The following is a 50,444-nucleotide window of genomic DNA, read 5'->3' as shown; positions in this document are numbered from 1 at the left end:
CTCCCCCACCCTCTCGCGTCCGCACACCCTCCGCCCGTCTGCCTCCCGTCTCCCCCGGACCGAACGTGGCGTTCGGTCACTCCAAGTGACCGAACGTGACATTCGGTCACCTCGGAACCCCACCTGCAGGACCGAATGTGCCGTCCAGTCACTCTGAGTGACCGAACGCGACGTTCGGTGCGACTGCGAGCGCCGCTCGCCAGCGAGGCGGAGGTCCCGGTAGTGTCGGCCGGTATTACTATTGGTCCCATGGTTCGCATCCCGTTGTCCCCTGAGGAGCTGTCGAGAGGTCTTCGCTTGGGTGAGTTGCTTCGCGCCACCCGCGGGTCGAGGACGATGACGGATGTTGCGGCGCATGCAGGAATTTCGGTGGAGACGCTACGCAAGATCGAGACGGGCCGGATTCCGACGCCTGCGTTCTTCACTGTTGCGGCGCTGTGCCGGACGCTGGGCTTGTCGCTCGACCAGGTAGCGGCCACCCTTGCCGACGCCGACCGTCAGGCCGACGCGTCCTGAGGGGCTCTCTCACGCCCGTCCGAGCATGTGGGTCACGCCTGAACCCACTGTGCGGAGTCATCGGGCAAATCACCCTTTCGTCGCCGCTGCACGACACACAGAAACGACTGACGCCGACCCCCAATCGGGAGTCGGCGTCAGTCGTTGTGTGAGCTGTGTGGAACTAGTGCTTCTCTGGTCCGAGGTGGTACTCGAACACCAGGCCTGCGGCCGCTGCCAGGATGAGCACGACACCGAATGCGATGAGCCACCAGAGGAAGAACGCGAATCCGATGGCGGTGACCGATGCGGCGCCGGCGAGCAGGATCGGCCAGAAACTACCGGGGCTGAAGAAGCCCAGATCGCCTGCACCGTCACTGATCTCTGCGTCGTCGAAGTCCTCGGGACGGGTGTCGAGACGACGGGCAACGAACCGGAAGTACGTTCCGATGATGAGTGTCAGACCGACCGACAGCGCGATGGCCGTGACACCGGCCCATTCGACGCCGGTCCGCGAGAATCCGGTGAAGAGGGCGTACACGATCCCGACGAGAAGAAAGAAGACAGTCAGGATCTCGAAGATCTTGGCTTCGATTTTCATTTCAGCATTCTTCCTGGGTCAGTTGCCTTCGGCGACGGATTCGGACTTCTGCGAGCGGTCCGTAGTGAACGGGATGGTGCTGGTGGCGATCGGAGACTGTCCGATTGCTTCCAGTGCCTGAGCGTTGGTGAGGCCTTCTCCGCCGTCGGACTCGGGCTTGCGAAGCTCGATGTATTCCTGGAAGTCGTCCGGGGATACTGCGCGCACCTCGAAGTTCATCATGGCGTGGAACGTGCCGCACATTTCGGTGCAGCGGCCGACGAAGGCGCCTTCGCGTTCGATCTCGGAGATCTGGAAGACGTTGTCCGAGTGATTTTCCTTCGGGTTCGGGAGGACGTCTCGCTTGAAGAGGAACTCGGGAACCCAGAAGCCGTGGATGACGTCGGAGGAGGCGAGAACGAACTCGATGCGCTTACCCGTCGGGAGGACCAGAACCGGAATCTCGTTGCTGGTGCCGACGGTCTCGATCTTGTTGTAGTGCAGGTAGGAGAGATCCTGCGGGCTTGCACCGTGGATCGCGCCGGGCACGAATTCGCCGTCCTCGCTACCTTCGGCGCCTTCACCCGGATCGGCGGCGGCCTCGGCAGCGGCCTGCGCTTCGAGGTCGGTGCCGTCGTACTTCACGACGCCGTCCTTCAAGTCGACCGTCTGGTAGCCGAACTTCCAGTTCCACTGGTACGCCGTTACGTCGACCGTCACATCGGGATTCGGCTCCTTCTCGTCGACGTAGTTCTGCACGACGACGGTGAAGTAGAACAGCACCGCGATGATCACGAAGGGAACTGCGGTGTAGAACAGCTCCAGGGGCACGTTGTATGCCGTCTGACGCGGGAACTCGGGCGAGTCCTTCTTCTTGCGGTGGAAGATGACCACCCAGAAGATCAGGGCCCACACGATGATGCCCATGATCAGGGCTGCCACCACGGACCATGTCCACAATTCTCGAATCGACTTGCCCTGGGGAGTAATGCCCGACGGAAAGCCGAAGCGCAGAACATCGTTGTCGATGGAACAACCCGACAACAGCAACGCGGCCAAGCCGAGAAATACTGTTAGCCCAGCTCGCCGAAGGATCCGACTCTGCGCCACGTTCACGCCTTCCTGATCGCTCACCACTGAAGAATGAGGGCTTCCACATGCGGATGCCCTAGTACTACGCAGCGTAGACCAAAGCCGTCGCATCACCACTCTTGGGTCGCCCGCGTTGCGCGTACCGTGTCTGCGGCATACTCGAGGTTTCCGTGCCGCCTGGGGCGTCAGGATGCTGACGCCGTGGCAGCGGACCAATCCCCAACTGCGAAACGAGGTAGCAGACGCTGTGTGTGGACTACTCGGTGTACTGACGTCGACCGGCACCGATGCTGCGGGAGTCGACCTCGTGTCCTCCGCCATGCACTGCATGCGCCACCGCGGACCGGACGAACCGGGCACGTGGCACGACGACGACATCATCTACGGATTCAATCGTCTGTCGATCATCGACATCGCTCATTCACATCAGCCGCTTCGGTGGGGGCCGCCCGAGAACCCGACGCGTTACGCACTGACGTTCAACGGCGAAATCTACAACTACCTCGAACTGAGGGAGGAACTCTCTCGCGATCACGGCGCCGAGTTCTTCACCGAGGGCGACGGCGAGTCCATCGTGGCGGCTTTCCACTACTGGGGCCCGACGGCTGTGCGGCGATTGCGTGGCATGTTCGGGTTCGCCATCTGGGATACCGAGACGCGCGAACTGTTTCTGGCTCGTGATCCGTTCGGCATCAAGCCGCTGTTCATGGCGACCGGCCCGGGCGGTACCGCGTTCGGTAGCGAGAAGAAGAGCCTGCTGGAGCTGACGGACCTGGTGGGTATCGGCACAGACCTCGACCCGAGAGCAACCGAGCACTACACCGTGTTGCAGTACGTACCCGAGCCGGAGACGCTGCACCGCAAGATCCGACGCCTCGAGTCCGGTTGCTACGCGACCCTCTCCCCCGGTGGGACTCCAGTGGTCACTCGGTACTTCACGCCGAAGTTCCCGGTGAAGCCGTTCGCGGCAGGTTCCGAGGCGGCTCGCTACCAGGAGATCGCGGAGGCGCTGGAGGATTCGGTCGCCAAGCACATGCGAGCCGATGTCACCGTCGGATCGTTCCTGTCGGGCGGCATCGACTCGACGGCAATCGCGGCTCTGGCGATGCGCCACAATCCGAACCTGATCACGTTCACCACTGGCTTCGAGCGTGAGGGCTACTCGGAGGTCGATGTGGCCGCGGAGTCGGCCGCCGCCATCGGGGCTCGCCATGTCGTCAAGGTCGTCGGGCCCGAGGAGTTCGCAGCGTCGATTCCGGAGATCGTCTGGTATCTCGACGATCCGGTCGCGGATCCGGCGCTGGTGCCGCTCTACTTCGTGGCGAAGGAAGCACGCAAGCACGTCAAGGTCGTGTTGTCGGGTGAAGGCGCCGACGAGCTCTTCGGTGGGTACACCATCTATCGAGAGCCACTGTCGCTCAAACCGTTCGAATATTTACCGAAGGGTCTGCGTCGCGCGGCGGGCGCTCTGAGCGAGAGGATTCCCGACGGTACGCGGGGCAAGAGTCTGCTGCACCGCGGATCCATGTCGCTCGAGGAGCGCTACTACGGCAATGCACGCAGTTTCGGTGACGCTCAGCTGAGGGCGGTGCTGCGCGATTTCCGTCCGGAGTGGACGCACACGGACGTCACTGCGCCGATCTATGCGCAGTCGCAGGGCTGGGATCCCGTGGCGAGAATGCAGCACCTCGATCTGTTCACGTGGTTGCGCGGCGACATTCTGGTCAAGGCGGACAAGATAACCATGGCGAATTCCCTCGAACTACGTGTCCCGTTCCTCGACAACGAGGTGTTCGCGGTAGCCGAGAAGCTGCCGTTGGAGCAGAAGATCACGAAGGACACCACCAAGTACGCGCTGCGGCAGGCGCTCGAAGGAATCGTGCCCGGCCACGTTCTGCATCGCGCGAAGCTCGGTTTCCCGGTTCCTCTTCGGCACTGGCTGCGCGGAACCGAATTGTTCGATTGGGCGCACGAGCAGATCGCTGCGTCGGAGACCGATCACATCCTGAACAAGGCAGCCATCACCGCGATGCTGAACGAGCACCGCGACGGCAAGTCCGATCACAGCCGACGGCTGTGGACTGTCCTGATCTTCATGGTGTGGCACGGCATCTTCGTGGAGAAGCGGATCGTCCCGGAGATCGCGGAGCCGACGTACCCGGTGGACCTCTGACGGGACACAGGCTCGTCTGAATCTCCACCTGAACTCAGATGGCCCGCACGCAACGATCTCGACTGTTGCGTGCGGGCCATCGACGTGAGGACTGCGATACCGAGCGACCTATGACGGCAGGAGTGCGCCGATCTCCTCGGCCGCGACGGACCCGTAGGCCGCGCCGAGACGCTTCAGTGCATCGTCGCGCACGAAGGTCCATTCCTGAGTACCGGTGGTCTCGAGCACGAGAACCGCGACGAGCGAGCCGAGTTGTGCGGCGCGTTCGACCGTCGCACCGGCGCGGTGTGCCAGGAGGAATCCCGCGCGGAATCCGTCGCCGACGCCGGTCGGGTCGACCTTGCTTGTTTCCGGTACGACCTCGACATGCGTCCTCGTACCGTCGGCTGCGACGATTTCCACACCGGATTTGCCGAGCGTGGTGACTCGCAGTCCGACCTTCGCGGCGATCTCCGTTTCGGACAGTCCGGTTTTCTGACGCAGCAGTCCCCACTCGTATTCGTTCGTGAACAAGTAGGTCGCGCCATCGACGAGGGCGATTGCCTGCTCGCCGGTCAGTCGCGCCAGCTGCTGCGACGGATCGGCTGCGAACGGAATTCCGCTCGCACGGCACTGGTCGGTGTGCGCGATCATCGCGTCGGGATCGTTGGCGCCGATGAGAACGAGTTCGATGGGACTCGAGGACACCAATCCGTCGATCGTGATGTCACGAGCTTCGCTCATCGCACCGGGGTAGAACGAGGCAATCTGAGCCATGTCCTCGTCGGTCGTGCACACGAATCGAGCGGTGTGTGCGGACTCCGAGACTCGCACGCCCCCGCAGTCGACGCCGTTGGCTTCCAACCACGCGCGGTACTCGCCGAAGTCCGGTCCGACGGCTCCCACGAGTAGCGGTGATCCGCCGAGGACACCGAGTGCGTATGCGATGTTCCCGCCGACTCCGCCTTTGCGGATCACCAGATCGTCGACGAGGAAGCTGAGCGAGATGTTCGACAGCTGATCGGTAACGATCTGCTCGGCGAACTTGCCCGGAAATCGCATGAGGTGATCGGTGGCTATCGATCCCGATACCGCGAGTGTCACGTGGATGGGCCTTTCGGTTGGCGAGACGGGCTAGGTGAGTGGAAATGTGCCCCCTGGGCTACATTCCCACTCATCCAGCGGTTGGGTGTGAACAGACCTCTGACCGGTACCCGCGAGCGAGTACCGGTCAGAGGTTGTGCTGAAAACTCAGTTGAACGAATCACCGCAGGCGCACGAGCCTGTGGCATTCGGGTTGTCGATCGTGAAGCCCTGCTTCTCGATGGTGTCCACGAAATCGATGGACGCACCTTCGACGTACGGAGCACTCATCCGGTCCACGGCGAGCGTGACGCCGTTGAAGTCGACCGCGAGGTCGCCGTCGAGGCTTCGATCGTCGAAGAAGAGCTGATAGCGCAGACCTGCGCAACCACCGGGCTGCACAGCAATGCGCAGTGCGAGGTCGTCGCGGCCTTCTTGATCCAGCAACGCCTTGGCCTTCGACGACGCGGCTTCTGTCATCGTGACCTTGTGCGTGATGGTCTCGTTCGAGACGGTCATGGGCTCTCCCTGTCAGTCGTACCAAACCCGTGAACGCCTCAACCGTACTCTGCTCCCGCTTATTCCTCACGAGCCACGGGCGTCGAAGACCGATTCGAGCGTGGAACCCCGGACTTCGGACGTGTGCGACGCGGCCGGTGTTCAGGACTTCGTCGTCATCCCATAACCTGGGAGGGTGAAGTTGCTACGCCGCGGAAACTCTGACAATTCGGACGGGGACGATTCGAAGTCCGTCGAGTCCCCCGCCACGGACCAGACGGCTCCTGCCGTCGGCAAGGGTCGGCCGACGCCGAAGCGTCGGGAAGCCGAGGCGCGGCGCCGCGGTCCGGTCGCCCCACCGCCGATGACGAGCAAGGAAGCCCGCGAGCGCAGGAAGGCGAACCGGGGCTCCAAGGACGACCGGAAGAAAGCCGCGGCCGAGCGGCGCGCTGCCTCTGCTGAGCGTCGTGAACGGATGCTGGCCGGTGAGGACAAGTACCTGCTCCCCCGCGACAAGGGTCCGGTTCGGGCCTTTGCGCGCGATCTGGTGGATGCACGACGCAACCTCGTCGGCTTGTTCATGCCGTTGGCGTTGCTCCTGATCTTCGCGTTGTTCCTCAGTCCGGCCGTTCAGGCGTTCGTGACTCTCGCGATGTTCGTGATGATGCTGTTCATGGTGATCGAGGGCATCTTCATCGGCCGTCAGATCAACAATCGGGTGCGTGAGCGTTTCCCGGACACCACCGACGGTGGCTTCCGCCTCGGCTGGTACGCATTCGTCCGCGCGTCGCAGTTGCGCAAGATGCGCGCGCCGAAGCCACGCGTCGAGCGCGGCGCAGCAGTCTGACCGCTGCGGCCCACGTGAGTATCGTGCGGCGCACGCTTGTCCTTGGGGGTACGCGGTCGGGTAAGTCTGCGTACGCGGAAGCTCTTGCCGCCGAGGCGCCTGTTGTTCGATATGTCGCGACGGGACGCCGCATCGTCGGCGACGCCGATTGGAATGCTCGTCTGGACGCGCACCGCGCGCGTCGTCCGTCGGAGTGGTCCACCGTGGAATCGTCGGACGGGCTTGCGGTGACTCTGCACGAAGCACATCCGGGTACGACGATCGTCGACGATCTCGGCACCTGGTTGACCAGCGCCCTCGACGACGCCGATGCCTGGGATCTGCCGCGAGGAACCGTCGCCCCAGCCACCGACGCACTGTGTGCGGCCGTGCAGCAGTACCGGGGCGATCTGGTTCTCGTCAGTCCCGAGGTGGGGTGGGGCGTGGTTCCCGCGACTCGCTCGGGCAGGCTGTTCCAGGACGAGATGGGTACCCTCAATTCCCGACTGGCCGCCACGTGCGAGACGGTCGTTCTCGTCGTCGCCGGCCTCCCGCTGCCACTGAAGTCCGACAACCCGAAGACCGACGATGACAGCGGTTCCGATTTTCGATGAAAGGTCGCCTGTGACAGCCCCTTCGGAGTCCGAGGACTTCTCGACGCCCCTGCGTCCCGTGGCACCTCCGTCGGCGGAGTCGCGAGTGCAGGCTTCGGAGCTGCAGCGATCGCTGACCAAGCCCGTGGGCAGCCTCGGGCGGCTCGAGGAGCTCGGCGAGTGGGTGTCCGCCTGCCAGGACCGATGCCCTCCGTCGCCGATCGTCAGGCCACGAGTGGTGGTGTTCGCGGGTGATCACGGCGTGGCTACTCACGGGGTGTCGGCGTACCCGACAGAGGTCACCGCGCAGATGGTCGCCAACTTCACTGCCGGCGGCGCCGCGGTGAATGCGCTCGCGGGGGTCGCCGGGGCGTCGGTGCGGGTCGTCGACATCTCGGTCGCCACCGATACGGATCCTGCGGTGAGCACGTACAAGGTTCGTCGTTCCAGCGGATCCATCGATCGAGAAGACGCCCTGACCTCGGACGAGGTTCTCGCCGCGATCGATGCGGGCCGCGCCCTCGCGGACGAGGAGGTCGACGGCGGTGCCGATCTACTGATCGCGGGCGACATGGGAATCGGAAACACCACTCCCGCAACAACGTTGATCGCTGCACTCACCGACACCGAACCCGTCGCCGCAGTCGGACGAGGTACCGGGATCGACGACGCGGGCTGGATCAGGAAGACCGGAGCGATCCGTGACGCGATGCGTCGAGCACGGCCGGTCGTGAAGGATCCGGTGGCATTGCTTCGAGTCGCCGGCGGCGCCGACATCGCGGCCATGGCGGGCTTTCTCGCGCAGGCAGCGCACCGTCGTACCCCGGTGATCCTCGACGGTCTCGTCGTGACCGCGGCAGCATTGGTGGCGGAGGAGTCGGCTCGCGGCGGGCGTGAATGGTGGATCGCCGGCCATCGCTCGACCGAACCTGCTCACTCGATTGCGCTGCGTCACTTGCGGATCGAGCCTGTTCTGGAGCTCGACATGCGTCTCGGCGAAGGCTCGGGTGCACTCGTTGCACTCAATGTGGTGCACGCGGCGGTGGCCACTCTCGGTGAGATGTCGACGTTCGCTGCAGCGGGGGTCAGCACCGAGACCACCACGTAATGCTCGTCGGACCGCGTTTGGCACTGTCGTGGTTGACGGTTGTGCCGGTGCGCGGCCCGGAGACGGTCGGTCGCGACGAAGCCCGTGCGGCGATCGGGTGGACGCCACTGGTGGGGGTCGGGCTCGGCGTATCGGCGGCGGCCGTTCTGTGGATCGGCGTGGTTGCCGCGTCTCTGCCTGCCGTCCTGGCCGGGGCGTTGAGCGTCGCTGCGCTCGCGTTGCTGACCCGAGGTATGCACATCGACGGGCTGGCGGACACGGCTGACGGATTGGGGTGCTACGGGCCACCCGAGCGCGCCCGTGAAGTGATGCGGTCCGGAAGCGCAGGTCCGTTCGGCGTCGCGGCCGTCGGGTTGGTGATGCTCGTTCAGGCCGCCGGGTTCGGCGCTCTCGCCTCGGCCGATCAGTGGTGGTCTGCCGTCGTCGCTGTCGCTACCGGGCGCGTCGCCGTCGTTCTCGCGTGCCGACGCGGCGTCCGGCCCGCGTCGGACACCGGTTTCGGTGCATTGGTTGCGGATTCGCAGTCTCGCGTCGTGGTGTCCACGTGGGCGGTACTGTCTGTTGCAGCATCGGCTCTCGCCGTCGACGGTCGGTGGTGGCAGGGCCCGGTGGTACTCGTTGCCGCGTTGGGCGCGGCCGCACTGGGCGTTCGACACTGTGTCCGACGGTTCGGCGGTGTCAGCGGAGACGTTCTGGGCGCAGCTGTGGAGATGACGACGACGATCGTCGTGGTGGGGTTGCTGGCGGGTCTGCCTTCCGCCTGATCGGACGATCCGCGGAAGGCAGATCTGGTCAGCCGAGCTTGGTCATCCAACCGTGCGTGTCCGCGAATGTGCCACGCTGAATGCCGGTCAGGGTGTCTCGCAGCGCGAGGGTCACTTCACCTGGCTCGCCGTCGGCGATGACGAATTCGCCCTCGGCGGACTTCACGGTTCCGACCGGGGTGATGACGGCGGCGGTTCCGCATGCGAAGACCTCGGTGATCTCGCCCGATTCGGCACCCTTGCGCCATTCCTCGGTGGAGATCCGACGTTCCTCGACGGGGATGCCGGAGTCTGTTGCGAGCGTCAGCAGAGAGTCGCGCGTGATGCCCGGCAGAAGCGAGCCCGAGAGGGACGGGGTGACGAGCCGGGCGTCGGAACCGGAGCCGAAGACGAAGAACAGGTTCATTCCGCCCATTTCTTCGACGTAGCGTCGCTCGATGGCGTCGAGCCAGACCACCTGATCGCAGCCTTCGTCGCTGGCCTGGGCCTGCGCGAGGAGCGACGCGGCGTAGTTGCCCGCGAACTTGGCCGCGCCGGTGCCTCCGGGGGCGGCACGGACGTACTCGGTCGAGAGCCACACCTTGACGGGCTTGACACCGCGTGGGAAGTACGCGCCTGCGGGTGATGCGATGAGCATGTAGCGGTAGTCGTCCGCCGGCCGGACTCCGAGGCCTGCCTCGGTGGAGAACATGTACGGACGCAGGTACAGAGCGTCTTCGCCGCCGGCCTCGGGAACCCACTCGTGGTCCACGGCGAGCAGTTGCTCGATCGATCCGAGGAACAGTTCGTCGGGCAGTTCCGGCATCGCGAGCCGCTTCGCCGACGTACGGAAACGCTCCGCGTTGGACAGCACGCGGAACGACGCGAACTCACCACTCGGCTGGCGGTACACTTTCAGGCCTTCGAAGATGGCCTGGCCGTAATGGAGAACCATCGCGGCCGGGTCGAGCTCGATGGGACCGTACGGCGCGATCGTCGGCTCGTACCAGCCCTTCTCGGCGGTGTAGTCGATGATCGCCATGTGGTCTGTGAAGAACTTCCCGAACCCGGGCGCGGCCAGTACTGCTTCTCTGGCTTCCGACGGAGCCGGAGAGGGATGCTGCACGCGGGTGAATTCGGGAGTGCCTGTCATGTGAGGAATCTTAATCCTCCGCGCAGCCAGGTATTCACTTGGTGTTGACGGAGACGAACGGCGGAGCGACTATCTCGCACGCCAAGGCGCGGCCACGGACGTCGACCTCGACGGTGTCCCCTGGCGTCACCTCGGCGCTCGAATCCAGCAATGCTAGTGCGATTCCGACTCCGAGCGAGGGTGAGAACGTGCCGGACGTGGTGGTTCCGATCGACTTGCCGTCGTGCGTGACGGTGAGTCCAGGACGAAGGACACCGCGATCGAGTGCTTTGACCCCGCGCAGCACACGCGCGGGACCGGCAGTCTTTTCCGCGACGAGGGCGTCCTTGCCCCAGAACTGTTCCTTCTTCCATCCGACTGCCCACCCGCATCGGGCCTGCAGCGGCGATATGTCCAGTGACAGTTCGTGGCCGTGCAGCGGGTAACCCATTTCGGTGCGCAAGGTGTCTCGGGCACCGAGCCCGGCGACCTGCCCGCCGACGCCTCGGACCTGGTCGACCAGCGCCCGTAGGAGGGCTTCTGTGTCGGACCACGCCGGGATGAGTTCGTACCCGTGTTCTCCGGTGTAACCGGTGCGGCACACTCGCACCGGTGCTCCTCGCCACGTCGCGTCCGCGAACGCCATGTACTCCATGTCCGCCGGAAGGCCCAGGCTCTCCACGACCGCACGCGATTCCGGTCCCTGCACGGCGAGCACTCCGAAGTCTCGATGCCGATCGGCGACGGTGACACCGGCGGGCGCCTGTGTCGCCAGTGCCGCGACGACCGCTGCGGTGTTGGCCGCGTTAGGGACGAGGAACACCTCCTCGTCGCTCACGTGGTAGGCGATGAGGTCGTCGACGACGCCGCCGGACTCGGTGCAGCACAACGTGTACTGGGCTTTGCCTGGCCGGATGCGGCCGAGATCGTTGGTCAACGTCGCGTCGACGAATTGCGCTGCACCCGGTCCGCTGACGACAGCCTTACCGAGGTGACTGACGTCGAAGACGCCGACGGATTCTCGAACTGCTTTGTGCTCGGCGACGACACCGGAGTAGGACACCGGCATCTCCCATCCGCCGAACGGCGCGAACGTGGCACCGAGTTCTACGTGAACGGTGTGCGCGGGACCTCTGACGAGCTCGGCTTCACTCATGGTCGCCAACGCTAGCGGACAACAGCCCTCGCGGCGGTGATCGTCACCGCGGCGATCACTACGATCGAAGCCGACCGACACAATCGATCCCTTTGTAGGAGCTGCCACGTGCCCTCGACTTCATCCCGCACCCTCGGACCCGAGCTGGCGCTGGCCGGCCGAATCGGCAAGAACGTCGACGTACTGGTCGTCGCCCTGAGTACGAGTGACGAAGGGCTGGAACTGCACACCGACGAGGACGTCTTCGACGACGCCGTGGCGACGACGTTGTTCGACTCGTTCGACAGCGTCGGCGCAACCGGCAAGGCGGACGAACTCACGCGCATTCCCGCGCCCTCCGCACTGGGCGTGTCCAGTGTGCTCGGTGTGGGCCTCGGCGCGTCGGCGGACATCGACGACGAGCGCATCCGGCGATCGGCCGGCACCGCGGCTCGCGCACTGAGCGGCACGGGAACCGTTGCCACCACTCTGTCCTCGCTCGATCTCGGTGCGACCGCCGAGGGTTTCTTCCTCGGCGCGTACACGTTCACCGAGTTCAAGTCCGCACTCTCCGCGCCGGGTCCGGACGCCGGCCCGGTCGCTCGGGTCGAACTCCTCGTAGCGAATCCTCGTGCGCGTGAGCCGAAGTCGGAGCTGGCGCGGTCACTGGCCATCGCCGAGTCCGTCGCGCTCGCGCGTGACTTCGTCAACACTCCCCCGAGCCACCTCTATCCCGAGGAGTTCGCGGCGCGCGCCAAGGAACTGGGCACCGCAGCGGGTCTGAGTGTCCAGATTCTCGACGACAAAGCGCTGGAAAAGGGTGGGTACGGCGGCATCCACGGCGTCGGCAAAGGCTCGTCGAGGCTGCCACGGCTTGTCCGGCTGAGCCATTCGGGAGGCAAGCGGAAGTCGAAGAAGGTCGCGCTCGTCGGCAAGGGCATCACGTTCGACACCGGCGGCATCTCCATCAAGCCTGCCGCGGGCATGGAGAACATGACGTCCGACATGGCCGGCGCCGCCGCCGTCATCGCGACGGTCATCCTCGCCGCCAAAGTCGGTCTCGCGCTCGACGTCGTCGCTACCGTTCCGATGGCGGAGAACATGCCGTCCGGGACCGCGCAGCGTCCCGGTGACGTGTTGACCCAGTACGGCGGAATCACCGTCGAGGTCATCAACACCGATGCCGAAGGCCGCCTCGTTCTGGCCGACGCCATCGTGCGTGCCTGCGAGGACGACCCGGACTACCTGATCGACACGGCGACGCTGACCGGCGCGCAGGTCGTCGCGCTCGGCAACCGCACGCCTGGCGTCATGGGTACCGACGCGTTCCGCGATCGCGTAGCAGCGCTGTCGCAGGCTGTCGGCGAGGACGGTTGGGCTATGCCGCTGCCGAAGGAGATTCGACGCGAACTGGATTCCAAGGTCGCGGATCTGGCGAACGTGACCAACGGTCGCGCGGGCGGCATGTTGGCGGCAGCACTGTTCTTGAAGGAGTTCGTCGCCGAGGGTGTCGAGTGGGCGCACATCGACGTCGCCGGTCCTGCCTACAACACGGGTGGGCCGTTCGGTTACATCGGCAAGGGCGGCACGGGCGTGCCGGTGCGGACGATGTTCGCAGTACTCGAGGACATCGTCGAGAACGGCTAGCTCCTATGTGACTGGAAATGTAGGCCAGGCCTACATTTCCACTCACATACCTTCGGCTCGCTTGCGCAGGATCTTCTGCCGCGCGTCGTAGTCACGCATGCGCTGGGGGTAGCGGGTCTTGCGGACGTCGTAGACGGGAATCTTCAGGTCCGGGCCGATCTTTCGGATATCGCGCTCGTCGACGGCGCGGCGTGTCCACTCGCCGTCGTTCGCTACCAGAACCACAGTGACAGGAGTCACTGTCGTTTTCGGTTCCACGTACGCCTCGACGCCGATCCTGGCCGCGGTCCAGTCCGCGAGGTACTGCGCGGTCGAGCCCTCCTTGGCTCGTCTACCTCCAGTGCCGCGTCGAGAGAAACGATCGAACAAGCCCACTGCTTGACTCCTGTCATCGGTGCGTCAATCTGTCGTCGCGGATCACGCACTTCGTGTTACTCACCAGTTTGCCAGTCCGAGATCAGCCCTCGGGGAACATGCGACGCCGAGGGATGGAAGGATGAAGGTAGAGGGTTCAACTCTCTCGTTGTCGAGAAAGATTGCCGATCGCGGATGGAAGGGCGTAGAGGTGCCAGCTGGAGTCAGCCGATCGTCTTCGGCCAACCGTCTCGCCACATCCGGTTCGGGCGCCCTGGCGCGGACGTCCGTCGACTACCTCGCCGCAATTAACGCAAGTATCGTCCGCGAACCTTGCAGCGCCAGCACAATAGTTTCAGCACTGGTTTCCACACACTGTTCTGCGACCACAAGTCGTAGGAACTGAATTTACCCGCATACAACTGTCGAGGAGTCAACAGACATGGCCTTCTCCGTCCAGATGCCAGCTCTTGGTGAGAGCGTCACCGAGGGAACTGTCACGAGGTGGCTCAAGCAGGAGGGCGACACCGTCGAGGTCGACGAACCGTTGCTCGAAGTATCGACAGACAAAGTCGATACCGAAATCCCGTCCCCCGCTGCTGGCGTTCTGACGAAGATCGTGGCTCAGGAAGACGACACCGTCGAGATCGGTGGCGAGCTCGCGCAGATCGGCGACGCAGGCGAAGAGTCCGCGCCCGCTGCAGAGCCCGAGGCCGCCGAGGAAGAGCCCACACCGGCCGCCGAGCCCGAGCCCCAGGCCGAGGAAGAGGCACCGGCAGAGGACGCTGCTCCCGCGGCGAAGTCCGAGTCGAGCGGATCCGGCACCCCGGTGAAGATGCCCGAGCTGGGCGAGTCCGTGACCGAGGGAACCGTCACGCGGTGGCTGAAGGCAGTCGGCGACGAGGTCGCGGTCGACGAGCCACTCCTCGAGGTCTCCACCGACAAGGTCGACACCGAGATTCCGTCCCCCGTCGCAGGCACGCTGCTCGAGATCAACGCCGAGGAAGACGACACCGTCGAGATCGGTGGTCAGCTCGCGGTGATCGGTTCCGGTGCACCGGCGGAGAAGGCCCCCGAGCCCGACAAGGCCCCGGAGCCGGAGAAGAAGCCCGAGCCCGAGAAGAAGCCCGAGCCGGTCGAGGAAGCACCCAAGCAGGAAGCACCCAAGGAAGCACCCAAGGAAGCACCCAAGCAGGAAGCTCCGAAGAAGCAGGAGTCCGCACCGTCCGGTGACGCGACTCCCTACGTCACTCCTCTCGTGCGCAAGCTCGCCGCGGACAACGATGTCGATCTCTCCGAGATCAAGGGCACCGGTGTCGGTGGACGTATCCGCAAGCAGGACGTGCTCGCCGCAGCGGAAGCGAAGAAGGCTCCCGCTCAGGCCGAGGCGCCGGCCGCGGCTCCCGCTGCCGCGTCCGCTCCGGCGGCTCCGGCTACCGCAGGCGTTCGCCCCGAGCTCGCTCACCTTCGCGGTACGACTCAGAAGATCAATCGCATCCGTCAGATCACGGCGAAGAAGACTCGTGAGTCGCTGCAGACCACGGCTCAGCTCACGCAGACGTTCGAGGTCGATGTCACGACGATCGCTGCGCTGCGTACCAAGGCCAAGTCGACGTTTTCCAAGAACGAAGGCGTCAACCTGACCTACCTGCCGTTCTTCGCGAAGGCGGTCGTCGAGGCGCTCAAGGCGCACCCGAACGTCAACGCCAGCATCGACGAGGACAAGAAGGAGATCACCTACCACGCCGATGTCCACCTCGGCATTGCCGTGGACACCGAGCAGGGTCTGCTCTCCCCCGTCATCCACAACGCGGGTGACCTGTCGCTCGCCGGTCTGGCTCGCGCCATCGCCGACATCGCCTCGCGTGCACGCTCCGGTGGCCTCAAGCCCGACGAGCTCTCCGGCGGCACGTTCACCATCACCAACATCGGTAGCCAGGGCGCGTTGTTCGACACGCCGATTCTGGTTCCGCCGCAGGCGGCGATGCTCGGTACCGGCGCGATCGTCAAGCGTCCGGTCGTCGTGAAGGATGCCGCGGGCAACGAGTCCATCGGTGTTCGTTCGATGGTCTACCTGCCGCTGACCTACGATCACCGCCTGGTCGACGGTGCGGATGCCGGTCGTTTCCTGACGACGATCAAGCAGCGTCTGGAAGATGCTTCGTTCGAGGCGGACCTGGGTATCTGATCCGACACGAGCGCGGCTGTGTCTGTATCGTGAGGTACCAGACATTCCGGACGTGATCGTCCTCGAACAATCGGGGTAGACCACACAATCGGGGCGCCACTCGCACTGCGGGTGGCGCCCCGAAACCGTCGAGAGGGGCGTCGAACACCATGCGCGTCGTCATTGCAGGTTCTTCGGGATTGATCGGTACCGCCCTCGTGGCGTCGCTGCGCGGACGAGGTCACGAGGTGTCCCGCCTCGTGCGTCGCGCACCGGCAGGGCCGGACGAATTCCAGTGGGATCCCCCGGCGGGAACGGTCGACGAGCGTGCACTTCGCTCATGTGACGCCGTGGTGAATCTCTGTGGAGTCGGCATCGGTGACAAGCGGTGGTCCGGTGCGTACAAGCAAGAGGTTCGCGACAGCCGGATCACGCCCACCGAGGTGTTGGCGGGTGCCTGTGCGGAGCACGGGATCCCGACTCTCGTCAACGCCAGTGGCATCAACTTCTACGGCGACACCGGCGATCGCATCGTCGACGAATCGGATGGTGTCGGTGAGGGGTTCCTCGCCGAGGTGTGCCGCGACTGGGAACTCGCGACGGCCGATGCCGTCGCCGGTGGGGTACGGACGGTGATGCTTCGGAGCGGAGTGGTGCTGTCGCGCCGCGGTGGGATGATGGGCAAACTTCGCCCGTTGTATCTGCTCGCGCTCGGCGGTCGGTTGGGTAGCGGGCGTCAGTACTTTCCGTGGATCTCGTTGAAGGACGAGATCGGCGGGATCATCCACAGCATCGAGAACGACGCCGTGCGCGGTCCGGTGAACATGGTGGGTCCGGCCCCGGTCACCAATGCTCAGTTCAACAGCGCGTTCTCGCGGGCAATCAAGCGACCGGCACCCTGGGTGGTTCCCGGATTCGCGCTTCGTCTGGTGATCGGCGAGTTCGCCGAGGAAGCCATCCTCACCGGCCCGCGCGCCATCCCGAAGGTCCTCGAGGACACCGGGTTCACGTTCGAACACAACACTGTCGGCGAGGCGCTGCGCGCGGCCGTCGGGAGCTGATTCCGTTCGCGCGCGGGGTCGGCGTAACGTCGACGCTTATGACCGAAGGTGTTGTGTCCGCACGCGAAAGTTCCGATTCCATCGAGGTGTCCCGGCTCGGAACGGTCGATTATCTCGACGCGTGGGATCGTCAGCGGGCACTCGCGGACATGCGTGCCGACGGTGTCGGACGGGACACGTTGCTGCTGCTGGAACATCCGTCGGTGTACACGGCGGGACGCCGCACGTCGCCCGAGGATCGTCCGAAAGACGGTACGCCGGTCATCGAGGTCGACCGCGGCGGCAAGATCACCTGGCACGGCCCGGGTCAGCTCGTCGGCTATCCGATCGTGAAATTGGCGCAGCCGATCGACGTCGTGCGGTACGTCCGGCGTGTCGAGGAGGCTCTGATCGCGGTGTGCACGGATCTGGGCATCGACTGCGGACGCATCGACGGCCGATCGGGTGTCTGGCTCGCCTCCGAGGTCCGTGACGGAATTCTCCTGCCCGAACGCAAGATCGCGGCCATCGGCGTTCGCGTGCAGCGCGGCGTCACGCTCCATGGGTTCTCGTTGAACTGCAATTCCTCGACGTCCGGGTTCGACGCCATCGTCCCGTGCGGGATTGCCGACGCAGGCGTCACGTCCCTGACGAGCGAATTGGGCCGCGAGGTGACCGTCGACGAGGTCATTCCGGCGGTCGTGGACGCGGTCACCGCTGCTCTCGACGGGTCTCTGCTGGTCAGCGAACATCCTGTAGCGCGTCCCGATGTGGTACAAGTCTCCACCAACCCGCAGTTCACCACCGTGAAGTTCGGCGCGTAGCATCGAATCCGTGACTGTGGCCCCAGAAGGACGCAAACTACTCCGCCTCGAGATCCGAAACGCGGAGACCCCGATCGAGCGCAAGCCCAACTGGATCAAGACCAAGGCCAAGATGGGTCCGGAGTATTCCGAACTCAAGGGCCTGGTCAAACGTGAGGGCTTGCACACGGTGTGCGAGGAAGCCGGATGCCCCAACATCTACGAATGCTGGGAAGACCGCGAGGCGACGTTCCTGATCGGCGGTGAGCAGTGCACCCGCCGCTGCGACTTCTGCCAGATCGACACCGGCAAGCCGGAGGATCTCGATCGCGACGAACCTCGCCGCGTCGCGGAAAGCGTCCAGGCGATGGGTCTGCGGTACTCGACCATCACCGGCGTGGCTCGTGACGATCTGGCCGACGGCGGCGCATGGCTGTACGCGGAGACGGTCCGTTACATCAAGAAGCTGAACCCGAACACGGGCGTCGAACTCTTGATTCCGGATTTCAACGCTCGGCCCGAGCAGCTGGCCGAGGTGTTCTCCTCCCGTCCCGAGGTGCTCGCGCACAACGTCGAGACGGTCCCCCGCATCTTCAAGCGAATCAGACCCGCGTTCCGGTACCAGCGGTCGATGGACGTCATCACCGCGGCGCGCAACGACGGCCTCGTCACCAAGTCCAACCTGATCCTGGGCATGGGTGAGACCCCGGAAGAAGTTCAGGAAGCGATCCGCGACCTGCACGAAGCCGGATGCGACATCCTGACGATCACGCAGTACCTGCGTCCCTCTCCTCGGCACCACCCGGTCGAGCGTTGGGTCAAGCCGGAGGAGTTCGTCGAGCACTCCGATTACGCCACCGAGGTCGGCTTCGCCGGTGTTCTCGCCGGTCCGTTGGTCCGTTCGTCGTACCGCGCTGGGCGTCTGTACGCGCAGGCCATGCAGCACCACGGCCGTGAGCTGCCGGCGAGCATGGCGCACCTGGTCGAGGGTGGCGAAGCGTCGCAGGAAGCCAGTTCTCTGATGGCGCGTCTGGCGGCGCGCTGATTCACTCCCGGCGCGATGCACGACCACGGGAAGTCGGGACGTATCCTGTGAAGCATGGCGAACGGCAGTAAAGCGGGCAAAGCAGGTAAGCCCAGCAAAGAAGCGAAAGCAGCAGCGAAGGCCGCTCGGAAGCAGGCGTCGAAAGAACGTCGCAGTCAGCTGTGGCAGGCGTTCCAGATGCAGCGGAAGGAAGACAAGGCTCTTCTTCCGCTGATGATCGGCGCGATCGTGGGAATCACGGTCATCGCGTTCTTGATCGGTTTGATCATCGGTATCGAATGGTTCCTGCTGCCGTTCGGTCTGCTCCTGGGCGTGCTCGCCGCGTTCATCATCTTCGGACGTCGTGTGCAGAAGTCGGTGTACAAGAAGGCCGACGGCCAGGCCGGTGCTGCTGCCTGGGCGCTCGACAACCTTCGTGGCTCGTGGCGCGTCACCAACGCGATCGCCGGAACCACCCAGTTGGACGCTGTCCACCGGGTGATCGGCAAGCCGGGTGTCATCCTCGTCGCCGAGGGTGCACCTCAGCGCGTGAAGTCACTTCTCGCTCAGGAGAAGAAGAAGACTGCACGCCTCGTCGGTGACACCCCGATCTACGACATCGTTATCGGCAACGGAGACAATCAGATTCCGCTGTCGGGTCTGCAGAAGTACTTGGCGAAGCTTCCCAACAACATCGACAGCAAGCGAATGGACACCATCGAATCGCGCCTGTCGGCGCTGGGAACAAAGGGCGGACCGGCGATGCCGAAGGGCCCGATTCCCGGCGGAGCGAAAATGAAGGGCGTGCAGCGCACCATCAAGCGCCGCTGACAACCGAAAGACTTCTCCGAGACGATGCTGCGCGGTCACCGACCGCGCAGCATTGCCGTTCCTGTGGCGCGATCATGCATGCCCCGGCCGTCGTGGTCCGAGATGATGGCCGGGAACACGAACAGGAGAAAGAACGTGCGCACGAGTGCTCGGACGAACCCGACTCGAGCAGGGGCATCGACGCGGGCCACTTGAATCCCGACAATCAGCTGTCCCGGTGTGAACGAGAAGATGCTGACGGATGCAACACCGAGGACGAACCACACCAGAAGCGTGATGGTGGACATCGACTGTTCGATACCGGTGACGCTGATGATCAGTGCGGAAATGCCCATCGACATCAACCAGTCGACCAGGAGCGCGAGAGTACGTCGACCGAGTCCCGCTACCGCACCGGGTCCGTCCTGCGGAAGACCGAGGCGTTCCCCGGGGAAGTTCTGTTCGGTTCCGTCGTCGGGCATCGCCGCGTTCGGGCCGGACAACCAAGAACCTGTCATTCGTGCCATGTACTCCAGGATAGGCGCCGCGCGGCACCGACTCGGACATCGTCACCGTAGTGTGTTCGGAAGAGCGCGACGCGGTGCGTCGTGCCTCACGGTTACATGCGAAGAGCACGACGTGTAACACGGGCGAAACACAGCCTTGACTGGTGGGCAACACCAGGTCCATAACGTGCAGGTCGACGGAATTCGACAAAGGAGTAAAAGCGTGGCGTTCACCACGGCCGAAGAGGTCATCAAGTTCATCGCCGACGAGAACATCGAGTACGTGGACATCCGTTTCACGGATCTCCCCGGCACCCAGCAGCACTTCTCCATCCCGGCGTCGGCGTTCAACAAGGATGTCTTCGAAGACGGACTGGCCTTCGACGGTTCGTCCGTCCGCGGCTTCCAGTCCATCCACGAGTCGGACATGATGCTTCTCCCCGACGTGACGACCGCGCAGGTCGATCCGTTCCGCGCTGCGAAGACTCTGAACATCGACTTCTTCGTGCACGATCCGTTCACGCGTGAGAGCTACAGCCGCGACCCACGCAACGTTGCTCGCAAGGCCGAGGAGTACTTGGTCTCCACCGGCATCGCCGACACCGCCTACTTCGGCGCCGAGGCCGAGTTCTACATCTTCGACTCGGTTCGCTACGACTCCGGCATCAATGGTGCGTTCTACGAGCTCGATTCGGTGTCGGGCTCCTGGAACACCGGTGTCGAGGCCAACGCCGACGGCAGCCCCAACCTCGGCTACAAGGTTCGCCCCAAGGGCGGATACTTCCCCGTTGCACCGTACGACCACTACGTCGACCTGCGCGACGAGATCTCGACCAACCTGCAGAACGCAGGCTTCGAACTCGAGCGCGGTCACCACGAGGTCGGCACCGGCGGCCAGGCCGAGATCAACTACAAGTTCAACACGCTGCTCGCAGCCGCAGACGACCTGCAGCTGTTCAAGTACATCGTGAAGAACACCGCCTGGAAGCACGGCAAGTCGGCGACGTTCATGCCGAAGCCTCTCTTCGGTGACAACGGCTCGGGCATGCACGTTCACCAGTCGCTGTGGAAGGACGGCAAGCCGCTGTTCCACGACGAGGCCGGATACGCCGGACTGTCGGACCTGGCTCGCCACTACATCGGCGGCATCCTGCACCACGCGCCGTCGCTGTTGGCCTTCACCAACCCGACGATCAACTCCTACCACCGCCTGGTGCCGGGTTACGAGGCTCCCATCAACCTCGTGTACAGCCAGCGCAACCGCTCCGCCGCCGTGCGTATCCCGATCACGGGCAACAACCCGAAGGCCAAGCGCCTCGAGTTCCGTGCACCGGACAGCTCGGGCAACCCGTACCTCAACTTCGCCGCGCAGATGATGGCCGGTCTCGACGGAATCAAGAACAAGATCGAGCCGCTCGCTCCCGTCGACAAGGATCTCTACGAGTTGCCGCCCGAGGAGGCCAAGAACATTCCTCAGGCTCCGACGTCGCTGAACGCCGTCATCGATCGCCTCGAGTCCGATCACGAGTACCTGACCGAGGGTGGCGTCTTCACCACCGACCTCATCGAGACCTGGATCTCGCTGAAGCGCGAGCAGGAAATCGCTCCGGTCAACCTGCGCCCGCACCCGTACGAGTTCCAGCTCTACTACGACGTGTGATCTGCGTGTAAGCGCTAGTCTCGAACACCGAACCGCCCGTCCTGCCTTCACGCAGGACGGGCGGTTTCGTGTGTACGGAAGGTAACGACTTTCTGAAAAAAGGTTTGCCATCACGCTCGTCAAGCCATTCTCGATGGGTCGGATTGTCCGTCAAGGCTTCCGGGGGAGGTTGGGGGCGAAGCCCCCGACTGTCGGTGAACGGGAAAAGAGGGTGGCAGCACCACAATGGACACGCTCTGGAATTTCGTATCGGTCAGGCGGCAACAATTGCTGACCGACTCGTACTTACATGTCTCGGCGGTGGTGCAATCCATCGTCATCGCAACGATTCTTGCGGTCGCGATCGGTGTACTCGTCTACCGCTCCCCTGCAGGCTCCGCCATCGCCACAGCACTGGCGAGCACCGTGCTCACCATTCCTTCGTTCGCCCTCCTGGGCCTGTTGATTCCCATTCTGGGCCTCGGCGTCGCGCCGACGATCACCGCGCTCGTGTTGTACGCGCTGCTTCCCATCATCAGGAACACCATCATCGGGCTCGCTTCGGTGGATCCGGCGGTCACCGACGCCGCCAAGGGCGTCGGATTGAACCGTGGGCGCGTTCTGGCACGAATCGAGATGCCACTGGCCTGGCCGTCGATTCTCGCGGGTATGCGCGTGAGCACCCAGATGATCTTCGGCATCCTCGCGATCGCCGCGTACGCGAAGGGCCCGGGGCTGGGAAACCTCATCTTCTCCGGACTCTCGCGCGTCGGCAGCCCCAACGCGGTCCCGCAAGCACTGGTCGGAACAGTCCTGATCGTCATCCTTGCTCTGATCCTCGACGGCATTCTCGTCCTGGTCGGCAAGCTCACCACCTCTAGGGGTCTTCGTGTCTAACTCAACCAATCAGCATGTCTCGGGAGTCGACATCGTGCTCGACTCGGTCAGCAAGCGGTACCCGGGTCAGGACACAGCCGCCGTCGACAACGTGTCCCTGACGGTCCCCGCCGGCGAGACCGTCGTGTTCGTCGGTCCGTCGGGATGCGGGAAGACGACGACCATGCGGATGATCAACCGGCTGATCGAGCCGTCGTCGGGAACCATCACCATCGACGGCAAGGACGCCTTGAGCATCGACGCCGACGAACTGCGACGCGGAATCGGCTATTCGATCCAGCAGGCCGGTCTCTTTCCACACATGACCATCGCGAAGAACGTCGCGACAGTTCCCGGTCTGATCGGCTGGGACAAGAAGCGCATCTCCCAGCGCACCGACGAGATGCTGGACCTCGTGGGGCTCGACCCGGACACGTACCGAAACAGGTACCCGCGGCAGTTGTCCGGTGGCCAGCAGCAACGTGTCGGGGTCGCTCGCGCGTTGGCCGCCGACCCCCCGGTACTGCTCATGGACGAACCGTTCGGAGCGGTCGACCCCATCACCCGCGGTCTGCTGCAGGACGAGTTGATGCGTCTGCAGAGCGAATTGGGCAAGACCATCGTGTTCGTCACGCACGACTTCAACGAGGCGGTCAAACTCGGAGACCGGATCGCGGTACTCGGCAACCAGTCGTCGATCATGCAGTACGACACGCCAGAGGCCATTCTCGCCAACCCTGCGAACGACACGGTCGCCGGGTTCGTCGGTGCGGATGCTTCCCTGAAACAGCTGACACTGACCAGGATTCGTGACGTTCGCTTGCTGCAGTGCCCGACGGCCAGGGAATCCGATCCCGTCGACGACATACGCGCCAAGATTTCCTCGCGAAAGTGGCAGTGGGGCTTGATTCTCGACGACCGGAATCGCCCGCTTCGGTGGGTCTCCCCCGGTCATCTGGCCACGGCATCGTCGCTGCGCGGCGTCGGCGTTCCGATCGGCGAGCTCGTCTCCATACAGTCGACGTTGCAGGACGGACTGGAAGCGCTGCTCGCCGAAAGCACGGCGTCCACGGTCGTCACCGGCCCACGCGGTGAATACGTCGGTCTGATCTCCATCGACACGCTCGTCGGTCATCTGCAGAAGATGCGCGAAGCGCACGAGCACGATCACGACGACCAGGAAGACCAGGTCAGCCAGTCATGACCACGGCAGAACGGACGACGTCCACGCCCGAGGCGCCGGACATGGAAACGGAACCCGACGAGGGGGCCTCGGAGCGCGGCGCATCCAAACGCGCCGAGCGCATTCGGCTACTGGTGCAACCGGCGCTCGTCGTGGTTCTGGTCGCAGGCGTCCTGATCTGGGCTTTCAGTCGTGATCTCACCGCAACGCAGCAGGGCAGCATCAGCGTCTCGAACATTCTCACCTTGACCTGGCAGCACATCCTGATCACGGCGGCTGTGGTCGTCATCGTCGTTGCGTTGGCAGTTCCGTTGGGCACGGTGCTCACGCGACCGGGGTACACCAAACTTGCCCCGTTCTTCGTCGGCATCGCCAATATCGGTGCCGCCGCTCCTGCCATCGGCCTGCTCGTCCTGTTCTATCTCGCCACACGACAGACCGGATTCTGGATCGGTGTGCTCCCCATCGCCTTCTATTCGTTGCTTCCGGTGCTGCGCAACACGATTCTGGGTTATCAAGAAGTGGACCGGACGTTGATCGACGCCGGTCGTGGCCAAGGCATGTCGCCGATGACGGTGCTGCGCAGAATCGAGTTCCCGTTGGCTGTCCCGTACATTCTGGCCGGTCTTCGCACATCGCTGGTCTTGGCGGTCGGCACAGCGACGCTGTGTTTCCTCGTCAGCGCAGGAGGGTTGGGAATTCTCATCGACACCGGATACAAGTTGCGCGACAACGTGACCCTCGTCGTCGGCGCCGTCCTCGCGGTATCGCTCGCCTTGTTCATCGACTGGTTGGGCGCGCTGGCGGAGCAGTTCCTCGGACCTCGGGGACTGCGATGAGAAGAACACTGTCCATGAGAAGAACAACGTCCATGAGAAGAACCGCCGTTGCCGTAGCCCTGTGCGGCGCACTGGTGACCGGGTGCGGCCTCGAATCGGGAGGCGCACTGCCCCTGGCCGTCGGCCCCGGCAGTATCGAACCGGTCCCGGAGCTGGACGGCGTCAAAGTCACCGTCGGATCCAAGGACTTCACCGAACAGATCACCCTCGGCTACATCATCGAATTCGCGTTGTCCGCGGCAGGCGCCGATGTCCGCGACCTCACCAACATCCAAGGGTCCAACAGCACGCGGGAAGCGCAGCTCGCCGGTCAGATCGACCTGACGTACGAGTACACCGGAACCGGATGGATCAACTACCTGGGCAACGAGACTCCACTTCCCGACTCGCAGCAGCAGTACGAAGCCGTCCGCGATGCCGACCTGGAAGCGAACGACATGGTGTGGGCCGTGCCCGCCCCGATGAACAACACTTATGCCCTCGCGATGAACAGGCAGACAGCCGAGCAGACCGGGATCCGCACCCTGTCGGATTACGCGGAGTTGGTCCGCACCGACCCGGCCGCGGCCACCACGTGCGTCGAAACCGAATTCAACGTCCGTCAGGACGGATACCCGGGCATGGCCGCGAAGTACGAGTTCGACCCCGGCGCCGCGCCACGCCAGATCCTGCAGACCGGCATCATCTACCAGGCCACCGCCGACGGGACACAGTGCAAATTCGGTGAGGTGTTCACCACCGACGGGCGCATCATCGCCCTCGATCTGGTTCTGCTCGAGGACGATCGAGCGTTCTTCCCCAAGTACAACCCGGCGCTGGTGATGAAAAAGGCCTTCGCCGACGCGCACCCACAGGTCGCCGAGGTCATGGCACCGATCTCGGAGAAATTGACCGATCAGGTGATGACCGAACTCAACCGGCAGGTCGACGTCGAGGGCATCGAGCCCGCCGACGCCGCGCGCGACTGGTTGGTGTCGGAGGGCTTCGTCACCGCGCAGTGACGGGCGGGCGGGCCTTCACGCTCCGAAGGTCCGCTCCACCACTGCCTTGGCGCGACGAGTCACCCGCAGGTAGTTGTCGAGGAAGGCCCCGGCGTCGCCGTTGTCCCAGCCGGCGACCTTGGCCACCGCGGAGAGCACATGGCCCGGTCGCGGCAACTGGTCGGTCGGCTTGCCACGGACGAGGACCAGCGCGTTACGGGCCTTCGTCGCGAGAATCCATGCTTCGCGCAGTAATTCGACATCGGTCTCGCTCATCAGCTCTGCTGCACCGATGGCGTCCAGGCTTTGCAACGTGGACGTGTTGTGCAGTGACTTCACGTCATGCGCATGCCGCAGCTGGATCAACTGCACGGTCCACTCGATGTCGGCGAGCCCGCCGCGGCCAAGTTTGGTGTGCGTGGCGGGGTCGGCCCCCTTGGGCAGTCGCTCGGAGTCGATGCGCGCCTTGATTCGTCGGATCTCGCGGACCGCGTCCTGCGACACCCCGCCTTCCGGGTAGCGAATCTTATCCACCATCAGCAGGAACCGGATGCCGAGGTCCTCGTCGCCCGCTACCTGATGAGCGCGCAGAAGCGCCTGAACTTCCCATGCCTGCGCCCACTGAGCGTAGTACGCCTCGTACGACGCAAGCGTTCGCACGACAGGGCCGTTGCGACCTTCGGGACGAAGACCGGTGTCGACCTCGAGGGGCGGGTCGGTGCTCGGCGCTCCGAGCAGCTTACGAATCTTGTCCGCAATGCCGTTGGCCCACTTGACTGCAGCGCTGTCGTCGGCGCCTTCGGCGGGCTCGCACACGAACAACACGTCAGCGTCGCTGCCGTAACCGAGCTCGCCGCCGCCGAGTCGACCCATTCCGATGACCGCAAGCGTTGCCGGTGCCGGCTCGCCTCGCTCGGCGACGCTGGATCGAATCGCCGCGGCGAGAGCCGCGTTGATGACTGCTGCCCACACCGACGACAGTGCCCGGCAGACCTGCGGCACGTCGAGCATGCCGAGGATGTCCGCAGACGCGACGCGAGCGAGTTCGTGACGGCGCAGAGCGCGCGCGGCGTTGATTGCACGGACCGGGTCCTCGTAGCGTCCCGAAGACGACAGGATCGCGCGATACGTCTCCTCGGGTTCGGCGTCGAGCAGACGGGGTCCGCTGGGACCGTCCGCGTACAGACGGATGACTTCGGGCGCCTTGATCAGCAGTTCCGGAACGTACGCGGACGAACCGAGCACGATCATCAGACGCTGCGCGACAGCACCCTCGTCACGCAGAGTGCGCAGGAACCACGTCTGCTCGCTCGCCGCCTCGGACAGTCGACGATAGTTGAGCAACCCAGCGTCCGGGTCCGGGGTGTCGGCGAGCCACTCCAACAACGTCGGCAACAGCACCGCTTGGATCTGACCGCGCCGCGCTCCCGCACCGACGAGCGCGCGAAGGTGCCCGAGTGCATTTTCCGGTGCCGCGTATCCGAGCGCTGCGAGCTGCCGAATCGCGGCGTCGGGTGTCAACCGCACCGTATCGGAGTCGAATCGGACCACCGAGTCGAGCAACGGCCGGTAGAACAGTTTCGCGTGGAGTCTGCGGATCCGCTGCGCGTTGCGCTTGATCTCCGCGGCCAACACACCGAGCGCATCTCGATTGCCGTCGGGCCGCATGTGCGCGGCCCGTGCCAGCCACCGCAACGCTTCCTCGTCGTCGGGTGGAGGCAAGGTGTGCGTCCGCTTCATCCGCTGCAGCTGCAGGCGATGCTCGATGAGACGCAGGAACTCGTAGGACGCAGTGAGATTGGCCGCATCGTCGCGGCCGATGTATCCGCCGTCGGTCAACGCCGTCAGTGCGTCGGTCGTCCCCAGCACCCGCAGCGACTCGTCGGTGCGGCCGTGCACGAGTTGGAGCAATTGGACGGCGAACTCGACGTCGCGAAGGCTGCCGCGGCCGAGTTTGATCTCTCGCTCGCGCAGTTCCGGGGGAACCATTTCCTCGACCCGACGGCGCATCGCCCGCACCTCGGGAACGAAGTCCTCTCGCTGCGACGCCAACCAGACCATCGGATTCAACGCGTCGACGTAGCTGTGCCCGAGTTCCATGTCTCCGGTCATCGGACGTGCCTTGAGCAACGCCTGGAACTCCCACGTCTTGGCCCAGCGCTTGTAGTAGGCGACGTGCGAATCCAGTGTCCGCACCAGTTCGCCGCGTTTGCCCTCGGGGCGCAGCGCGGCGTCGACCTCGAAGAACGCAGACGAGCCGATTCGCATCATCTCTCCTGCGATCCGGCTGGCGGTTGCATCCGCGGGCTCGGCGACGAACACGACGTCGACGTCGGAGACGTAGTTCAGTTCCCGGGCACCGCATTTGCCCATCGCGATGACGGCGATGCGGCTGGGGCACGGCTTGTCCGGGCAGGCGGTGGCGATGGCCACGGCGAGAGCTGCGGTGAGGGCGGCGTCGGCCATGTCCGAGAGTTGGTTGCCGACGAGTTGGTACGGCAGAACCGGTTCGTTCTCGACGGTGGCGGCCAGGTCGGCGGCCGCCAGCACCATCACCTGATCCCGGTAGGTCTTCCTCAGCGCGACAACGGCTTCCGGTCCGGTGATGGACGCTCGATACAGTTCGGGGGACGCATGTTCCCCGGTCTCCGGGCTCGCCTGGACCGCTGCGAGCAACTGTTCGGTGAGCTGCTGTTTGCTCGGCAGGTCTATCCGACCGGTGGACTTGCCGTCGGGAGAGGCGAGCAGGCGCCACGACTGCGGATCGGAGACGAGGTGGTCCGCCAGGGCGCTCGACGCGCCCGCCAGCCCGAAGAGCCGACCGCGAAGACCCTTGTCCGTGCGCAGTGCGGAGTCCAACTCGGAGAATTTGTCACCGAGTGCATCGTTCAACCGGACGACGGTACGGAGCGCGAGATCGGCGTTGGCTGCACGGGAGAGCGACCACAACAGTTCGAGGCTGTCCTCGTCCACCCACCCGAGCGTGCGGAGGTCGGTGGGCGCGGTGGATTCGACCAGTCCCAGCCGCCCTGCGCCGGGAACAACCGAACGTGACGTCGGTGGACGCACCATCAGCGAACACCTCGACTCTGGCGTGACACCTGATTCACCTCACCGCGGGGGGAAACTACCTCGAACGGGTAAAACCTAACCCATGGGCGCCCGTCCGATTCACAACCCCAGGTACGCCTTCAATTCGTACGGGGTGACATGACTGCGGTATTCCTCCCACTCACGACGCTTGTTGCGGAGGAAGAAGTCGAAGACGTGCTCGCCGAGAGCCTCGGCCACGAGCTCCGAGTTCTCCATCGCGTTGAGGGCCTGATCGAGGTTGCCCGGAAGCTCCTTGTAGCCCATTGCACGCCGTTCGGCGGACGTCAACGCCCACACGTCCTCTTCGGCCTCGGGAGGCAACGTGTAGCCCTTCTCGATGCCGCGCAGACCGGCCGCCAGCAACACCGCGAAAGCCAGGTACGGGTTGCACGCCGAATCAGGGCTTCGGATCTCGACGCGACGCGAGGACGCCTTGTTGGGCGTGTACATCGGGACACGAATGAGAGCGGAGCGGTTAGCCGGGCCCCACGACGCTGCCGTCGGTGCCTCACCGCCACGGACCAGACGCTTGTAGGAGTTGACCCACTGGTTGGTCACGGCACTGATCTCGTTGGCGTGCTCGAGAATGCCTGCGATGAACGACTTACCGGTCTCCGACAACTGCATCGGATCGTCCGGGTTGTGGAATGCGTTGGCGTCTCCCTCGAAGAGACTCATGTGCGTGTGCATCGCCGAGCCGGCCTGGTCGCTGAACGGCTTGGGCATGAACGTCGCGCGGACGCCCTCTTCGATCGCGACCTCTTTGACCACGTAGCGGAACGTCATGATGTTGTCGGCCATCGACAGTGCGTCGGCGTAGCGGAGATCGATCTCCTGCTGACCGGGCGCAGCCTCGTGGTGGCTGAACTCGACGGAGATCCCCATCGACTCGAGCGCATCGATGGCGTGGCGACGGAAGTTCGGTGCCGAGTCGTGCACGGCCTGGTCGAAGTAACCGCCGTTGTCCGCGGGCGTGGGCGGAGACCCGTCCTCTGGGCTGTCCTTGAGGAGGAAGAACTCGATCTCGGGGTGCACGTAGCAACTGAACCCGAGGTCGGCGGCCTTGCTCAGCTGACGGCGCAACACGTGGCGCGAATCGGCCCAGGAAGGCGAACCGTCGGGCATCGCGATGTCGCAGAACATGCGCGCGGAGTGCTGGTGACCCTTGCTCGTGGACCACGGCAGGATCTGGAACGTCGACGGATCCGGCTTGGCGACGGTGTCGGCCTCCGAGACGCGCGCGAAGCCCTCGATGGCGCTGCCGTCGAAGCCGATGCCTTCGTCGAACGCGCCCTCGAGTTCCGCCGGCGCGATCGCGACGGATTTCAGGTACCCCAGAACGTCGGTGAACCACAGGCGGACGAAACGGATGTCCCGCTCCTCCAGTGTCCGGAGCACGAATTCCTTTTGGCGATCCATGTCCGCGAGACTAAGCAAACCGCGTTAAATCTGTGTTACATCGTGAATTCGGTCTCACTGCGTATAGCTCTCACCTGGGAAAGGACACTGGTGAGATTCCGTCAGCACACCAAATCGTTACCTGGCGGGGTCAGATCGACGAGGTAGTCGATCACCGGTTCGTCGACGCAGTTCTCGCCGGAGAACGCGACGGTGTGCTGCGCCCCGTCGAACGTGATCAGGTCTGCGTCCAATTGACGAGCAAGTTCGACGCCTGCCTGGTACGGCGTCGCCGGGTCGAAGGTCGTCGAGATCACGACCAGTTTCGGAAGTCCCTCGGCCGAGATCGTGTAGGGAGTGCTGGTGTTGGGGACGGGCCAGAACGCGCAGACATCGAGCGGTGCGTTTCCGGTTCCGCGTCCGTCGTCGAGGAACGGAGCAGCTTCCCGATATCGTCGGTCGGCTTCTCCGGCCTCGGCGCGGTCGGTGGTCGGCGGATCGTCGACGCAGCGGATGGCGTTGAACGCGTCGTCCAGATTGGAGTAGGTACCGTCGTCGAGACGGCCGCTGTAGGTGTCTGCCAGGCGGAGCAGCGTGTCTCCCCTGCCCTCCCGGAGTTCGGTCAGTCCCACACGCAGGACGCGCCAGAGGCTTTGCGAGTACAGGGCTTGCTGCGTTCCGGTGATCGCGTCGTCGTAACCGAGTCCGCGCGGATCCGTGGTAGCGGCAGGCGTCTGGATCAGTGGGTCGACGAGCTCCCGGAACGTCCGGTCCGCGGCGGCCGGGTCCGGCCCGAGAGGGCACGCCTCGCTCTGTGCGCAGTCATCGGCGAACGCGTCGAAGGCACCTTGGAACGCAGCTCCTTGCTCGACCGCCTCGTCGACGGGGCTCTGCTCGGGGTCGAGTGCACCGTCGAGAACCATGGCGCGGACTCTGTCCGGGAACGCTTCCGCGTAGGCGGCGCCGATCCGCGTTCCGTACGAATAGCCGAGGTAGGTGAGCTTCTCGTCGCCCAGAACCGATCGGATGACGTCCATGTCCTGCACGACCTCACGCGTGCCGACGTGTTCGAGTACGTCGGCACCGGTTCGTTCGACGCACTTCGCGGCGTACTCGCGATGATCGTTCTCCACTGCGGCGATGCCGTCAGGCGAGACGTCGACGTCCGGCTCGGCGCGTTCGAGGTCCGTTTCCTCCGCGGTGAGGCACCGAACTGCGGGCGTCGACGCGCCGATCCCGCGGGGGTCGAAGCCGATTCGGTCGAAGTTCTCCGCGAGTGCGGTGTCCTCGGCCTGGGTGGCGAGGTACAGCCCGGACGATCCTGGCCCGCCCGGGTTGAACAGTATGGATCCGGTGCGCTCCCCCGACGCCTGCACGCGGGACACCGCGACCTGCGCTGTCGGACCGTCCGGGTCCTGGTAGTCGAGCGGAACGGTCACACGGGCGCACTCGACGGAACTGCCGAGCACGGTTCCGTCGGTGTTGTAGTCGTCGCACGATCCCCAGTCGAGTTCCTGCGTGTAGTACCGCTCGAGACCCGCTGGAATCACGCCCGCACCTGGCGACGCCGTGTTCTCCGGCTGCGGCGTGCCCGATTCGACGTCGGCGCTCCCGCAGCCGGCAGCCACCGTCACCGCGACAGCACCGAGGGCTGTGGCCACCGTTCGTCCGTGACGCCGTCCGTGGCGGGTACGTGCTGTCCGATCCGAGGAGACGCTCATGAGGTGAAATCGTGCCAGAGCGGGCGAGGTGCAGTCTGCGGCACTAGTGTTTCCAGTCGTGCAGGCACTGCGAACAGCCCTTGCCCAGATCAACCCGACAGTCGGTGACCTCACCGCGAATTCCGAACTGATTGTCGACTGGACGTCGCGCGCCGCGCAGGAAGGCGCCCAGGTCGTGGTGTTTCCGGAGATGGCCCTGACCGGTTATCCGGTGGAGGACCTCGCGCTTCGACCGGATTTCGCGCACACGTCGCGCGACGCTCTGCACGACCTCGCCGAAGCACTCGACCGAGCCGGATGCGGTGACGTCGTCGCCGTCGTCGGGTACCTCGACCGCGACGCGGTGGGATCGAGGAACAGCGCCGCCGTTCTCTTCCGTGGCGACGTCGTGTCGCGGTACGACAAGCACGCGCTTCCCACCTACCGCGTCTTCGACGAGCTCCGATACTTCGCCCCCGGAACGCGGTTGAGCATCACCGAGGTGAACGATGTTCGCCTGGGAATCGTTGTCTGTGAAGACATCTGGCAGCCCGGCGGGCCGGTTCCCGCGTACGCCGCGGCCGGAGTCGACGTGCTGCTGTGCCTGAATGCGAGTCCGTTCGAGCGCGGCAAGGCGGAGGTCCGCCTCTCGGTGGTCCAGCGGCGGGCAGCCGAGGCTGCGGTACCTGTCGTCTACGCCAACCTGGTCGGGGGTCAGGACGAGCTCGTGTTCGACGGCGGCAGCATGGTCGTCGCCGCCGATGGAACCATCCTCGGTCTCGCTCCTGCGTTCACCGAGCACCTGCTGTGCGTGGACCTCGACGTCTCCGACGCGCGGCGTCCCGACGGCGGCCCACCGCCGGGGTGGTCCATCGACCGGAACACCGTGCCGGATCTCCTGGTCCGCGGCTGGGATCGGCTACCTCGATCGGTGGCAGAACCGCTCGACGACCTGGCGTCGACGTGGGCGGCACTCGTCACCGGGTTGCGCGATTACGTCCACAAGAACGGGTTCGCCTCGGTGGCGCTGGGCCTGTCCGGAGGCATCGATTCCGCTGTGGTCGCGGCGATCGCCGTCGACGCTCTCGGAGCGGAGTCCGTGCACGGCGTCGCGATGCCGTCGCAATACTCCTCGGATCACTCACTTGCGGACGCGAACGATCTTGCGTCGCGCACCGGGCTTCATTTCGGCATCGAGTCCATCGTCGACATGGTGCGGTCGGTGACGGATCAGCTCGGCCTTTCCGGCATCGCGGAGGAGAATGTTCAGGCCCGCTGCCGCGGCATAGTTCTGATGGCGCTCTCCAACTCGGCGGGACATCTGATTCTCGCCACCGGCAACAAATCCGAACTGGCCGTTGGTTATTCGACCATCTACGGCGACGCCGTCGGCGGGTTCGCTCCCATCAAGGACGTACCGAAATCCATGGTGTGGGAGCTGGCGCGGTGGCGCAACGACGCAGCGGCCGGACGTGGCGAGGTGCCCCCGATTCCGGAGGCGAGCATCGACAAGCCTCCGTCTGCAGAGTTGCGCCCGGATCAACTCGACTCCGATTCGCTCCCGGATTACGACCGGCTCGACGCGATCCTGTTCCGCTACGTCGACTGCGATCAGGGTGAGGACGACATCGTGGCGGCAGGCTTCGACCCCGCGGAGGTCGCGGACGTCGTAGCCAAAGTCGACGCGGCCGAATACAAACGCAGGCAGTATCCGATCGGCACCAAGGTGACGTCGAAGGCGTTCGGGCGGGATCGACGTATGCCGATCACCGACGGCCGACGCAGAGTGTGACGAATTGCACGTCCGGGTGCGCTTCGGCGTCGGTCGTGCCGGTGGCAGACTGATGTCGTCATCAACCCCATCCCGGGGACCCGCACAGCGGGCCTCGAGGAACCGAAAGGGACAAAGATGTCCAACGATTCTGTTTACGGCTCGTCCGATGCGTCCGTCTCCGGTTTGACCCGCAAGACCCGCACCCATCACCTGCTGCAGATGAAGGCCGACGGCGAGCGGTGGGCCATGCTCACCGCGTACGACTACTCGAGCGCCCGCATCTTCGAGGAAGCGGGCATCCCGGTCCTCCTCGTCGGCGACTCGGCAGCGAACGTCGTCTACGGCTACGACACGACGGTGCCGATCACCATCGACGAACTGCTGCCTCTGGTTCGCGGCGTCGTCCGCGGGGCTCCCAACGCACTCGTCGTCGCCGACCTCCCGTTCGGCACCTACGAGTCCTCGCCTCAGCAGGCGCTCGCGACGGCCACCCGGTTCATGAAGGAAGGCCTCGCGCACGCCGTGAAGCTCGAGGGTGGCGAACGTGTCGCAGATCAGATCGCCGCGATCTCCGCGGCCGGTATCCCGGTCATGGCGCACATCGGCTTCACACCGCAGAGCGTGAACGGCCTCGGCGGCTTCCGCGTTCAGGGTCGCGGTGACGGCTCCGAGCAGCTCGTCGCCGACGCCATTGCCGTCCAGGAGGCGGGAGCGTTCTCCGTCGTCATGGAGATGGTGCCCGCCGACATCGCAGGCCAGGTGACTCGCAAGCTCACCATCCCGACCATCGGCATCGGTGCGGGCAACGAAACCGACGCCCAGGTGCTGGTCTGGCAGGACATGGCGGGCTACACCAACGGCAAGACCGCCAAGTTCGTCAAGAAATTCGGCAACGTGGGAGACGAACTGCGGACCGCAGCTGCGACGTATCTCGCCGAGGTTCGCGGCGGAGTCTTCCCCGGACCCGAGCACAGCTACTGATCGGTCACCTGCAGGTGGCACACTCGGTGCCATGAAACCTGGTCTTCGTAGTTCTCGCCGTGCAGCCGCCGCCGTCCTGGGGGCGGCTGCCGTCGTCGGTCTGGCAGCGTGCGGCACCGACTCCGCCAACACCGGATCGTCGGCGTCGCTGACCTCCACGACCACGGCCCCGGTCACCACCACCACCGATGCGGCTGCTGCCGGTGACACGATCACCGACCAGCAGAAGCAGCAGCTCTGCACCGATCTCGGCGAGCAGCTGCAGGAATGGAGAATCCAGGGGCCGACGCTCGGCCGCGGTGGGCTCAACATCGTCGTGCAGACATGGGCGGCGCAGAGCGGAGTCATCAATCTGCAGGTGGTGCAGAACCGCTCGATCATCGACGACATCACCATCGACAACTGCTCCGACGTCCGTGACGAAGCCCTGCGATCACTCGACATCCCCGACTTGGCATCGGGACTGGTGGGCTTCTGACGTGGCGCGTGATCTCTACCCGGCCATCGAGCCCTACGCCAGTGGCCACCTCGACGTCGGTGACGGCCAACAGATCTACTGGGAGACCAGCGGTAATCCGGACGGACTCCCTGTCCTGTTCGTCCACGGAGGGCCCGGCGGTGGAACCGGACCTGCGCAGCGTCGCTACTTCGATCCCGAACAGTATCGAATCGTGCTGTTCGACCAGCGTGGCTGTGGCAAGTCCCGACCTCATATCGCGGACAGGAGTGGAGCCGGCGGAACGACCCCAGGGTGGGACAGGAGTGGAGCCGGCGGAACGACCCAGGGGTGGGACATGAGGGTCGACTGGGCGGTGAACACGACTGGAAAGCTTGTCGGCGACATCGAGAAGTTGCGGGCTCATCTCGGCGTCGACACCTGGCTCGTGTTCGGTGGTTCGTGGGGTTCGACGCTGTCCCTCGTCTACGCACAGACCCACCGCGACCGGGTCACCGGTCTGATCCTGCGCGGCATCTTCCTGCTCCGCCGCAGTGAGATCGACTGGTACTACAACGGCGGAGCGGGTCATCTCTTCCCCGAACAGTGGGAGAAGTTCCTGGCACCTGTCCCGGAAGCGGAACGACACTCGGATCTGGTGGAGGTGTACCACCGGCTGCTGAATTCCGACGACCGCGACGTCGCCACCGCGGCGGCCATCGCCTGGTCCTCGTGGGAGGCCGCGACGAGCTATCTCCTTCCCCGTCCGGAGCAGATCGCGTCCAACGAGGATCCGCGTTTCGCACTGGCCTTCGCAGGGATCGAGAACCATTACTTCCGCAACGACGGATTCCTGCGGGAGAACCAGTTGCTGGAGGACGCGCATCTACTCGCCGGCATCCCCGGAGTCATCGTCCAAGGCCGGTACGACGTGGTGTGCCCGGCCACGAGTGCCTGGGCCCTTCACCGGGCGTGGCCGGATGCGGAATTGACGATCGTGGACGACGCCGGGCACTCCGCGTCCGAGCCCGGCATCATCCATCACCTCGTCGAGGCGACCGACCGTTTCGCCTCGACAGCGTCACCCGGTGCCGTGCCACCGTCCGCCTCGTAAGCGAATTCGACACGACGGGAGGCGGTGTCGGCGACGGTCAACGTCACCGACACCGCTTGCCCTTCCGGCGGATCCCCCTCGCACCTGCCGATGACGATCGGGTCGGCCACGAACACCTCGGCGGTCTTCTTTCCTTCCGCTCCACGCAGAACCAGAGCTGAGAACGCCTCGCCGACGCGGTCGTTCAGAACGTGCGCTTCGGTCAGGTCGATGCACGCCCGATCCACTTTGGACGCAACGGAATCCGATCCGCGCATGATCGCGGGCAGGTCGGGGAGCGAAGTCCGTGCCCACTCGGGGATGTCGGTGCCCGCAACCACCGCGAGGCATACTTCGGTGGCGAACCTGTCCGACAGACGGCGAAGCGGCGCCGTGACGTGGGCGTAGGGTGCTGCAATTCCGGCGTGCTCGGTCGATTCAGGAATTTCCCCGTCGAACGCGACGTAATCCGCGCCTCGCAGCAGACTCGTTGCCCGAGTCATCATGGCCAGCGTCGTAGGCGCGTCACCCGGTAGCCCGGCGAGCACGGCTCCAGCCGACGCACCTGCGGGCCACTCGATTCCGAGCATCTCCGCTGTCTTCTTCAACGAGTCGACGGCGTCCTCCGGGGCCGGCGGCAAGGTGCGGAGCAGCCCGATTCCGGCGTCGAGCATGATCGACGCCGCGCACATCCCCGTCAACAACGACACCTCGGCGTTCCACGCATCCACGGCGGTGCGCGCCTGCAATTCGATGCGCCACCCTGCGCCGTCGGCTACCACGTCCTGCTCCGGCAGGGTGATGTCCAGTGCACCTCGGCGCAACGCGGCCTGTGCTCGCAGGCGACCGAAGTCGCCGAGCGCGGCGATCGACGGATGCGGGGAGCCTGCGTCGAAGTCGGCCTGCACACCCTCGTAATCGAAGCGGGCGACGGACTTCACCGTCGCCCTCGACACTGTCCAGGCGACTGCATCACCGGATTCGTCGAGTTCGATCCGCCACAGCGCTGCCGGGCGAATCTCGTTCGGCAGCAGACTGGCCGAGCCTTCCGACAGAACCCGAGGGTGAAGCGGTACCGAACCGTCGGGCAGGTAGAACGTCTGTCCGCGCTGACGGGTCTCGGTGTCGAGCCGGCCCGCAGGCGTGACGATCGCCCCGACGTCGGCGATCGCGTAGTGCACGACGAATCCACTCGCGAGTTTCTCGACGTGCACCGCCTGATCCAGATCCATCGAACCGGGCGGATCGATGGTCACCAGGGCAAGGTCGGTGCGGTCTTCCCTCTCGGACGCGTGTCTGTCCTGGGCGGACTCGGCCTCGGCGAGTGCATCGGCCGAAAAGTCCTCGGGCAGGTCGAACTCGGAACGGATGGGGTCGAAGTCGAAGGCGGTCGCGGACAGTCGCGCCGAGACCACCGTCAGTTGTTCCAGTCGTCGTCGGCCTTGTCCGCAGCTTTGTTGCGCTCGGCTGCGATCTGAATGGCGCGTTCGGCGGTGGCGCGGTCCGGATACGGGCCCATGCGGTCGAGTGCTCCGGACTCCTTGCCCTGCGAAACTGTCTTGGTGCGTACGTCGTAGTACCAGGCGTCGTCTTCTGTACTCATGAGAGCAAGCCTAGGTGCGAACGAGTCGGCATGTAAGCCGGATCCTGTGAACCGGCCCGCCGAAACGGGACGGAACGACGACCATCCATCTGGGCACACCGTCGCCGGGTACCTCGAGCAGTCCACCCGCAGGCTCGGGCGAGCAGCCCTCGAACACCTGCGCAGTCGCACTCCCGAGGGAATGCGACCTTCGACCTTGCTCCGGGCGGGGTTTACCTAGCCACCCCAGTCACCTGGGGTGCTGGTGCGCTCTTACCGCACCGTTTCACCCTGACCCGCGTCGCGCTGTCCGAAGACAGCGCGAGCGCGGGCGGTCTGTTTTCTGTGGCACTGTCCCGCGAGTCACCTCGGGTTGCCGTTAGCAACCGCCCTGCTCTGTGGAGTCCGGACTTTCCTCGGCTCGAAGCTTGGCGGAATCGCTCCGCCAGTTCCCCGTGCCGCAGCCGTCCAACCGACTCGTTCGCACGGTGGAACTCTACCCGGTCGTACGGCTGGAACTAGAGTTCACCTCATGGATCACGTCGTCCTGCTGCGCGGAATCAACGTCGGCGGAATCAACATCAAGATGGTCGACCTTCGGCAAGCGCTCTCGCAGGCCGGATTCGAGCAGGTGCGCACGGTCCTCGCGACCGGCAACGTGCTGCTGTCGTCGCCGCTGTCCTCCGCGGAACTGAAAACCGCGATCGAGAAGATCCTCTCCGACACGTTCGGGTACGAGGCGTGGGTGATCGTCCTCGATCCGCGCGCCTTGCGCGGCATCGTCGACGACTACCCGTTCGACGCCGAACGCGACGGGTGGCACCCGTACGTGATCTTCGGCAACAACGACGAGCATCTCGAGGAACTGGCGCGAACAGCCGATGCGCTCGATCCCGAGCTCGAGCGAGTGTCCCGCGGCCGGGGCGTCGTCTACTGGGAGGTCGTGAAAGGCAACACCACCGACAGCATCGTCGGAAAGGTCACGGCGAAAGCCAAGTACAAACCCACCACCACTACGCGGAATCTGCGCACGCTCGTCAAGATGCTGGCGTGAGCGTCGTAGCAGCCGCACTCGTTGCTGCGGTGCTGATCTTCGCGATCGTCCGACCCCGCGGTCTTCCGGAGATCGTCGCTGCACTCCCCGCAGCAGTGGTGGCACTGTTGCTCGGGCTCGTCACCCTGTCCGACGCACGCGAGCAGGTGCTGGAACTCCTTCCCACCGTGGTGTTTCTGGCGTTCATCCTCGTTCTCGCCCATCTCGCCGACGCGCTGGGTGTCTTCCGGTGGGCGGCGTCGGTCATGGGCAGATCTGCCCGCGGCAACCCGCATCGGCTTCTCGGATCGGTGTTCGTGGCCGCCGCCGTCACCACGGCCGTCCTGAGCCTCGACGCGACTGTCGTGTTGTTGACGCCGGCAGTGATCGGCGCGGCGCGGGCTCTGCGCATGTCGCCTCGGCCGCACAGTTACGCCACAGCACACCTGTCCAATTCCGCGTCGACGTTGCTGCCGGTGTCGAACCTGACGAACCTCCTGGCCTTCACCGCGACGGGCCTGACGTTCGTGCATTTCGCCGCGCTGATGGCGCTGCCGTGGATCGTGTCCATTGCGATCGAGTTCGCGGTGTTCTGGGTGTTCTTCCGCGGCGACCTCCGACACGATCCCGCACGATCCGAGAATGTCTCGGTGGCGGAACCCGTCGTCGCTCCCACGGCGGCGCTGGTGGTCCTCGGCGCAACGTTGCTGGGCTTCGCCGTGGCCGGGTTCTTCCACGTCGAACCGTTCTGGGTCGCGGCCGTGGGCGCGTGCGCTCTCGCCGTGCCCGCTCTGAAGCAGGGTTATACCGTGCCGTCGCGCGTGCTGCGGGCCGCCGACCTCACATTCTGCGGCTTCGTGCTGATGCTGGGGATCGTCGTCGAGGGTGTCACGGCCGGGCCCATCGGCGACTGGCTCGCGAGCATCTTGCCCGGCGAGGCGTCGTTCCTCGGACTGTTGACGACCGCCGCCATCGCGGCAGTGGCGTCGAACGTCGTCAACAACCTGCCCGCGACGCTGATGCTGCTCGCCGCATTCGGCTCGTCCGCTCCCCCTGGTCTGCTTCTCGCGATGATCGTGGGCGTCAACCTCGGGCCGAACCTGACCTACGTGGGCTCGCTCGCGATCATGTTGTGGCGCAAGGTCGGCGCGGCACACGGCGAACCGGCGTCGTTGCGCACCTTCACCGTCCTCGGTCTGATCAGCACGCCGCTGACGATCCTCGGTGCCGTCGCCGCCCTCTGGCTCGCCCTACAGGTATGACGTGTCGTTGACGAGACGGACCGATGCACCGCCGTCGGGATAGAACTCGGCAATGCTGAGCGACGCGAGATCCAGATGCAGCCGGTACAGCAACGACGGCCCGACATCGAGAGCGAGCTGCAGCAGCATCTTGATCGGGGTCACGTGGCTGACCACCACGACCGTCGATCCCGCGTAGGACGCGACCAGCTTGTCGCGGGCCACGGTGACCCGCTCCAGGACGGTGTCGAAGCTTTCGCCTCCCGGTGCGGCGACCGAGGTGTCACCCCGCCACTTCTGGTGGACGTCCGGGTACTTCTCGAACGCCTCCTTGAACGTGAGGCCCTCCCAGTCACCGAAGTCGGTCTCGGTCAGTTCGTCCAACGTGGAGACCTCGAGACCTACCTTGCGTGCGAGCGCGCCTGCCGTCTGCTGCGCCCGGCCCAGCGGCGAGGCGACGATGGCCGCGATGTCGTCTCGCTGCGCGAGATGGGCGGCCGCTGCGGCCGCCTGACCCTCGCCGATCTCGGTCAGTGGCGGGTTTCCTCGGCCCGAGTAGCGACGCTCCACCGACAGTGGAGTCTGTCCGTGCCGCAGCAGAACCAGCCGCGTGGGCTCACCCGTCGCTCCGGTCCAGCCGGGTGCGGCCGGCTTGACGTCGCGGTCCTTCGGGGGCTCCAGTTCCCGACCGTCGGCCGCGGCATCCATCGCCTCGTTGGCCAACCTGTCCGCGTGCGAATTCTGGGCCCGGGGAATCCACTGGAACGTGACGTTGTCGAAACCGCGGACCAGGTCGGCGGCCTCACGGTTGAGCGGAATCATGTCCGGGTGCTTGACCTTCCAGCGCCCGGACATCTGCTCGACGACGAGCTTGGAATCCATCCGCACCTCGACCTCGCGCGCACCGACCTCGCCTGCAGCGGTCAATCCGGCGACGAGACCGCGGTACTCCGCGACGTTGTTGGTCGCGACGCCCAACGCGAGGCGCCGTTCGGCAAGGACTTCGGAGCGGTCGGCGGACAGCACCACCGCGCCGTACCCTGCCGGGCCCGGGTTTCCCCGCGATCCACCGTCTGCCTCGACGACAACCTTCACAGGCCGGATTCCTTGGTGCGCACCAGAATGGCATTGCATTCCGAGCATCGCACCAGCTCGTCGGCGGGCTTCGCCGCGATGCGTGAGATCTCGCCTCGATCGAGTTCGATCCGGCAGGCGCCGCAGCGTCGGGCCTGCAGTAGGGCGGCGCCGCGGCCGGTGAGAGCGCGTTGCTTCTCGTAAACCGCCAACAGCTCGTCCGGGAACGTGCTCGCCAATTCCGATCGCCGTGAGGTGGCGCGCTGCTCCGCGGAATCGACATCGGCCACGGCATCGTCTCGCCGACGTCCGGCGTCGACGAGCTCGTCCTCGATCTGGGTCAGCTGTGCACCGGCGTGGTTGTAGTCGGTCTCCGACGCCTCGCGCCTCTCCATGACCTCGAGCAATTCCTCTTCGAGGATTCCCTGCCGACGTTCGAGGCTGGCGAGTTCGTGCTGGAGCTCGGACATCTGTTTCGCCGCGACGGTGCCGCTTTCGAGGAGCGAGCGGTCGCGGTCTTCACGCTGGCGGACCGCGTCGACCTCGCCTTCGAGCTTCTTGATGTCACGATCGAGGTCGTCCATCGCCATCTGGACCGTGACGGCTGCGTCCTTGCGGGCGATGCGCTCGGCCTCGAGCTTCTCCACCTCGGCCTGCTCGGGAAGACTTTTACGACGATGCGAGATCTGCGTCAGCTCGGTGTCCACTGCGGCCAGTTCGAGAAGTGAGGCCTGCACTCGGGGATCGACATTCACGCGTGATGACTCCTGCGACTATGGAAGAAATATTCGGCCAAGCCTACCGGCTCCGATCGTCCACCGAACCCACTGTCCACGGATCGGTCCTGCGGGTACTCACGCGGCTGCTCCATCCCCCGTCGTCGCCGAACTCTGCGTCGACGATGCGTCGCGCCTGCTCGCACCACGGCCACTCCGACGCCCAGTGCGCGACATCGACCACGGGTGCGCCTCCCGCGCGAAGGTGCTCGTCGACGACGTGATGCCGCAGGTCCGAGGTCACGTACACGTCGGCTCCGAGGGATGTCACCGCACTCAGATAGCCGTCGCCCGCTCCCCCGCACAGCGCGACCGTCCGGATCTCGGCGTCGGGATCGCCTGCAGCCCGGACACCCCACACCGTCTCCGGCAACACGGCGCGCACTGTTCGTGTGAACTCGCGCAAGGTGGTGGGCCTGTCCAGCACCCCGATCCGTCCGAGGCCCGTGCAGCTCGGGAGCCTGACTTCCTCGAACACGTCGATCGCCGGTTCCTCGTAGGGGTGAGCTCGCGTCACGGCGTGCAGCATGTCCGCCCGCTTCGACGCAGGCGCCACCACCTCGATGCGGTCCTCGTCGACTTTCTCGAGCACACCGTGGTCGCCGATCGCCGGCGTCGAGCCGACGCCGGGAAGGAACTGGCCGAGCCCTCGGGTGCTCCAGCTGCAACGGCTGTAATTTCCGATGGCTCCGGCGCCTGCGTCGAACAGCGCGTCCCTGACGGCGTTGCCGTGCGACGTCGGAGTGAAGACGACCCACTTGTCCACTCGCGGTCCGTCGATTGGATCGAGGGGGCGCGTGTCGGTCACGCCGAGCGCATCCGCCAGGGCGTCGGACACGCCAGGGTTGGCGCTGTCGGCATTGGTATGCGCGGTGAACAGTGCGCACCCGGCCTTGACGAGACGGTGGATGAGGGCGCCCTTGGGTGTGTTCGCGGCGACGGTATCCACACCGCGGAGCAACAGTGGGTGGTGCACCACCAGCAGGTCGGCGCCCATGTCGATGGCTTCGGCGACGACCTCCTCGGTCGCGTCGACGGCGTAGAGAACAGTGCCGACGCGATCGGCCGGGTCACCGCACACCAACCCCACCGAATCCCAGCTCTCGGCGAGCCGCGGCGGGTAGTGCGCCTCGAGAACCGCAATGACGTCGGCGAGAAGGACAGTCATCGTTCACCTTTCGATAGTGCGTGCTGTGGCGGTGAATTCTTCGGCAGAGATTTCGTGAAGGCATCGACGAGGACGTCTACCTGCGCAGAAGGCCGAACAGCCACCCGGAGGTGGCCCGGCGCCAGGCCCGGGAAGGTGTCGCACCGTCGAACTGCGACACCGTGCTCACGTAGTCGCTGACGCACTCCTTCCGCGTCCGGAACGGACAGAAGCAGGAAGGGAGCGCGTGCCGGCCCGTGTACATCGATCCCGAGTGCGGTCAGGCGTCGTGTCATGTCCTCGCGCTCGGCAGCGATGACCGATGCCCTGGCTTCGGCCAACGCAACGGCGTCCGGCTCGCTGCACGCTTCGATGGCCTCGATCTGCAGACTTCCGAGCGGCCAGTGCGCCCGCCCGACGGTGAGTTCGGCGAGGACGTCCGGATGTCCGAGCGCGTATCCGCACCGCAGTCCGGCGAGCGCCCATGTCTTGGTGAGGCTGCGCAGCACCAGCACATCGTCGAGGGAGTCGGAGGCAACGGACTCGGCTTCACCGGGCACTGCGTCGGCGAACGCTTCGTCGACGACGACGATGCGTCCGGGGCGACGCAGACCCAGAATCGAGTGTCGCTCGTGCAGCATCGAGGTCGGGTTGGTCGGATTACCGACGATCACCATGTCTGCGCCCTCGGGAACCGCGGTCGGATCCAGCCGGAACGGCGGCGGCGACACCACATGTTCGACGGGTATGCCTGCTTGTCGCAACGCCAGTTCGGGCTCGGTGAACGACGGATGGATCAGCGCAGCCAGCCGTGGTTCCAGCCGCGGCAGCATGGCGAACCCCTCGGCACCCCCGGAGAGCAGCAGTACTTCCTCCGGGGCTCGGCCGTGTCTGCGTGCGACGGCGTCCCGGGCGCGCAGGTCGGCGTCGGCCGACGGGTAGGAGCCGAGCGAATTCAGCGATCGGCTCAGCCTTTCGCTGAGCCAACGAGGTGGGCCTGTTCCTTGGACGTTGACTGCGAAATCGACCAGTCCAGCTCCCACTTCGGCGTCACCGTGGTGGCGGAGAAGCGACATCGCGTCCAATTCTTCCCTGTCCTTTCGTTACCGACGAGCGTATCCCGCGCCTGCCGCGAGTGGAGCATGCGAAGGACCGGTCACCAACCGATATGGTTTTGTCATGACAAATCTCGATGCCGCGCGCAGTCCACGAGCCACGGTGGTGCTGTTCGACCTCGACGGCACGCTCACCGATTCCGCACCGGGCATCCTCGCGGGCTTTCGGCACGCACTCGCCGCGGTCGACGGGCCCGAGCCGACGGAAGAGCAACTCGCTCTGGTCATCGGGCCACCGTTGATCGACACCTTCGGCGCGATGGGGCTTCCCGACGACGTCGCGCAGAAGGCGCTTGCCGCATACTTCGAACGCTATGACGCCAAGGGCTGGGCGGAGAACACCGTTTTCGACGGTATCGAGCCGGTGTTGGCCGAGTTGAAGGATCGAGGAGTTCGGCTCGGAGTGGCCACGTCCAAGTCCGAGCGATTCGCGCACCGGATCCTGGACCATTTCGGACTGGCCGAGTACTTCGAGTTCATCGGAGGGGCGAGCAACGACGGCAGCCGCCGCGCCAAGCCCGACGTCATCGCGCATTCCCTGCAGAACCTGGGCATCACGGCCACCGAAGCATCGGACGGCGGCACCGAGGGTGTCCTCATGGTCGGTGACCGCGATCACGACGTGCACGGCGCCGCTCGATTCGGCATTCCGGCGATCTATGTGGACTGGGGGTACGGAATCGCGGGCGAGAACGACGAGGCCGCGTTCACCGTGACGACCATGGACGAGCTGGCGAAGGTGCTCGGTGACAACACGTAAACCAGCCCTCCATGTGACGTTCGTCTGCACCGGCAACATCTGCCGGTCCCCCATGGCGGAGAAGATCTTCGAGCAACACCTGCGGGAAGCGGGGCTGGACTCGGTACGGGTATCGAGTGCAGGTATCGACGGGTGGCACGAGGGCGAGGGCGCCGACCCACGCACCGTCGCCGAGCTCGATGCGCACGGTTACGACAGCGATCACGAAGCCGCACAGGTGAACGACGATCACCTCGGCGCCGACCTTCTCGTCGCTCTCGACACCGGTCACGTTCGCGAACTACTGCGTCTCGGTGCTCCCGCCGACCGGATCGCACTCCTCAGATCGTTCGACGACGATGCTGACGACGAGTCCGTCGCCGACCCGTACTATTCGTCCGACGACGCGTTCACCACGGTCCGCGAACAGATCGAATCCGCCATGCCCGGGCTGGTGAGTTGGACCGAGAACGCCGTCTCCGACGAGGCGTCGTAGATCGATGTCGGGCGAGCCGCTACCGTAGTTGTCGTGCGAAGGCTCCGATTTCTGCTGCGTCCGGGTTGGTTGGCGGTTGCTGCTGTCGTCGCCATGTTCGCGTACCTGTGCTTCACGGTCCTGGCGCCGTGGCAGCTCGGCAAGAACACGTCGACGTCGCACCGCAATGATCTGATCAATCGATCCGTGGACGCCGAGCCTGTCGCGCTCGGCGAACTCCTCACGCCCACGGGCTTCGCCGACGACGACGAATGGCGTCGTGTGGTCGCCACCGGGTCCTACGAATCGAACAAAGAAGTGCTGGTTCGATTGCGCAGCATTCGCGAGCAACCTGCATACGAGGTGATCACCCCGTTCCGCCTCGGCAGCGGGGAAACGATCCTCGTCAACCGCGGTTACGTGTTGCCGGTTCGGGGAACCGAGCCGCCGACCATCGAGCCGGCTCCGACAGGTGAGGTGACCCTCGACGCACGGATCAGACGAGCCGAGGGAACCTCACGCGAACCTATCGAAGAAGCCGGACACATCCAGGTCTACAACATCAACCCGGCCCAGATCGGGTCGGCTCTCGGCGTCACACCCGTTCAGGGATACCTGCAGCTCGACGACGGTCAACCCGGCGGTCTGGGCGTGATCGAACTTCCGCAGACCGATTCCGGCCCGTACCTGTCCTACGGCCTTCAATGGCTGGCGTTCGGAATCATGGCACCGCTCGGCCTCGCCTACTTCGTCCGAGCCGAGTGGCGTGAACGCCGCAAAGCAACGAACCGAGATCTCGCAGATCCCGCGGACGACGTCCAGCCGGTGTCCGCGCAGGACGCTCCCGAGGTCAGCACTCCGTCGGAGGCCACAGGTTCCGATTCCGCCGAGCCGGATTCGGAGCCCGAGTTCACACTGCCGACGCGTCGGGAACGCAAGTCTCGCGCCAAGTCCGCATCATCGACGCACACCGCGCAGGATGCCCGCCTGGCCGATCGCTACGGCAAGGGCCGCTGACGCAGCTGTCGCACCGATCTGGACCAGTGTGGACAATCGTGCCGCGCGCTGTAGGTCCGCAGGTAGCGGACGTCTGCCGTCGCCGAGCGTCGGGCGGATCTCGACACCGTGGGTGTATTCGGTTCGCCCGCCCACACTGATACCGAGTGCGCCTGCTGCCGTGGCTTCTGCCACGCCCGCGTTCGGGCTCGGGTGACGCGAGGCGTCCAACCGCCAGGCCCGCACCGCGTCGGCAGAGCGTCCGCCGACAAGTGGAGCGAGAACTGCCGTCATCACCCCGGTCACTCGCGCAGGTACGAGGTTGATCACGTCGTCGAGGCGCGCGGCGAACCACCCGAACCGCTGATACCGCGGCGAGCGATAGCCGATCATCGCATCCAGTGTGTTGACCGCGCGGTACCCGAGGATCCCGGGCACTCCGGCGACCGCACCCCAGAAGACCACTGCCACAGTCGCATCCGACGTGTTCTCGGCCACGGACTCGACCGAGGCACGCGTGAGACCGTCCGAGTCGAGGACACGGGGATCACGCCCGCACAGTGATGGAAGCAGTGCCCGTGCCTGATCGATCCGGTCGTGGCGGAGGTGCTCGGACATCACGGAACCCGTCCGTGCCAACGATGTTCCGCCCAGCGCGGTCCATGTCGCCATGGCTGTCAACGCGATGTCCGCGACTACGCCACGCCGGGCAGCAGCCCTCGTCGCCACCGACCCGGCAGCAACGACGGCACCCAGCAGAAGGGATGTGTGGACGGCACCGGCTGCTCGGGCGTCGCGATAGGTGTGCCGTTCGAGCGCCGCTGCAGCACTACCGAACCCGGCGACCGGGTGATACCGACGAGGGTCGGCCAGCGCCAGGTCGATACCGAATCCGAGCACCAAGCCCGCAGCGCGGCTGTCCCATCGCGTCCAGCGGAAGGTCATGGAAGCGACGGTAGCGAAGCTGAGGATCGATCGGCGCGCCCGGGTGCAGGGATCGTCAGGCCCAGCGCGACTTGTACACGCTCGCCATCTGACGGTTGTTGAACTCGAGATCGCGACCCGAGTGAAGCATCGCAGCTGCGATGCCGACGAAACCGACCGTTGCCATCAAGATCATTGCCATGGTGTCCCCCAAGGATCGCCGAGAGAGCCCGCTGTCGGGCCCTGATGATCTTGATTGTTACCGACGGGTACAGATAAGAAAATGCAGATGAGGGGGCCGTCACATGTGTCAACGGTCACCGAACACAACCGGGGCTAGGATCGACCACATGACCGTAGAAGGCGGATTCCCGAGCGAGTCCACACCAGCAGCGACCACCACGGGACGACCGAGTTGGATCAACAAGGCGATCGTCGTTGCGGTCGCGGTGGTCGCGCTCGTGATCGCCTACCTCGTCCTGTCCGCGTTCCTCCCGAGATGGTGGAGCATCAGGGTTGCCAACCTGTCGGATCAGGCGTTCAGCAAAGGCATCTTCTGGGGCCTGGTCTTCGGGATCCTGTCGACCCTTGTGCCGCTGCTGTTCTTCACCGCGGCGTGGCGAGTCAGAAAGAAGCGTGGCGGCAAGGTCACCGCGATCGTCTCGATCGTTCTGGCCGTCGCCGCTGCTGTCCCGAACCTGCTGACACTGTCCATCGTGCTCGGAAGCAGCAATGCTGCACACGCAGGAGAGCGCACCCTCGACACCGAGGCTCCGGGCTTCCGCGGAGCCACCGCACTCGGCGCGATCATCGCCGTCGTACTGTTCGCTGCCTTGGTGTTCCTGATCGTTCGCGGACGCAGGCGTCGCGCGCAGAAGCGAAGTGCAGCCCAGGCTCCATCGCCTCAGGGCTGACCCCGACCGGTCAGGGCACTACGGGCGCTTTTCCACCGTCGTAGGGCTCGACGGTGACTTGCTCTTCGGGGGTCAGGGACACAACGGCTGGACCGGCTTCCTCGGTCACCGTGAGCACCACCGACAAGCCCTCCTGCGCGACGGACTCGATCCGCCCGCGCTGCTCTCCGGTGTCGTCCACGAGTGCGTAATCTCCGACCAGAACCAGCAACTCCTCGGCGGACAGTGTGCGGCGGCCACCGAAATCTTCCACAGTCATGACTACACCGTAGGCGAAGCGACGCGGTGCGCGCCGCTGTGTCACTCGTGCCCGGGTGGAGGATCGGTGACCAGCACGTCGTCGATCGGCAGATGCAACGCCAGTTCCACCCTCCGCTCGTCCCAGCTGGGATACGCGGGGCGAATCCATACGCGGGTGTCGTCGAGCTGAACCAGCAGGAACCGTCGCCAGGTCCAGGTCTCGACCGGATCGAGGAGGTCCGTGTGAGCGAGCACCGGCACGGGCGCGCGGCCCCACACCGGCTTGGACAACGACGAAAGGCCTTGCTCCATCAGTACATCGGCGGCGTCGTCGACGGGGAGGCTCTGTGCGAGAAGGTGGCCGACGGGATTGACGGCGTCGACACAGCTCTCGTCGTAGTCCTCCGAGACCGTCCAGCCCACGATCTCACCGTCGGACGGACGCCTCACCGGAAGTCGGCTGCGCCACCGCGTGATATCCACTGCAACCACCTTACCGACCGCCTACTCACCACAGATGCGTGTGATGAACCAGCGCATCGATCACGAGGACCGAGCCGATCACCGCGAACACCACTCGCACGGCCGCGGGGCCATACGCCGTCAGAGCGCGCACCACGGATCGATAGCGTCGGCGAGCAGACGGACTGCGCCCCATCGACAATGCGAGGACCGCCGCCGGAATACCTGGCGCGAGGAGGCAATAGAGCACGATGACGACGGGCCACGCAGCCGGCAACGGGTCGGACGCGGATATCATCGCGAGGCCGGCCAGATACGGTACGGCAGTAGGAGCCTGGACGATTCCGATGGCAAATCCCGTCGTCGCCAGGAGCGGCGCACTTGCCCGGAACCGAGCCGTCCACGCCGGCGGCGGACGCGAGGATCGCGGCACACACGCCAGAACGATCAAGGTGGCACCGACCGCAGCCTCGCCCCAGTACCGAACGGTCAGGGTGAGCTCGAAATCGACGATGCGGGAGAGAAAATCTATCCCGAGCACTGCCAGTATTCCGAAGGCAGTCGTGGCGGCGAAGACTCCGCCGAGAAAAGCCGATCCGGTTCGAAGCGGTGAACGCCTGCGCATCCGGGCGTCGTACGCGATCGCTGCGGTCAGACCGATCAGAAGAACGTCCAGGGAATCGAGAATTGCAAACCCGGTCAGCGCAGCGAACAACGTGATCATGTCGGTCTCAGCCTATACACGCTCACCCGTCGGATCGGAGATGAGGCGCGTCCGCCACGACGGCACGAAGCAGTTCGTCGACGGCTTTGACTCTCGCCAGCCCGGCCAGTTCCCGCGGTACCGCGACCCAGTAGGTCCGGTCGATCGAGAATTGTTCTCCGGCCACGCGAACGAGCGTGTCGTCGGGTTCCCCGATGTAGCTGGGCAGCGGCGCGATTCCTAGACCGCTCCGCGCGGCGAGCCAGTGACCGGTGATGTTGTTGGTCTGAATCTGCGCCCGTCCGTCGGTCAGAAACGAATCGAGTATCCGCAGCGGAGCCACATCGAGGAGGGCGCCGACGTACCAGATGAGCGTGTGTTCTCGCAGATCGTCGCTCGTGAGGATTCTCGGATGGGTCTGCAGGTACTCCTCGGTCGCGTACAGAAACAACGAGTACGTCGCGAGCTTCCGATACACGACGAACCGCGGCGACGGCTGTTCCAACGTGATCGCGACGTCGAATTCCCTTGTGTTCAAGGTCTTGTGCTCCGTCGCCGTGACCAGTTCGACGTCGAGGTCGGGATGCTTCCGGCGCAGCGTGGTGAGGTTGGGCGTCAACACGAATGCCCCGAATCCGTCCGGTGCGGCGATACGAACCGATCCGCTGAGCGAGCCGACGCTGGACGTCTGATCCTCGAATGCAGCGATCAAGGTCGACTCGACGGATTCCGCGTACCCGACCAGTCGTCGGCCGGCTTCGGTAAGACGCCATCCCGCAGGAGTGCGATCGAACAGTCTCTGACCGACCGATTTTTCGAGGCTCGTGATCCGTCGACCGACGGTGGTGTGGTCGACCCCCAGCGCCTTTGCGGCCTCGTTGAGGCGGCCGTGACGGGACACTTCGAGGAAGTAGAGCAGGTGGTCGGCAGTGAACACGCGACGAGGCTATCAGTCCCGTGCATTTTTGCACGCGTCGCTGCAATATTGGCCTTTGACTAGCGCAAACTTGCGAGACAAGGTGGATGTCACAACGCCGAGACGAAGGAACCTTTCGTGAGCACAATTTCGCACTGGTACGACAACAAGCCGTTCGCTGGTACCTCCACCACCACCGCACCGGTCACCAACCCCGCCACCGGCGAAGTCACCGGCCAGCTCGCACTCGCCAACCTCGACGACGCACGCACCGTCATCGACGCCGCCGCAGCCGCCTTCCCCGCCTGGCGCGACACCTCCCTCGCC

At 65.1% G+C, this 50,444-nt stretch carries 51 protein-coding genes and 1 other RNA gene; 28 read left to right on the top strand and 24 right to left on the bottom strand.

Going from position 1 to position 50,444, the window contains the following annotated elements:
- Nucleotides 1–249: 249 nt before the first annotated feature.
- On the top strand, nt 250–516 hold the full coding sequence (locus tag CH293_RS21550; RefSeq protein ID WP_094721452.1) for a helix-turn-helix transcriptional regulator: 267 nt from the start codon (nt 250–252) through the stop codon (nt 514–516).
- 163 nt (nt 517–679) lie between these two features.
- Here the strand turns inward: CH293_RS21550 and CH293_RS21545 are convergent, their stop codons facing one another.
- Both CH293_RS21545 and CH293_RS21540 read right to left on the bottom strand, forming a co-directional pair.
- Nucleotides 680–1,096 carry a cytochrome c oxidase subunit 4 gene (locus tag CH293_RS21545; RefSeq protein ID WP_037109186.1) on the bottom strand — a complete coding sequence of 139 codons (417 nt, stop codon included), beginning with the start codon at nt 1,094–1,096 and terminating at the stop codon, nt 680–682.
- Between the two features lie 18 nt (nt 1,097–1,114).
- Nucleotides 1,115–2,191, bottom strand: coding sequence for a cytochrome c oxidase subunit II (locus CH293_RS21540; RefSeq protein WP_026347926.1), 1,077 nt, complete (start codon nt 2,189–2,191; stop codon nt 1,115–1,117).
- Between the two features lie 223 nt (nt 2,192–2,414).
- On the opposite strand from CH293_RS21540, the gene asnB reads away from it, so the two are divergent.
- Nucleotides 2,415–4,340, top strand: coding sequence for an asparagine synthase (glutamine-hydrolyzing) (gene asnB, locus CH293_RS21535; protein ID WP_094721451.1), 1,926 nt, complete (start codon nt 2,415–2,417; stop codon nt 4,338–4,340).
- A 108-nt stretch (nt 4,341–4,448) separates the two neighbouring features.
- Here asnB and CH293_RS21530 read toward each other — a convergent pair whose 3' ends face one another.
- Complete coding sequence (locus CH293_RS21530; protein WP_094721449.1) at nt 4,449–5,423, bottom strand: carbohydrate kinase family protein; 975 nt, start codon at nt 5,421–5,423, stop codon at nt 4,449–4,451.
- Nucleotides 5,424–5,570: 147 nt separating this feature from the next.
- Nucleotides 5,571–5,921, bottom strand: a complete 351-nt coding sequence (locus tag CH293_RS21525; protein WP_019665976.1) for an iron-sulfur cluster assembly accessory protein — start codon at nt 5,919–5,921, stop codon at nt 5,571–5,573.
- 175 nt (nt 5,922–6,096) lie between these two features.
- Between CH293_RS21525 and CH293_RS21515 the strand changes: the two genes are divergently transcribed.
- Genes CH293_RS21515 through CH293_RS21500 form a run of 4 tightly spaced genes read left to right on the top strand, consistent with a single transcriptional unit; the run spans nt 6,097 to nt 9,191 of the window.
- Nucleotides 6,097–6,747, top strand: coding sequence for a DUF3043 domain-containing protein (locus CH293_RS21515; RefSeq protein ID WP_019665977.1), 651 nt, complete (start codon nt 6,097–6,099; stop codon nt 6,745–6,747).
- Nucleotides 6,748–6,761: 14 nt separating this feature from the next.
- Entirely contained in the window at nt 6,762–7,340 is a 579-nt protein-coding gene (gene cobU, locus CH293_RS21510; protein WP_094721447.1) for a bifunctional adenosylcobinamide kinase/adenosylcobinamide-phosphate guanylyltransferase, read from the top strand.
- 10 nt (nt 7,341–7,350) lie between these two features.
- Entirely contained in the window at nt 7,351–8,427 is a 1,077-nt protein-coding gene (gene cobT, locus CH293_RS21505) for a nicotinate-nucleotide--dimethylbenzimidazole phosphoribosyltransferase (protein ID WP_094721446.1), read from the top strand.
- Nucleotides 8,427–9,191 (top strand): adenosylcobinamide-GDP ribazoletransferase, encoded by a 765-nt coding sequence (locus tag CH293_RS21500; protein WP_037109198.1) that lies wholly within the window; start codon nt 8,427–8,429, stop codon nt 9,189–9,191. The genes cobT and CH293_RS21500 overlap by 1 nt, the downstream gene beginning before the upstream one ends.
- Nucleotides 9,192–9,219: 28 nt before the next feature.
- On the opposite strand, the gene CH293_RS21495 is transcribed toward CH293_RS21500, so the two are convergent.
- Together CH293_RS21495 and gcvT are read right to left on the bottom strand one after the other, a co-directional pair.
- Nucleotides 9,220–10,323 carry a branched-chain amino acid aminotransferase gene (locus tag CH293_RS21495; RefSeq protein ID WP_094721445.1) on the bottom strand — a complete coding sequence of 368 codons (1,104 nt, stop codon included), beginning with the start codon at nt 10,321–10,323 and terminating at the stop codon, nt 9,220–9,222.
- Nucleotides 10,324–10,357: 34 nt separating this feature from the next.
- A complete protein-coding gene (gcvT, locus tag CH293_RS21490) occupies nt 10,358–11,458 on the bottom strand; it encodes a glycine cleavage system aminomethyltransferase GcvT (RefSeq protein WP_176460082.1) in 1,101 nt (366 codons plus the stop codon).
- Nucleotides 11,459–11,566: 108 nt separating this feature from the next.
- Between gcvT and CH293_RS21485 the strand changes: the two genes are divergently transcribed.
- The gene (locus CH293_RS21485; protein WP_094721443.1) at nt 11,567–13,084 is read left to right on the top strand and encodes a leucyl aminopeptidase; all 1,518 of its coding nucleotides are present in this window, start codon (nt 11,567–11,569) and stop codon (nt 13,082–13,084) included.
- Nucleotides 13,085–13,126: 42 nt separating this feature from the next.
- On the opposite strand, the gene CH293_RS21480 is transcribed toward CH293_RS21485, so the two are convergent.
- Nucleotides 13,127–13,459 (bottom strand): hypothetical protein, encoded by a 333-nt coding sequence (locus CH293_RS21480; RefSeq protein WP_019665984.1) that lies wholly within the window; start codon nt 13,457–13,459, stop codon nt 13,127–13,129.
- A 421-nt stretch (nt 13,460–13,880) separates the two neighbouring features.
- Between CH293_RS21480 and sucB the strand changes: the two genes are divergently transcribed.
- The 5 genes from sucB to CH293_RS21455 all read left to right on the top strand — a co-directional run bounded on the left by sucB (nt 13,881) and on the right by CH293_RS21455 (nt 19,303).
- A complete protein-coding gene (sucB, locus tag CH293_RS21475; protein WP_094721442.1) occupies nt 13,881–15,626 on the top strand; it encodes a 2-oxoglutarate dehydrogenase, E2 component, dihydrolipoamide succinyltransferase in 1,746 nt (581 codons plus the stop codon).
- A 149-nt stretch (nt 15,627–15,775) separates the two neighbouring features.
- Nucleotides 15,776–16,666 (top strand): TIGR01777 family oxidoreductase, encoded by an 891-nt coding sequence (locus CH293_RS21470; RefSeq protein WP_037109210.1) that lies wholly within the window; start codon nt 15,776–15,778, stop codon nt 16,664–16,666.
- A gap of 38 nt (nt 16,667–16,704) precedes the next feature.
- Nucleotides 16,705–17,469: a lipoyl(octanoyl) transferase LipB gene (gene lipB / locus CH293_RS21465; protein WP_037109212.1), complete on the top strand. Its 765-nt coding sequence runs from the start codon at nt 16,705–16,707 to the stop codon at nt 17,467–17,469.
- Between the two features lie 10 nt (nt 17,470–17,479).
- Nucleotides 17,480–18,493 (top strand): lipoyl synthase, encoded by a 1,014-nt coding sequence (gene lipA / locus CH293_RS21460; protein ID WP_170945313.1) that lies wholly within the window; start codon nt 17,480–17,482, stop codon nt 18,491–18,493.
- 54 nt (nt 18,494–18,547) lie between these two features.
- Nucleotides 18,548–19,303 (top strand): DUF4191 domain-containing protein, encoded by a 756-nt coding sequence (locus CH293_RS21455; RefSeq protein WP_019665989.1) that lies wholly within the window; start codon nt 18,548–18,550, stop codon nt 19,301–19,303.
- A gap of 35 nt (nt 19,304–19,338) precedes the next feature.
- On the opposite strand, the gene CH293_RS21450 is transcribed toward CH293_RS21455, so the two are convergent.
- Nucleotides 19,339–19,809 (bottom strand): RDD family protein, encoded by a 471-nt coding sequence (locus CH293_RS21450; RefSeq protein ID WP_094721441.1) that lies wholly within the window; start codon nt 19,807–19,809, stop codon nt 19,339–19,341.
- Between the two features lie 202 nt (nt 19,810–20,011).
- Between CH293_RS21450 and glnA (CH293_RS21445) the strand changes: the two genes are divergently transcribed.
- The 5 genes from glnA (CH293_RS21445) to CH293_RS21425 all read left to right on the top strand — a co-directional run bounded on the left by glnA (CH293_RS21445) (nt 20,012) and on the right by CH293_RS21425 (nt 25,326).
- A complete protein-coding gene (gene glnA, locus CH293_RS21445) occupies nt 20,012–21,448 on the top strand; it encodes a type I glutamate--ammonia ligase (RefSeq protein ID WP_019665991.1) in 1,437 nt (478 codons plus the stop codon).
- A gap of 225 nt (nt 21,449–21,673) precedes the next feature.
- Entirely contained in the window at nt 21,674–22,324 is a 651-nt protein-coding gene (locus CH293_RS21440; protein ID WP_019665992.1) for an ABC transporter permease, read from the top strand.
- The gene (locus CH293_RS21435) at nt 22,317–23,507 is read left to right on the top strand and encodes an ABC transporter ATP-binding protein (RefSeq protein ID WP_094721440.1); all 1,191 of its coding nucleotides are present in this window, start codon (nt 22,317–22,319) and stop codon (nt 23,505–23,507) included. The genes CH293_RS21440 and CH293_RS21435 overlap by 8 nt, the downstream gene beginning before the upstream one ends.
- 41 nt (nt 23,508–23,548) lie before the next feature.
- Nucleotides 23,549–24,325, top strand: a complete 777-nt coding sequence (locus CH293_RS21430) for an ABC transporter permease (RefSeq protein WP_051104930.1) — start codon at nt 23,549–23,551, stop codon at nt 24,323–24,325.
- A 32-nt stretch (nt 24,326–24,357) separates the two neighbouring features.
- Nucleotides 24,358–25,326 carry a glycine betaine ABC transporter substrate-binding protein gene (locus CH293_RS21425; protein WP_037109224.1) on the top strand — a complete coding sequence of 323 codons (969 nt, stop codon included), beginning with the start codon at nt 24,358–24,360 and terminating at the stop codon, nt 25,324–25,326.
- A 15-nt stretch (nt 25,327–25,341) separates the two neighbouring features.
- On the opposite strand, the gene CH293_RS21420 is transcribed toward CH293_RS21425, so the two are convergent.
- From CH293_RS21420 to CH293_RS21410, 3 genes are all read right to left on the bottom strand, one after another.
- Nucleotides 25,342–28,377, bottom strand: a complete 3,036-nt coding sequence (locus tag CH293_RS21420; protein WP_094721439.1) for a bifunctional [glutamine synthetase] adenylyltransferase/[glutamine synthetase]-adenylyl-L-tyrosine phosphorylase — start codon at nt 28,375–28,377, stop codon at nt 25,342–25,344.
- A gap of 99 nt (nt 28,378–28,476) precedes the next feature.
- The gene (glnA, locus tag CH293_RS21415) at nt 28,477–29,817 is read right to left on the bottom strand and encodes a type I glutamate--ammonia ligase (protein ID WP_019665997.1); all 1,341 of its coding nucleotides are present in this window, start codon (nt 29,815–29,817) and stop codon (nt 28,477–28,479) included.
- 101 nt (nt 29,818–29,918) lie between these two features.
- A complete protein-coding gene (locus tag CH293_RS21410; RefSeq protein WP_217900778.1) occupies nt 29,919–31,517 on the bottom strand; it encodes an alpha/beta hydrolase in 1,599 nt (532 codons plus the stop codon).
- A gap of 58 nt (nt 31,518–31,575) precedes the next feature.
- On the opposite strand from CH293_RS21410, the gene CH293_RS21405 reads away from it, so the two are divergent.
- The 4 genes from CH293_RS21405 to pip all read left to right on the top strand — a co-directional run bounded on the left by CH293_RS21405 (nt 31,576) and on the right by pip (nt 35,801).
- A complete protein-coding gene (locus tag CH293_RS21405) occupies nt 31,576–33,288 on the top strand; it encodes an NAD+ synthase (protein WP_255122950.1) in 1,713 nt (570 codons plus the stop codon).
- Nucleotides 33,289–33,405: 117 nt separating this feature from the next.
- Nucleotides 33,406–34,251: a 3-methyl-2-oxobutanoate hydroxymethyltransferase gene (panB, locus tag CH293_RS21400; protein ID WP_019666000.1), complete on the top strand. Its 846-nt coding sequence runs from the start codon at nt 33,406–33,408 to the stop codon at nt 34,249–34,251.
- Nucleotides 34,252–34,282: 31 nt separating this feature from the next.
- Entirely contained in the window at nt 34,283–34,729 is a 447-nt protein-coding gene (locus CH293_RS21395) for a hypothetical protein (protein ID WP_037109235.1), read from the top strand.
- A 1-nt stretch (nt 34,730) separates the two neighbouring features.
- A complete protein-coding gene (gene pip / locus CH293_RS21390; protein WP_094721436.1) occupies nt 34,731–35,801 on the top strand; it encodes a prolyl aminopeptidase in 1,071 nt (356 codons plus the stop codon).
- On the opposite strand, the gene CH293_RS21385 is transcribed toward pip, so the two are convergent.
- The 3 genes from CH293_RS21385 to rnpB form a co-directional block, all read right to left on the bottom strand.
- Nucleotides 35,729–37,195, bottom strand: a complete 1,467-nt coding sequence (locus CH293_RS21385; RefSeq protein WP_094721435.1) for an RNB domain-containing ribonuclease — start codon at nt 37,193–37,195, stop codon at nt 35,729–35,731. The genes pip and CH293_RS21385 overlap by 73 nt on opposite strands.
- A gap of 2 nt (nt 37,196–37,197) precedes the next feature.
- Nucleotides 37,198–37,383, bottom strand: a complete 186-nt coding sequence (locus CH293_RS21380; protein WP_019666004.1) for a hypothetical protein — start codon at nt 37,381–37,383, stop codon at nt 37,198–37,200.
- 17 nt (nt 37,384–37,400) lie between these two features.
- Nucleotides 37,401–37,842: RNase P RNA component class A (rnpB, locus tag CH293_RS21375), an RNA gene on the bottom strand.
- A 52-nt stretch (nt 37,843–37,894) separates the two neighbouring features.
- Here rnpB and CH293_RS21370 point away from each other — a divergent pair.
- Both CH293_RS21370 and CH293_RS21365 read left to right on the top strand, forming a co-directional pair.
- Nucleotides 37,895–38,416, top strand: a complete 522-nt coding sequence (locus CH293_RS21370) for a DUF1697 domain-containing protein (RefSeq protein WP_037109245.1) — start codon at nt 37,895–37,897, stop codon at nt 38,414–38,416.
- Nucleotides 38,413–39,657: an ArsB/NhaD family transporter gene (locus tag CH293_RS21365; protein WP_094721434.1), complete on the top strand. Its 1,245-nt coding sequence runs from the start codon at nt 38,413–38,415 to the stop codon at nt 39,655–39,657. The genes CH293_RS21370 and CH293_RS21365 overlap by 4 nt, the downstream gene beginning before the upstream one ends.
- On the opposite strand, the gene CH293_RS21360 is transcribed toward CH293_RS21365, so the two are convergent.
- From CH293_RS21360 to cobC, 4 genes are read right to left on the bottom strand one after another with little or no spacing between them, the layout of a single operon-like run.
- Nucleotides 39,646–40,740, bottom strand: coding sequence for a bifunctional RNase H/acid phosphatase (locus tag CH293_RS21360; RefSeq protein ID WP_170945314.1), 1,095 nt, complete (start codon nt 40,738–40,740; stop codon nt 39,646–39,648). The two genes, CH293_RS21365 and CH293_RS21360, sit on opposite strands and share 12 nt — an antisense overlap.
- Entirely contained in the window at nt 40,728–41,465 is a 738-nt protein-coding gene (locus CH293_RS21355; RefSeq protein WP_176460081.1) for a zinc ribbon domain-containing protein, read from the bottom strand. The genes CH293_RS21360 and CH293_RS21355 overlap by 13 nt, the downstream gene beginning before the upstream one ends.
- Before the next feature lie 43 nt (nt 41,466–41,508).
- A complete protein-coding gene (locus tag CH293_RS21350) occupies nt 41,509–42,654 on the bottom strand; it encodes a Nif3-like dinuclear metal center hexameric protein (RefSeq protein WP_094721432.1) in 1,146 nt (381 codons plus the stop codon).
- Nucleotides 42,651–43,709 (bottom strand): Rv2231c family pyridoxal phosphate-dependent protein CobC, encoded by a 1,059-nt coding sequence (gene cobC / locus CH293_RS21345; RefSeq protein ID WP_094721450.1) that lies wholly within the window; start codon nt 43,707–43,709, stop codon nt 42,651–42,653. Before cobC ends, CH293_RS21350 begins: the two co-directional genes overlap by 4 nt.
- Before the next feature lie 103 nt (nt 43,710–43,812).
- On the opposite strand from cobC, the gene CH293_RS21340 reads away from it, so the two are divergent.
- The 3 genes from CH293_RS21340 to CH293_RS21330 are packed head-to-tail and all read left to right on the top strand — an operon-like array spanning nt 43,813 to nt 45,979.
- Nucleotides 43,813–44,508 (top strand): HAD-IA family hydrolase, encoded by a 696-nt coding sequence (locus CH293_RS21340; RefSeq protein WP_094721431.1) that lies wholly within the window; start codon nt 43,813–43,815, stop codon nt 44,506–44,508.
- A complete protein-coding gene (locus CH293_RS21335; RefSeq protein WP_255032897.1) occupies nt 44,495–44,983 on the top strand; it encodes a low molecular weight protein-tyrosine-phosphatase in 489 nt (162 codons plus the stop codon). Before CH293_RS21340 ends, CH293_RS21335 begins: the two co-directional genes overlap by 14 nt.
- Before the next feature lie 33 nt (nt 44,984–45,016).
- Nucleotides 45,017–45,979, top strand: coding sequence for an SURF1 family protein (locus CH293_RS21330; RefSeq protein WP_094721430.1), 963 nt, complete (start codon nt 45,017–45,019; stop codon nt 45,977–45,979).
- Here the strand turns inward: CH293_RS21330 and CH293_RS21325 are convergent.
- Nucleotides 45,920–46,903 carry a cobalamin biosynthesis protein gene (locus CH293_RS21325; RefSeq protein WP_094721429.1) on the bottom strand — a complete coding sequence of 328 codons (984 nt, stop codon included), beginning with the start codon at nt 46,901–46,903 and terminating at the stop codon, nt 45,920–45,922. The two genes, CH293_RS21330 and CH293_RS21325, sit on opposite strands and share 60 nt — an antisense overlap.
- A gap of 55 nt (nt 46,904–46,958) precedes the next feature.
- Nucleotides 46,959–47,084 (bottom strand): hypothetical protein, encoded by a 126-nt coding sequence (locus CH293_RS28655; protein WP_255032896.1) that lies wholly within the window; start codon nt 47,082–47,084, stop codon nt 46,959–46,961.
- A gap of 148 nt (nt 47,085–47,232) precedes the next feature.
- Between CH293_RS28655 and CH293_RS21320 the strand changes: the two genes are divergently transcribed.
- A complete protein-coding gene (locus CH293_RS21320; RefSeq protein ID WP_094721428.1) occupies nt 47,233–47,796 on the top strand; it encodes a permease in 564 nt (187 codons plus the stop codon).
- A 10-nt stretch (nt 47,797–47,806) separates the two neighbouring features.
- Here CH293_RS21320 and CH293_RS21315 read toward each other — a convergent pair whose 3' ends face one another.
- From CH293_RS21315 to CH293_RS21300, 4 genes are read right to left on the bottom strand one after another with little or no spacing between them, the layout of a single operon-like run.
- Nucleotides 47,807–48,055: a hypothetical protein gene (locus CH293_RS21315; protein ID WP_037109316.1), complete on the bottom strand. Its 249-nt coding sequence runs from the start codon at nt 48,053–48,055 to the stop codon at nt 47,807–47,809.
- 41 nt (nt 48,056–48,096) lie between these two features.
- Nucleotides 48,097–48,519 (bottom strand): hypothetical protein, encoded by a 423-nt coding sequence (locus CH293_RS21310; protein ID WP_255122949.1) that lies wholly within the window; start codon nt 48,517–48,519, stop codon nt 48,097–48,099.
- A gap of 25 nt (nt 48,520–48,544) precedes the next feature.
- Complete coding sequence (locus CH293_RS21305; RefSeq protein WP_094721427.1) at nt 48,545–49,222, bottom strand: GAP family protein; 678 nt, start codon at nt 49,220–49,222, stop codon at nt 48,545–48,547.
- A gap of 22 nt (nt 49,223–49,244) precedes the next feature.
- Nucleotides 49,245–50,138, bottom strand: coding sequence for a LysR family transcriptional regulator (locus tag CH293_RS21300; protein ID WP_094721426.1), 894 nt, complete (start codon nt 50,136–50,138; stop codon nt 49,245–49,247).
- A 117-nt stretch (nt 50,139–50,255) separates the two neighbouring features.
- Here CH293_RS21300 and CH293_RS21295 point away from each other — a divergent pair.
- Nucleotides 50,256–50,444 (top strand): aldehyde dehydrogenase family protein (locus CH293_RS21295; RefSeq protein WP_141217209.1); only part of this gene is annotated, 189 nt, incomplete at its 3' end.

This window comes from Rhodococcus sp. 14-2470-1b (assembly GCF_002259415.1).
Classification (GTDB): Bacteria; Actinomycetota; Actinomycetes; order Mycobacteriales; family Mycobacteriaceae; genus Rhodococcoides.
This window is presented reverse-complemented; position numbering and strand designations above follow the sequence as displayed.

Bases quoted from the DNA above. Each gene is read 5' to 3' on its own strand.
- CH293_RS21410 (WP_217900778.1), bottom strand. From the start codon at position 31,517: ATGAGCGTCTCCTCGGATCGGACAGCACGTACCCGCCACGGACGGCGT.
- lipB (WP_037109212.1), top strand. From the start codon at position 16,705: ATGACCGAAGGTGTTGTGTCCGCACGCGAAAGTTCCGATTCCATCGAG.
- CH293_RS21455 (WP_019665989.1), top strand. From the start codon at position 18,548: ATGGCGAACGGCAGTAAAGCGGGCAAAGCAGGTAAGCCCAGCAAAGAA.
- CH293_RS21545 (WP_037109186.1), bottom strand. From the start codon at position 1,096: ATGAAAATCGAAGCCAAGATCTTCGAGATCCTGACTGTCTTCTTTCTT.
- CH293_RS21340 (WP_094721431.1), top strand. From the start codon at position 43,813: ATGACAAATCTCGATGCCGCGCGCAGTCCACGAGCCACGGTGGTGCTG.
- CH293_RS21495 (WP_094721445.1), bottom strand. From the start codon at position 10,323: ATGACAGGCACTCCCGAATTCACCCGCGTGCAGCATCCCTCTCCGGCT.
- CH293_RS21350 (WP_094721432.1), bottom strand. From the start codon at position 42,654: ATGACTGTCCTTCTCGCCGACGTCATTGCGGTTCTCGAGGCGCACTAC.
- CH293_RS21395 (WP_037109235.1), top strand. From the start codon at position 34,283: ATGAAACCTGGTCTTCGTAGTTCTCGCCGTGCAGCCGCCGCCGTCCTG.
- CH293_RS21370 (WP_037109245.1), top strand. From the start codon at position 37,895: ATGGATCACGTCGTCCTGCTGCGCGGAATCAACGTCGGCGGAATCAAC.
- CH293_RS21380 (WP_019666004.1), bottom strand. From the start codon at position 37,383: ATGAGTACAGAAGACGACGCCTGGTACTACGACGTACGCACCAAGACA.
- cobC (WP_094721450.1), bottom strand. From the start codon at position 43,709: ATGTCGCTTCTCCGCCACCACGGTGACGCCGAAGTGGGAGCTGGACTG.
- glnA (WP_019665997.1), bottom strand. From the start codon at position 29,817: ATGGATCGCCAAAAGGAATTCGTGCTCCGGACACTGGAGGAGCGGGAC.
- CH293_RS21525 (WP_019665976.1), bottom strand. From the start codon at position 5,921: ATGACCGTCTCGAACGAGACCATCACGCACAAGGTCACGATGACAGAA.
- CH293_RS21550 (WP_094721452.1), top strand. From the start codon at position 250: ATGGTTCGCATCCCGTTGTCCCCTGAGGAGCTGTCGAGAGGTCTTCGC.
- sucB (WP_094721442.1), top strand. From the start codon at position 13,881: ATGGCCTTCTCCGTCCAGATGCCAGCTCTTGGTGAGAGCGTCACCGAG.
- CH293_RS21440 (WP_019665992.1), top strand. From the start codon at position 21,674: ATGGACACGCTCTGGAATTTCGTATCGGTCAGGCGGCAACAATTGCTG.
- CH293_RS21325 (WP_094721429.1), bottom strand. From the start codon at position 46,903: ATGACCTTCCGCTGGACGCGATGGGACAGCCGCGCTGCGGGCTTGGTG.
- CH293_RS21450 (WP_094721441.1), bottom strand. From the start codon at position 19,809: ATGGCACGAATGACAGGTTCTTGGTTGTCCGGCCCGAACGCGGCGATG.
- CH293_RS21315 (WP_037109316.1), bottom strand. From the start codon at position 48,055: ATGACTGTGGAAGATTTCGGTGGCCGCCGCACACTGTCCGCCGAGGAG.
- CH293_RS21425 (WP_037109224.1), top strand. From the start codon at position 24,358: ATGAGAAGAACCGCCGTTGCCGTAGCCCTGTGCGGCGCACTGGTGACC.
- CH293_RS21470 (WP_037109210.1), top strand. From the start codon at position 15,776: ATGCGCGTCGTCATTGCAGGTTCTTCGGGATTGATCGGTACCGCCCTC.
- CH293_RS21420 (WP_094721439.1), bottom strand. From the start codon at position 28,377: ATGGTGCGTCCACCGACGTCACGTTCGGTTGTTCCCGGCGCAGGGCGG.
- panB (WP_019666000.1), top strand. From the start codon at position 33,406: ATGTCCAACGATTCTGTTTACGGCTCGTCCGATGCGTCCGTCTCCGGT.
- CH293_RS28655 (WP_255032896.1), bottom strand. From the start codon at position 47,084: ATGGCAATGATCTTGATGGCAACGGTCGGTTTCGTCGGCATCGCAGCT.
- CH293_RS21305 (WP_094721427.1), bottom strand. From the start codon at position 49,222: ATGATCACGTTGTTCGCTGCGCTGACCGGGTTTGCAATTCTCGATTCC.
- gcvT (WP_176460082.1), bottom strand. From the start codon at position 11,458: ATGAGTGAAGCCGAGCTCGTCAGAGGTCCCGCGCACACCGTTCACGTA.
- CH293_RS21320 (WP_094721428.1), top strand. From the start codon at position 47,233: ATGACCGTAGAAGGCGGATTCCCGAGCGAGTCCACACCAGCAGCGACC.
- CH293_RS21500 (WP_037109198.1), top strand. From the start codon at position 8,427: ATGCTCGTCGGACCGCGTTTGGCACTGTCGTGGTTGACGGTTGTGCCG.
- CH293_RS21430 (WP_051104930.1), top strand. From the start codon at position 23,549: ATGGAAACGGAACCCGACGAGGGGGCCTCGGAGCGCGGCGCATCCAAA.